Annotated in this window: 43 protein-coding genes and 1 riboswitch (1 of these 44 running past the window's edge); of the genes, 8 read left to right on the top strand and 35 right to left on the bottom strand. The window is 44.1% G+C overall.

Annotated features, from left to right (window positions below):
• From H8716_RS12455 to H8716_RS12320, 28 genes are all read right to left on the bottom strand, one after another.
• Nucleotides 1–598 carry the 5' portion of a response regulator transcription factor gene (locus H8716_RS12455; RefSeq protein WP_249309247.1) on the bottom strand. The gene continues 92 nt to the left of window position 1, outside the view, so the window shows 598 of its 690 coding nt (coding positions 1–598); the start codon lies at nucleotides 596–598; the stop codon falls past the left edge of the window.
• Nucleotides 598–1,854: a sensor histidine kinase gene (locus H8716_RS12450; RefSeq protein WP_249309246.1), complete on the bottom strand. Its 1,257-nt coding sequence runs from the start codon at nucleotides 1,852–1,854 to the stop codon at nucleotides 598–600. Before H8716_RS12450 ends, H8716_RS12455 begins: the two co-directional genes overlap by 1 nt.
• Nucleotides 1,855–1,932: 78 nt before the next feature.
• Nucleotides 1,933–3,120, bottom strand: a complete 1,188-nt coding sequence (gene metK, locus H8716_RS12445) for a methionine adenosyltransferase (protein WP_249309244.1) — start codon at nucleotides 3,118–3,120, stop codon at nucleotides 1,933–1,935.
• Between the two features lie 188 nt (nucleotides 3,121–3,308).
• A riboswitch (SAM riboswitch) is annotated at nucleotides 3,309–3,407 on the bottom strand.
• A 208-nt stretch (nucleotides 3,408–3,615) separates the two neighbouring features.
• Nucleotides 3,616–4,908: a UDP-N-acetylglucosamine 1-carboxyvinyltransferase gene (locus H8716_RS12440; RefSeq protein ID WP_249309242.1), complete on the bottom strand. Its 1,293-nt coding sequence runs from the start codon at nucleotides 4,906–4,908 to the stop codon at nucleotides 3,616–3,618.
• 396 nt (nucleotides 4,909–5,304) lie between these two features.
• Nucleotides 5,305–6,249 (bottom strand): ABC transporter ATP-binding protein, encoded by a 945-nt coding sequence (locus tag H8716_RS12435; RefSeq protein WP_249309240.1) that lies wholly within the window; start codon nucleotides 6,247–6,249, stop codon nucleotides 5,305–5,307.
• On the bottom strand, nucleotides 6,233–7,327 hold the full coding sequence (locus H8716_RS12430; RefSeq protein ID WP_249309239.1) for an ABC transporter ATP-binding protein: 1,095 nt from the start codon (nucleotides 7,325–7,327) through the stop codon (nucleotides 6,233–6,235). Before H8716_RS12430 ends, H8716_RS12435 begins: the two co-directional genes overlap by 17 nt.
• Before the next feature lie 11 nt (nucleotides 7,328–7,338).
• Complete coding sequence (locus H8716_RS12425; RefSeq protein WP_249309237.1) at nucleotides 7,339–8,397, bottom strand: ABC transporter permease; 1,059 nt, start codon at nucleotides 8,395–8,397, stop codon at nucleotides 7,339–7,341.
• Between the two features lie 4 nt (nucleotides 8,398–8,401).
• A complete protein-coding gene (locus H8716_RS12420) occupies nucleotides 8,402–9,337 on the bottom strand; it encodes an ABC transporter permease (protein ID WP_249309236.1) in 936 nt (311 codons plus the stop codon).
• A 130-nt stretch (nucleotides 9,338–9,467) separates the two neighbouring features.
• Nucleotides 9,468–11,087, bottom strand: a complete 1,620-nt coding sequence (locus H8716_RS12415) for a peptide ABC transporter substrate-binding protein (protein ID WP_249309234.1) — start codon at nucleotides 11,085–11,087, stop codon at nucleotides 9,468–9,470.
• A 139-nt stretch (nucleotides 11,088–11,226) separates the two neighbouring features.
• A complete protein-coding gene (locus H8716_RS12410; RefSeq protein ID WP_249309232.1) occupies nucleotides 11,227–11,796 on the bottom strand; it encodes a flavin reductase family protein in 570 nt (189 codons plus the stop codon).
• Nucleotides 11,797–11,843: 47 nt separating this feature from the next.
• Nucleotides 11,844–13,496 (bottom strand): putative manganese-dependent inorganic diphosphatase, encoded by a 1,653-nt coding sequence (locus H8716_RS12405; protein WP_249309231.1) that lies wholly within the window; start codon nucleotides 13,494–13,496, stop codon nucleotides 11,844–11,846.
• A gap of 375 nt (nucleotides 13,497–13,871) precedes the next feature.
• Nucleotides 13,872–14,828, bottom strand: a complete 957-nt coding sequence (locus H8716_RS12400; protein ID WP_249309230.1) for a S1 RNA-binding domain-containing protein — start codon at nucleotides 14,826–14,828, stop codon at nucleotides 13,872–13,874.
• Nucleotides 14,829–14,911: 83 nt separating this feature from the next.
• Entirely contained in the window at nucleotides 14,912–16,924 is a 2,013-nt protein-coding gene (locus H8716_RS12395; RefSeq protein ID WP_249309228.1) for a beta-propeller domain-containing protein, read from the bottom strand.
• 12 nt (nucleotides 16,925–16,936) lie between these two features.
• Nucleotides 16,937–17,440: an RNA polymerase sigma factor gene (locus H8716_RS12390; RefSeq protein ID WP_249309226.1), complete on the bottom strand. Its 504-nt coding sequence runs from the start codon at nucleotides 17,438–17,440 to the stop codon at nucleotides 16,937–16,939.
• A gap of 144 nt (nucleotides 17,441–17,584) precedes the next feature.
• Nucleotides 17,585–18,589, bottom strand: a complete 1,005-nt coding sequence (locus H8716_RS12385) for a hypothetical protein (protein ID WP_249309224.1) — start codon at nucleotides 18,587–18,589, stop codon at nucleotides 17,585–17,587.
• 109 nt (nucleotides 18,590–18,698) lie between these two features.
• A complete protein-coding gene (locus tag H8716_RS12380; RefSeq protein ID WP_249309222.1) occupies nucleotides 18,699–20,483 on the bottom strand; it encodes an Ig-like domain-containing protein in 1,785 nt (594 codons plus the stop codon).
• Nucleotides 20,480–22,585 carry a 1,4-alpha-glucan branching protein GlgB gene (glgB, locus tag H8716_RS12375; protein WP_249309220.1) on the bottom strand — a complete coding sequence of 702 codons (2,106 nt, stop codon included), beginning with the start codon at nucleotides 22,583–22,585 and terminating at the stop codon, nucleotides 20,480–20,482. Before glgB ends, H8716_RS12380 begins: the two co-directional genes overlap by 4 nt.
• A 20-nt stretch (nucleotides 22,586–22,605) precedes the next feature.
• Entirely contained in the window at nucleotides 22,606–23,187 is a 582-nt protein-coding gene (locus H8716_RS12370) for a TetR/AcrR family transcriptional regulator (protein WP_249309218.1), read from the bottom strand.
• Between the two features lie 303 nt (nucleotides 23,188–23,490).
• The gene (locus H8716_RS12365; RefSeq protein WP_249309217.1) at nucleotides 23,491–25,935 is read right to left on the bottom strand and encodes a hypothetical protein; all 2,445 of its coding nucleotides are present in this window, start codon (nucleotides 25,933–25,935) and stop codon (nucleotides 23,491–23,493) included.
• Between the two features lie 685 nt (nucleotides 25,936–26,620).
• Nucleotides 26,621–28,258, bottom strand: a complete 1,638-nt coding sequence (locus H8716_RS12360; RefSeq protein WP_330606614.1) for a glycoside hydrolase family 43 protein — start codon at nucleotides 28,256–28,258, stop codon at nucleotides 26,621–26,623.
• Nucleotides 28,259–28,262: 4 nt separating this feature from the next.
• Complete coding sequence (locus tag H8716_RS12355; RefSeq protein WP_249309215.1) at nucleotides 28,263–29,102, bottom strand: carbohydrate ABC transporter permease; 840 nt, start codon at nucleotides 29,100–29,102, stop codon at nucleotides 28,263–28,265.
• Nucleotides 29,103–29,120: 18 nt separating this feature from the next.
• Complete coding sequence (locus H8716_RS12350) at nucleotides 29,121–30,005, bottom strand: carbohydrate ABC transporter permease (protein WP_249309214.1); 885 nt, start codon at nucleotides 30,003–30,005, stop codon at nucleotides 29,121–29,123.
• Nucleotides 30,006–30,111: 106 nt separating this feature from the next.
• Nucleotides 30,112–31,380, bottom strand: a complete 1,269-nt coding sequence (locus tag H8716_RS12345; protein WP_249309212.1) for an ABC transporter substrate-binding protein — start codon at nucleotides 31,378–31,380, stop codon at nucleotides 30,112–30,114.
• 181 nt (nucleotides 31,381–31,561) lie between these two features.
• Nucleotides 31,562–33,148 (bottom strand): response regulator, encoded by a 1,587-nt coding sequence (locus tag H8716_RS12340; RefSeq protein ID WP_249309210.1) that lies wholly within the window; start codon nucleotides 33,146–33,148, stop codon nucleotides 31,562–31,564.
• Between the two features lie 2 nt (nucleotides 33,149–33,150).
• On the bottom strand, nucleotides 33,151–34,893 hold the full coding sequence (locus tag H8716_RS12335; RefSeq protein ID WP_249309208.1) for a sensor histidine kinase: 1,743 nt from the start codon (nucleotides 34,891–34,893) through the stop codon (nucleotides 33,151–33,153).
• 72 nt (nucleotides 34,894–34,965) lie between these two features.
• Nucleotides 34,966–35,484: a nucleoside recognition domain-containing protein gene (locus H8716_RS12330; RefSeq protein ID WP_249309206.1), complete on the bottom strand. Its 519-nt coding sequence runs from the start codon at nucleotides 35,482–35,484 to the stop codon at nucleotides 34,966–34,968.
• Nucleotides 35,485–35,535: 51 nt separating this feature from the next.
• Nucleotides 35,536–38,982 (bottom strand): SpaA isopeptide-forming pilin-related protein, encoded by a 3,447-nt coding sequence (locus H8716_RS12325; RefSeq protein WP_249309204.1) that lies wholly within the window; start codon nucleotides 38,980–38,982, stop codon nucleotides 35,536–35,538.
• A 120-nt stretch (nucleotides 38,983–39,102) separates the two neighbouring features.
• Entirely contained in the window at nucleotides 39,103–40,017 is a 915-nt protein-coding gene (locus H8716_RS12320; RefSeq protein WP_249309202.1) for a LysR family transcriptional regulator, read from the bottom strand.
• Between the two features lie 131 nt (nucleotides 40,018–40,148).
• Between H8716_RS12320 and H8716_RS12315 the strand changes: the two genes are divergently transcribed.
• The 6 genes from H8716_RS12315 (at nucleotide 40,149) to H8716_RS12290 (ending at nucleotide 45,893) form a co-directional block, all read left to right on the top strand.
• Complete coding sequence (locus H8716_RS12315; RefSeq protein WP_249309201.1) at nucleotides 40,149–41,450, top strand: adenylosuccinate synthase; 1,302 nt, start codon at nucleotides 40,149–40,151, stop codon at nucleotides 41,448–41,450.
• On the top strand, nucleotides 41,447–42,394 hold the full coding sequence (gene pyrB, locus H8716_RS12310; protein WP_249309200.1) for an aspartate carbamoyltransferase: 948 nt from the start codon (nucleotides 41,447–41,449) through the stop codon (nucleotides 42,392–42,394). The genes H8716_RS12315 and pyrB overlap by 4 nt, the downstream gene beginning before the upstream one ends.
• Nucleotides 42,388–42,810: an aspartate carbamoyltransferase regulatory subunit gene (locus H8716_RS12305; protein WP_249309197.1), complete on the top strand. Its 423-nt coding sequence runs from the start codon at nucleotides 42,388–42,390 to the stop codon at nucleotides 42,808–42,810. Before pyrB ends, H8716_RS12305 begins: the two co-directional genes overlap by 7 nt.
• 17 nt (nucleotides 42,811–42,827) lie before the next feature.
• Nucleotides 42,828–43,580, top strand: coding sequence for a DUF4866 domain-containing protein (locus H8716_RS12300; protein WP_249309195.1), 753 nt, complete (start codon nucleotides 42,828–42,830; stop codon nucleotides 43,578–43,580).
• The gene (locus H8716_RS12295) at nucleotides 43,570–44,934 is read left to right on the top strand and encodes a threonine/serine exporter family protein (RefSeq protein ID WP_249309193.1); all 1,365 of its coding nucleotides are present in this window, start codon (nucleotides 43,570–43,572) and stop codon (nucleotides 44,932–44,934) included. Before H8716_RS12300 ends, H8716_RS12295 begins: the two co-directional genes overlap by 11 nt.
• A 239-nt stretch (nucleotides 44,935–45,173) precedes the next feature.
• Nucleotides 45,174–45,893 (top strand): phosphatase PAP2 family protein, encoded by a 720-nt coding sequence (locus H8716_RS12290; protein ID WP_249309191.1) that lies wholly within the window; start codon nucleotides 45,174–45,176, stop codon nucleotides 45,891–45,893.
• Between the two features lie 67 nt (nucleotides 45,894–45,960).
• On the opposite strand, the gene proC is transcribed toward H8716_RS12290, so the two are convergent.
• From proC to H8716_RS12270, 4 genes are all read right to left on the bottom strand, one after another.
• Nucleotides 45,961–46,755 carry a pyrroline-5-carboxylate reductase gene (gene proC / locus H8716_RS12285; protein ID WP_249309190.1) on the bottom strand — a complete coding sequence of 265 codons (795 nt, stop codon included), beginning with the start codon at nucleotides 46,753–46,755 and terminating at the stop codon, nucleotides 45,961–45,963.
• A gap of 45 nt (nucleotides 46,756–46,800) precedes the next feature.
• Nucleotides 46,801–47,343, bottom strand: coding sequence for a prolyl-tRNA synthetase associated domain-containing protein (locus H8716_RS12280; RefSeq protein WP_249309189.1), 543 nt, complete (start codon nucleotides 47,341–47,343; stop codon nucleotides 46,801–46,803).
• A complete protein-coding gene (locus H8716_RS12275) occupies nucleotides 47,330–48,730 on the bottom strand; it encodes an AI-2E family transporter (protein ID WP_249309188.1) in 1,401 nt (466 codons plus the stop codon). The genes H8716_RS12280 and H8716_RS12275 overlap by 14 nt, the downstream gene beginning before the upstream one ends.
• Nucleotides 48,731–48,921: 191 nt before the next feature.
• The gene (locus H8716_RS12270; protein WP_249309186.1) at nucleotides 48,922–49,620 is read right to left on the bottom strand and encodes a hypothetical protein; all 699 of its coding nucleotides are present in this window, start codon (nucleotides 49,618–49,620) and stop codon (nucleotides 48,922–48,924) included.
• A gap of 42 nt (nucleotides 49,621–49,662) precedes the next feature.
• Here H8716_RS12270 and H8716_RS12265 point away from each other — a divergent pair, with 42 nt between their 5' ends.
• Nucleotides 49,663–51,990 carry a heavy metal translocating P-type ATPase gene (locus H8716_RS12265; protein WP_330606616.1) on the top strand — a complete coding sequence of 776 codons (2,328 nt, stop codon included), beginning with the start codon at nucleotides 49,663–49,665 and terminating at the stop codon, nucleotides 51,988–51,990.
• A gap of 109 nt (nucleotides 51,991–52,099) precedes the next feature.
• On the opposite strand, the gene H8716_RS12260 is transcribed toward H8716_RS12265, so the two are convergent.
• The 3 genes from H8716_RS12260 to H8716_RS12250 form a co-directional block, all read right to left on the bottom strand.
• Nucleotides 52,100–53,803, bottom strand: a complete 1,704-nt coding sequence (locus H8716_RS12260) for an AAA family ATPase (protein ID WP_249309182.1) — start codon at nucleotides 53,801–53,803, stop codon at nucleotides 52,100–52,102.
• 209 nt (nucleotides 53,804–54,012) lie between these two features.
• Entirely contained in the window at nucleotides 54,013–54,435 is a 423-nt protein-coding gene (locus H8716_RS12255) for a flavodoxin (protein ID WP_249309179.1), read from the bottom strand.
• Nucleotides 54,436–54,562: 127 nt separating this feature from the next.
• Nucleotides 54,563–55,114: a DUF3793 family protein gene (locus H8716_RS12250; protein WP_249309176.1), complete on the bottom strand. Its 552-nt coding sequence runs from the start codon at nucleotides 55,112–55,114 to the stop codon at nucleotides 54,563–54,565.
• A 578-nt stretch (nucleotides 55,115–55,692) separates the two neighbouring features.
• Here H8716_RS12250 and H8716_RS12245 point away from each other — a divergent pair.
• Complete coding sequence (locus tag H8716_RS12245; protein ID WP_249309174.1) at nucleotides 55,693–57,432, top strand: ABC-ATPase domain-containing protein; 1,740 nt, start codon at nucleotides 55,693–55,695, stop codon at nucleotides 57,430–57,432.
• The last annotated feature ends 239 nt before the right edge of the window (nucleotides 57,433–57,671 follow it).

Below are 57,671 nucleotides of genomic sequence, written 5' to 3'. Positions count from 1 at the left end.
TATGCACAGTGACCGTTGCGATATCTCCGATGGATTCCATATCCCAGATCTCCCGGAACAGTTCTTCCTTGGTGAATACATGGTTCGGATTCTCTGCAAGGAAAGTCAGAAGATCAAATTCCTTGGTGGTAAAGTTCTTCTCCTCTCCGTTGATCCAGACTCTTCTGGCAGTCTTATCGATCTTGATACCACGGATCTCAACAATATCATTTTCCTTCACATTGGAATTCACCAGCCTCTGGTAACGTGCCAGATGTGCCTTGACTCTTGCTACCAGTTCACTTGGGCTGAACGGCTTAGTCATGTAGTCATCTGCTCCCATACCCAGACCACGGATCTTATCAATATCATCTTTCTTGGCGGATACCATGAGAATTGGAATATTCTTGGTCTCTCTTACCTTTTTGCAGATCTCGAATCCATCCACTCCCGGAAGCATCAGATCCAGAATCACCAGATCAAAGTCTTCTTCCAACGCCCGCTTCAGACCAGTATCTCCCTGCTTTTCTGTCTCTACCTGAAATCCACTGAGTTCCAGATAATCCTTCTCCAGTTCCGCAATACTTTCTTCATCTTCTACAATTAAAATCTTACTCATCAGAGCAGCACCTCCTGATATTTTCTTAATACAAAGTACATAACGGTTCCCTTGTCCAGCGTACTGCTGGCCCAGATCTTCCCGCCATGATCTTCGATAATCTTTTTCACAATAGACAGTCCAATACCACTGCCTCCCGCAGAATGTCTGGATGCATCCGCCCGGTAAAACCGTTCAAAGATATTCGGCAATTCCTTCGTTCCTATTCCCCGGCCATTGTCCTCGATCTCTATCTGTACAAAATCCCCGACATCTTTTACCCGGATATCAATCCGTGGCTCACTCTTATCCATATATTTTACTGAATTGCTGACGATATTGTTGATTACTCTCTTAATCTGTTCCGCATCTGCAATAACTTCCACATCGTCAGCCACTTCATTGGTATAGGAAAAAGCAAAGCCCTTGGACTCCAGTTCAATTCCCATCTCTTCTACACAGTCTTCAAAATAATCCTTCACATTAATCTTGTTAAACGTATATGGGATACGATTTGCCTCAATCTTGGAATAAAAGTTCAGTTCATTGATCAGCCGGTCCATATCATTGGTCTTATTGTAAATCGTACGGATATAGCGATCCATCTTCTCCGGAGTATCCGCCACTCCATCCATAATTCCTTCCACATATCCCTTAATCGCAGTCAATGGGGTCTTCAGATCATGGGAAATATTGCTGATCAGTTCCTTGCTCTCCTGGTCATACTCCAGCTTCTGCTCCGTACTCTCCAGAAGCCGCTTCCGCATCTCTTCAAAGTCCCGGCACAGATCACTGATCTCATCGTCTCCGGTTACTTCCATGGTGAAGTTCAGATTGCCTTCAGCGATCTTGTGTGTGGCATTGCGAAGCTTATTCAATGGAACACTGATACCTGCATAAATCCACAGCATGAGGATCGCTGCCGTCACCACAAGAATAATGATGATAATCGCTGCCATATCATATAAAAAGCTGCGTAACTCCGGTACGATCCCAGAAGATCCATCAGTAAGCTCATCTGCCAGGACATCCTCGTCTCCATAGCCACTTTGCAGTAACAAGGACTGCTCCGCTCCGTCCTGAGCAGGTGCTTCTGTTATCTGCTCCTCATCCACACCAAGTTCATTCTGCTCCTGATAAGTCTGATACTTCTGTGCATACCGCTCCAATGCCTTAAACTGGCGATTACCCACAGTCAGCATGACCATCGTCATCAGCATAATCGGAATAATCAGAATTGCTGCAAACGCTATAAATAATCGTGTCTTTAACTTCATAAAAAAACTCCCTTATGATATTCCTCAATTTAGTATACCATAAAGGAGCTTTGAATTCATCTAAACAAAATTTTATAATTATAAATATTTTTTCAGATCTTCGACTTTATCCAGTTTTTCCCATGGAAGATCCAGATCCAGTCTTCCGAAGTGTCCGTAAGCTGCAGTCTGCTTGTAGATCGGACGACGCAGGTCAAGCATCTTGATGATTCCAGCCGGACGCAGATCAAAGTTCTCACGTACGATTTCAGTGATCTTTTCATCAGACAGCTTACCGGTTCCAAAAGTATCTACCATAACGGATGTAGGCTGAGCAACACCGATAGCATAAGAAAGCTGCACTTCACATTTATCTGCCAGTCCTGCTGCAACCACGTTCTTAGCTGCGTAACGTGCTGCATAAGCCGCGGAACGGTCCACCTTGGTGCAATCCTTACCGGAGAAAGCTCCACCGCCGTGTCTTGCATATCCACCGTAGGTATCTACGATGATCTTACGTCCTGTCAGACCACTGTCCCCGTGAGGTCCGCCAATTACGAAACGTCCTGTTGGGTTGACGAAAAACTTGGTATCTTCATCGATCATTTCCTGTGGCAGAATTTCATCGAATACATATTTCTTGATATCTGCATGAATCTGTTCCTGAGATACTTCCGGGTCATGCTGTGTGGATAATACCACTGCATCCAGTTTTACCGGTTTGTCATTTTCATCGTATTCTACTGTTACCTGAGTCTTTCCATCCGGGCGAAGATATGGCAGTGTACCGTTCTTTCTGACTTCTGTCAGACGGCGTGACAGCTTGTGTGCCAGTGCGATAGGATATGGCATATATTCTTCGGTCTCATTGGTTGCATAGCCGAACATCATACCCTGGTCTCCTGCACCGATTGCTTCGATCTCTGTATCTGACATCTGATTTTCTTTTGCTTCCAGTGCCTTGTCTACACCCATGGCAATATCGGTTGACTGTTCGTCAATCGCTGTGATCACACCACAGGTATCTGCATCAAATCCGTATTTTCCTCTGGTATAACCGATTTCACGAATCGTCTCACGTACGATCTTCTGAATGTCTACGTATGCTTTGGTGGTAATCTCTCCCATAACCAGAACCATACCTGTTGTGGTAGCTGTCTCGCAGGCTACACGGCTCATTGGATCCTGTTCCAGTAATGCATCCAGAATTGCATCTGAAATCGCATCACACATTTTGTCCGGATGTCCTTCTGTAACGGACTCGGATGTAAATAAACGTCTTTCCATCTTTCTTTTCCTCTCGTAATAAAATAAAAATGATTAGTTACTTAGCCCGGTATTTCCTGATCTCGAGGAATTCATCTACATGTGATGCACATCAGATTGCTGCGCACTTTGTGCTCCCGCAATCTGCACGAACATCAAAAAATGTCCGCTCGAATAAGCGGACATTCTATCATCTATGACAGTTCATCCTCTTATTGTTCGATTGCTCGCTCAGGTTGGCACCTTCCGCTGTGCGGGGTTGCCGTGGTTTCTCAGGTCCTCTGTACCTCCACCACTCTGAATAAGAGAAATACCGTATCTGTTCAGTCTCCTTACAATGGATTCTGAATAGTTACAACATTCTTTATGCTGTTTTATCTGTGCGACATCTGTATCACACGCATATATAAAGATATACCCAGAAAACTCTTTCGTCAAGGGCAATCTGGGTATTTTATATATTTTTTATAAAAATTCCAGGTATACAAAACAACTGCTCCTGATGACGCAGGTGATTTAGCCTACTCTCAGCTTGAACTTCTGGATCTCTTTTTCACTGGATACGCGCTCGATCTCAGCTCCAAGTCCACGCAGCTTCTGCTCGAAATTCTCGTAACCACGCTGGATATATACGATATCGTCTACGATCGTGATGCCTTCTGCTGCAAGCCCTGCAATGACAAGTGCTGCCCCTGCACGAAGATCCGGTGCACTGACTCTGGCACCCATCAGCTTCTCTGTTCCATAGATCACTGCGGTGTTGCCTTCTACCTTAATATCTGCTCCCATACGGATCAGCTCGTCCACATACTTGAAACGATTCTCAAAGATGCTCTCTGTCACGATACTGGTTCCCTTGGCAATCGCCAGTGCCACACCGATCTGTGGCTGCATATCAGTCGGATATCCAGGATATGGAAGAGTCTTCACATTCGTATTGTTCAGACGTTTCGTAGCCACTACACGGACTGCATCATCAAATTCCTCTACCTCACATCCGATCTCAACCAGCTTCGCAGTGGTCGCTTCCAGATGCTTCGGAATAACGTTCTTGACAATCACATCTCCTCTGGTGGCTGCTGCAGCGAACATAAAGGTTCCTGCCTCGATCTGATCCGGAATAATGGAATACTCAGTAGCATGAAGCTTCTCCACGCCACGGATACGGATCACATCAGTACCTGCACCCTTGATATTAGCTCCCATGCTGTTCAGGAAATTCGCTGCATCTACAACGTGTGGTTCCTTTGCCGCATTCTCAATAATCGTACGGCCTTCTGCCATCGCTGCTGCCATCATGATATTGATGGTTGCTCCTACAGACACTGTATCCAGATAGATATGGCTTCCTCTCAGATGATCTGCTTCTGCGATGATCGCTCCGTGAGAAATACGTACCTTGGCACCCAGTGCCTTGAATCCCTTCAGATGAAGGTCAATCGGTCTGCTTCCGATATTACATCCTCCCGGAAGCGGCACTTCCGCCTTCTTGTACTTGCCAAGCAGTGCGCCAAGCAAATAATAGGATGCTCTGATCTTCTTAATATATTCATAATCAACACTGACACTGCCAATACCTGATCCATTGATCAGTGCTGAAGTTCTGCTTACTCTGGTGACACTGGCACCAATCTCACTGATTGCTTCTAACAGCACGTTGATGTCCTGTACGTCCGGCAGATTGTCTACCCGTACAGTCTCATCTGTCATAATTGCTGCAGCAAGAATACCCAATGCCGCGTTCTTCGCACCGCCGATCTCTACTTCTCCGGCCAGTGGATTCCCGCCTTTGATTATATACTGCTCCATTAGACACCTCTAGATTTATTTACACTCTTCCCAATTCTCCAAGTTACAATCCCATTCTTCAAGTGTATTCGGAATGGATATTAAGTAATCTGATATTCCAGAAGCGACTCTTTTCCCCTGCTCGCTTCTACCCCTTATAAAATATCTTTATCCATTATACCACAAACTTAAAATTTGTAAATAAGAATTCACATTTTGCAATAATTACGACTAGTTTTGAAACTTTTTTGAAACACTATCTTGTACCAACTGTCCAATTTTTCCTGTTTCTTCACTAGATATAGTAACCTATCTTACAACTTTTTACACAAGGGAAAAACAGGATATACACAATTCTTCTGTTTTGCGCATATCCTGCTTTTTAATTTTTGTGTATCTGTTCCGTACCTTCACAGATTAGAACTTTTCACTTGTCCATTTTGCAATCTCTTCATCGGTACCGAATACCTGATGCTGTCCACCCATGCTGTGATAACTTCCCACATTGTAATCGATGCCGCTGGTGGCATAATCGTAGGTCATTGATTTGCGGTTTTTTTCTACTCTCGGATTTGGCTCCGGGATCGCAGATAACAGACTTCTGGTATATGGATGTACCGGATTAGCAAAGATCTCATCCGTAGTTCCTGTCTCCAGAAGATGTCCCAGATGAAGTACGCCAATGCGGTCGGAAATATATTTTACCATAGACAGGTCATGGGCAATAAACAGATATGCCAGCCCTGTCTCTTCCTGAATATCCTTCATCAGATTGACTACCTGTGCCTGAATGGACACATCCAATGCAGAAATACATTCATCTGCAATGATCAGCTTCGGATTCATAATCAGTGCACGGGCAATTCCCACACGCTGTCGCTGTCCACCGGAAAACTGATGTGGATAACGCGCTGCATGCTCCGGTGCCAGTCCTACCTTTGCAAGAATATTCTTGATGATTGTCTCTCTTTCCTCTTTTGTCTTATATAGATGGTGGATATCCAGACCTTCTCCCAGAATATCACGCACCTTTTTTCTCGGATTCAGAGATGCCATCGGATCCTGGAAAATCATCTGCATCTGGGTACGAAGTGCCTGATTATCCGCTTTGGAAAGCTTGCCGCTGATATCTCTTCCATTAAAATGGATCTCTCCTGCAGTCGGGTCATACAGACGAATCACACTACGCCCAATCGTAGATTTGCCGGAACCGGATTCTCCTACCAGTCCGTAGGTCTCTCCCGGATAAATATCAAAAGATACATCATCTACAGCCTTTACGGTAAAGGTACTGCTGACTTTGAAATACTGTTTTAAACCTTTGACGGTAAGGATCGGCTCTGCATTATAATTCACTGCCATTTTTCTTTGCCTCCTCCTTCATTCGTTCAATTCGAGCTTTCAGTTCTGCCGGCATCTCTACCTTCGGAGCACGCTCATCCAGCAGCCAGGTTGCTGCATAATGAGTATCGGTTACCTGGAACATCGGAGGTTCCAGCTTATCATCGATCTCCAGTGCATAACGGTTACGCGGTGCAAATGCATCTCCTGTCTTTTCGTGAAGCAGGTTTGGCGGAGATCCCGGAATAGTATACAGTCTGCGATCGTCGGTATTCAGATCCGGCATGGCAGATAACAGTCCCCAGGTATATGGATGTCTCGGATCATAGAAGATCTCATCAATGGTTCCTTTTTCCACAATTTTACCTGCATACATTACATTGACATAATCTGCCACTTTTGCTACTACACCCAGGTCATGGGTAATGTAGATAACAGAAATGCCTCGTTCATCCTGAATTCGTTTGATCAGCTCAATGATCTTGGCCTGAATGGTTACATCCAGCGCTGTGGTCGGTTCGTCACAGATCAGCAGATCCGGATTGCATGCCAGGGCAATAGCGATCACTACACGCTGTCTCATACCACCTGATAACTGATGCGGATAGTTTTTCATACGTTTTTCTGCATCGGAAATACCAACTTCCTTTAACAGCTCCACAGCCTTGTCCCAGGCTTCTTTTTTCGGAGTCTTAAAGTGCCATATCATGCCTTCCATGATCTGCTTTCCGATAGTCATGGTCGGATCCAGACTGGTCATCGGATCCTGAAATACCATGGCAATTCGTTTTCCGTTGATATGTTTACGGATCCATTTCTTATCTTTGGTCAGGATATCTACCGTCTCTCTGCTGCCGTCTGCATGGGTATAGGTAAACTCGATGCTTCCGCTGTCTACGGTGGCATTGGATGCAAGGATTCCCATTGCAGCCTTCATGGTAACGGATTTACCAGAACCGGATTCACCAACGATGGCAACGGTCTCTCCCTTATAAAGGTCGATATTTACGCCACGGATGGCATGAACCGGTCCGGCTGTGGTCTTAAATGTGATATCCAGATCTTTAATTTTAAGAATCTTTTCTTTTGTTTCTGACATCTGCACGCACCTCACATTTCTTTCATTTTCGGATCCAGTGCTTCACGAAGTCCGTCTGCTACCAGGTTAAAGCTCAGCATCAGCAGTGCCATAACGATAACCGGAGGGATGATCTGGAACGGATGCGTTGTAAAACTGTTAAATCCTTCTGAAATCAGTGATCCAAGAGAACACTGTGGCACCGGAATACCAAGACCGACGAAGCTTAAGAATGCTTCGGTGAAGATCGCAGTCGGAATGGAAAACATTACCTGTGTAATGATCGGTCCGATGATATTCGGTAAAATCTGTTTAAAAATAATGAAGAAATGTCCTGCGCCCAGAGTTCTGGATGCCAGAACGAATTCCTGTTCTTTTAACTTCAGCATTTCTGCACGAGCAATTCGGCTCATGCCGACCCACTCTGTCAGCATGAGTGCAAAAATGATGGTCAGCATACCTGGTTTTAATACCAGCAAAAGTAATGTTACGATAACCAGTCTTGGAATACCGTTGGCAATCTCCAGAATACGCTGCATGATCATATCTGTCCGCCCACCAAAATAACCGGAGATCAGGCCGTAACTCATACCGATAATCATATCAATCAGAGCCGCCGCAACTGCAATGATCAGGGAGACTCTTGCGCCTTCCCAGGTACGGGTCCAGATATCGCGGCCAAAGTTATCACTTCCAAACCAGTAATATACGTCAGTCAGATTGTTCTCTGTATACTTGTCGAATTCTTTTGTTCCGGAAGAAGTAGTCATTCTCTCCACACCATCGAAAATCCCCAGTTTTTCCAGTCCGGGTACACGCGGTGCAAAGTTCTTCTGACTCAGTTCCTGACCGGAATAGGTGTATTCATTCATTCCCGGTCCTGCAATTGCCAGTACAGTAATAATAATGATCAAAAGCAGTCCCACAAGTGCACTGGTTTTCCGGAAAAATCGGATGGTTACATCCTTCCAGAAACTCTGTGCGGCAAAGTTGGTATCAATGGTGATCTCCCCTGCATTGTCCTTCAGCCGGAAATCAGCGTCTGTCGGAACATATGTACTCTGTATTGTCTTTACTGTCTGTTCACTCATTACGTTAATCTCCTTTCTTGGCGAGACGGATTCTAGGGTCGATGACACCATAAAGCAGGTCTACTACCAGCATAATCGCAATATACATTGCGGAATAAATGAAACTCAGACTGATAACTACGTTGTAGTCATTGGACTGGATCGCATTGACCAGAAGACTTCCAACTCCAGGGATGGCGAAGATCTTTTCTACTACCAGAGATCCTGTCATCAGATCTACAATCAGCGGTGCCAATACGGTTACAATCGGAATCAGGGCATTTCGCAGGGCATGACGGAAAATCAGTGCCGAACCGGATAAGCCCTTACTCTCTGCCAGAAGCATGTAATCACTTCCCAGTACCTCCAGCATCTCACTTCGTGTGAATCTGGCAATGGATGCCATGGTAAACATAGATAGGGAAATACTCGGCAGTACGCTGGATCCCATAACATCTTTCTGACTGAACAGCATCGGAAACCACTGTAATTTGAAACCAAAGTTATAACTTAATGCCAGCGCAAATACATAGGAAGGAACTGATACACCGATAACAGAAATAATAGTTGCCAGTGTATCCCAGATGGTATTATGCTTCAGTGCCGCCAGAAGTCCCAGTAACAATCCTACGATTGCACCAAGGGCAACTGCCATACCACCTATACCGATGGAAATTGGCAGACGTGTCTGGATTAACTGAGAAATCGGTGTATTCTTAGAGATCTTGTAACTGACACCGAAATCTCCCTGCAGCATATTTTTTACATAATGGAAAAATTGAATTATAATTGGCTTATCCAGTCCGTACTTGGCATACAATGCAGCTCTCATGTCGTCATTCAGTTTCTCATCGTTGAACGGAGACCCAGGCATTAACTGCATCAGTATGAACAATATCAGCAAAATTGCCAATAAAGTAAATATGAAGGTAAGCACTCGTTTCAGCGTATACTTTTTCACTTTTCTTCTCCTGTTTTATCTTTTTTCCTGTATTACGTCAGATTGCTCACGTAAACGGAAAGCCGTACGAAAGGAAATCATCCCTTCGCGCGGCTTCCATACCTTTTACAAAAAGATATTTTTCTTTAGATTAGTCTTCTTTTACAACATTCTTGTATACACGGTTCAGTGCTACCGGATGCTGTTCCAGACCTGTTACATTGCTGGATATCATCTGTGCATTTGCTGCTGTATACAGAGGGAAGATCACTGCATCGTCCATAACGATCTTTTCAGCTTCATACATCTTAGCCCAACGTCCTTCTGCATCAGTACACAGATCACCTGTTGTGCATTCATCAATCATTGCATCATAATCAGCATTGCTCCACAAACCATAGTTGTTGGAGTTGTCTGTTACCCACATGCCAAGGTATGTCATTGGGTCAGCATAATCTGGTCCCCAACGGGTAAGAGCTACTTCAAAATTACCATCCTGCATATCTTCTACACGCTGTTTCTTAGGCTCTACAACCAGGTTTACTATTAAACCAGGAAGTGTGGTCTCCCACTGCTCTTTCAGAACAGTTGCCACCTTCTGTGGTGCATCATCAGCATCAACGATCATATCCAGTTCGATGCTGTCTGTTCCCAGTTCTTCCAGACCTTTTGCCCAGAAATCTGCTGCCTTTTCCGGATCAGTTGCACATACATCTGAGAACATTTCCTGATCTTCAGAGAAGTCAGATCCATCAGGACCTGCTGCAAACTGCATTGGAACTGCAGTGTAAGTCGGAATGGAACCATCTTTTAATACATCATTTGTGATGGCTTCACGGTCAATTGCCATAGTCAGAGCCATACGGATATTCAGATTCTGCAGTTCTTCTACTGCAGAGATGTTAGGGCTCACATACCAGAGATATCCGGCACCCTGTGATGAGAATTCGGGATCATCTTCTACCTGATCTACCTGTTCACCATTTACAATGGTCATATCCAGGGCACCTGTCTGATAACTCATCAGTGCAGTCTGGGAATCCTGAATTACCTGGTAATTAATTCCTTCCAGTGAGATGGAATCTGCATTATAGTAATCTGCATTCTTGGTAAGGTGGAATGCTGTTGCTGCAGGTTCGTAATCATCCATTACGAATGCACCATTGGAAAGGATGGTGTCAGGACTGGTTGCAAATGTATCGCCACATTCATTAAAGAATGCTTCATTTACCGGGTAGAATGTCGGGAAATACATCAGGGATGTAAAGTAGCTGACTGGTACATTCAGTTCAACTTTCAGTGTCTTGTCGTCAACTGCTGTAACACCAAGTTCGCTCTTGTCCATATCACCTGCGATAATCTCTGCTGCATTCTTGATCTGTCCGATATCACTCATCATATAAGAATATTCAGAAGCTACATTTGGGTCTACGGCTCTCTGCCATGCAAATACGAAGTCTGCTGCAGTTACCGGTTCTCCGTTGCTCCAGTTTGCATCTTCACGGATATGGAAAGTGTAAACGGTTCCGTCATCTGAAAGATCATAAGATTCTGCTAATGCTTCTACGGCTTTTCCGTCTGCATCCATCTGCATCAGACCATCTGTATAATCTGCGATAACTTCAAAAGAAGTACCATCTGTTGCGATCTGTGGATCCAGAGATTCTACCGGTGTCTCCACCATGACATTCAGATCTGAAGCCATAGCAGATGCTCCCAGCACACTTGCCGCTGCCATTGTCATTACAACAGCGCTTTTGAGTTTGTTCATAATATCTCTCCTTCCGTGTACGCTTCTCCTGTACATTTGTTTGCGTACAACATATTACATTTATTATATATGGTATGGAGAGATTTGTCTAATTCAAATACTTTATCACGTTAATGCATTCTATGCATAAAGTATCATATCATCGTCTCTTTTTTCGTACAGAGTATCCGAATGTCCCAAGTGTTTCCCCAAGTGTCTTATATTCTCCATGGGAATATGCCATCAGACCGGTGTCATTCAGATGAAACTTTCCTTTCTCATCCAGGTAGGATTCGTCTACATGTACCTGCAGTACTTCTGCCACAAACATATGATGAGACCCCAGTTCCAGAATGTTCTTCACCCTGCATTCTATATTAACCGGGCATTCAGCAATACCAGGAACATGAATCTGTACCGACGGTTCTTCCGTAAGGTGCATTTCCTTGAATTTATCCACATCCCGTCCTGAACGGACACCACAGTAATCCGTTGCCTTTGCCAACTTCTCCGTGGTTAGATTCACAACAAATTCTCCCGTCTCACGGATGATATCGTAGGAATAGCGCTCCGGTCTGACAGAAATATACAGCATGGCCGGGTTCGTACAGACTGTTCCTGTCCATGCAATCGTAATAATATTTGCTTTTTCTCCCGGGCGCTGGCAGCTTACCATCACTGCCGGAAGCGGATAAACCATATTTCCTGCTTTCCAAATCTGTTTTGACATAATCTTCCTTTCCATTACAAGAGGTCCCGTTTCAGGGACCTCTGTTTTTATTTCTGCAATTTACTTAACAGGCTCGGTATGAGCTGCTTCTTTCTGGAAATCACATTCGGCAATATGACAGAACCATCTTCCACATCCATACCGAATGCCTCTTTTACTGTCTTTTCTGCTCCTTCTCCTTCACACAGCAACTCCGTTGTTTCGCTCATAATATTGGTCAGCATGAAAAACAGCATATTCAATCCCTGTTCTTTTCTTGCTTTGCCCAGATATTCTTTAAGCTTACTCTTGGCAATGTCCAGATCAGACTTTGCCATACAGCTGATCTGCGCTACGCCCACATTCATCTTATCTACTTCATAGACCTTAAAGTCCTGAAAAAAGATCTGTTCTGCGGTCTTACTCTTCATATTACTGCCGGCTTCAAACATGGCTGTTGCGAATTCTTCGCAGTCTACACCAGCTATCTTTGCCAGATATTTCGCTGCGTCACAGTCTACCGGAGTGCAGGTTGGGGATCGGAACAGCAAAGTATCAGAAATAATTGCCGCACACAACAGACCTGCGATATGCTGCGGAATCTCAATTCCTTTTTCACAGAACATCTGGTAAATAATCGTTGCCGTACAGCCAACCGGCTGATTACGGAAAAATACCGGCATCACGGTCTCCAGGGATCCCAGTCTGTGATGATCGATAATCTCCAGAATCTGACCATCTTCGATGTGATCTACTGCCTGAGATGCTTCATTGTGATCTACCAGAATCAGTCTGCGCTTCTTGATTCCCAGTAAGTTTCGTCTGGAAATCGTACCCACATACTGCTCCTTCTTGTTCAATATTGGGAAATCTCGATGACGTTTGCTCGCCATAATGTCTTTGATATCATCTGTGAAATCATCTTCATGAAACAGAATCAGATCCTCTGCCTTCATGAAGTAACGGATCGGCATACTCTGATTAATCAGATGTGCCACTGTGTAGGTATCATACGGTGTGGCAATAATAGAACAATTCTTCTCCCGTGCCAGGATCTGAATGGTCTTCGTCACCTTAGCATCTCCACAGAGAATAATACATCCTGCATTCATCTCTATGGCACAGATCTGTGTCTCATACCGGTTCCCCAGAATGACCATATCATCCGATTCTATGTATGCTTCCATAACTTCCGGGCTGGAAGCTGCCACAACTACCTTTCCCTTTTCAAAATAAGCTTCTTCATCCCCGACATAAAGTGTTCCGTCCAGTGTCTCAAGAATATTCTTATACTGTGTTCTTGCCTTGGACAGAATCGCACTGTCAATGACTGCCATATAGGATCTGGCAATATCGCCGATACTGATCAGACCTTCCAACATATTATCATCTGTTACAATCGGAAGGGTTGTACCCTTCGTCTCATTCAAAATGGTCCATGCCTTTTTCAGAGAAATGTTCTTTTTCACACCCTGAGTATGGCGGATCTCCATATCACTGACTTTGGTCTTTACATTTGGAACATATTCCGGTGTCTTCACCTGAAAACGATCCAGCACATACTGTGTCTCTGTGCTGATACTGCCTGCTCTCTTCGGTACAAACTCCCCTTCATCTGTCTGATTCTTCAGGTACGCATATGCGATTGCCGAGCAGATAGAATCCGTATCCGGATTCTTATGTCCAATGACATAAATCTGGTTCTTCGTATTTTCATCCATACGATGTCCTCCCGCATTTTCTTTTGCTGCCATCAAAAGAATATATGCCTCACTAATTTCAATATATCACACATTCCAATTATCTGGCAATCATTTTGTAATCTTCACCGGACTTTATGAGCTGACCGCGTTGATGTGAACAGAATGCAGGCACAGACCTTGGTTCGTTGCCCGCATAAATGAGGAGTGCCCCCAGTGTCTGGTACACTGGAGGCAATTATGAAAAAATTTATCTATTTGTCTGTCTCATCTTTTGTAACTGTCTATATGATAACAAGTAATTATGAACATTCTATGAACATTTTATAATTTTATTGTTATTTTTTATATTTTTTTTAATCGCTCCTGCGTTTTTTTGTGAGTTTATAACAGTTTTTAAGAAAGTTTAATGTTGGCAAATAAAGATCCAAGATTGGTTGTCAGTTCTTCGCTCTCCGGTAATTCCACGGTTTCTTCCTGAATCTCTTCTGCTGCCACATCCTGAAGCGCTTTCATGCTCAGACTTAATTTGCCGTCTTTGACTGCTACAACCTTTACTTTTACTTCATCACCTACATGAAGTACCGCTGCAGGCGTCTTAATTCTCTTCTCGCAGATCTGTGAAATGTGCACAAGACCGGTCAGTCCATTACCAAGATCAATAAATGCTCCATATGGCTGAATGGATTCTACTTTTCCTTCTGTTACCAGTCCTACCTGTACATTAGAAATTCTTGCTTTCTTCTCTTCTGCTTCTTTTTCACGCAGAATCTCTTTTGCAGAAAGTACCAGTTTGCCGTCTTCCTCATCCACTGTAATCACACGGACTTCCAGTTCTTTTCCAAGCCAGTCATTCAGATCATCTTCATCTACATAGTCCAGTGCCAGCTTGGATGCCGGGATGAATCCGCGGATATCTTCTACATAAGCAATCACTCCGGATTTTACCACTCCGGCTACTTTTACCCTGATATTCTCCTGACTGTCCTTCAGACTTCTCAATCTGTCCCACGCTACCTGATTCGCTGCATCCTTCTTTGACAGCATAATCTGTCCCTGTCCGCCATCTCTTCTGACTACCGTTGCTGAGATCTCATCACCAACCTGCACTGCTTCTTTCAGATTCAGGGTCGGATCTGCACTGAAATCTTCCTTCCTGATTACGCCTTCTGTATAATACTTCAGATCCAGAATGACTTCATCTTCTGTCACATCAATTACAGTCCCTGTGATTACATCACCTTCGTGTATCTGCTTCAAAGATGCATTCAGTTCCTCCTCGAAGTCAGCCATGCTCATCTCCTGAGCTGCTGTCTCCATGCTCTCTTCGACTTCTCTTCTCTCTTCTGCCATCGTGCTTATCCTCCCGCGACCATTTTTTCGTTGCGGGAATCTTCCCACAACAGAAAAATTATACCATTTTCAGGTCACTTCCGTCAATTCCAGTTCAGCCGGTCAGCGAGCGCAAAATCCTGTTCCATATCAAACATCAGTACCTTTTCTCTGTCCACAATATAGAACCGTCCTCCGGCATACACGCCTCTGCACGCTTCTTGTCCGTCCCAGCAATTATTATCACTCATTGTATAGGTCAGCACGTTCTCAAATCCTTTTTCTTCGTCATAACGGAATACCATATATTCTTCATCGCAGACAAAACCGATCAGGTTCTTATCTGCGTCTATGGTGATTGCCTTATAATTGTAATCAAACGGCAGATAATATGCATCTTTTATTACATACTTATTCTCTTCTGTCACATTCTCCGGATCTGAAATATCAAACATGGATAATTTGACTCCGATCTGGCTTCCGGTATCCTCATCCGCTTCATAGCCAATACCCAGAAGGCGATTCTCCCCATACATATGAAGATAAGAGGAAAAACCTGATATCTTCAGTTCACTCAGGATCTCCGGATTCTCCGGATCAGAGAGATCTACGCAAAACAGTGGATCGGTCTGACGGAATGTAACAAAATATCCCATGTCCCCCACAAATCTTGCCGAACGAATGGTTTCACCACTGGCAATGTCTCTGATGGTGGATATCGTATTCATGTCCTTATCCAGCACAAACAGGTTGTTGCTCTCTCCGTTTCCATCCTCTGTTGTCAGTACCCGCAGATAACCATCATACTCATCCAGTGAAAATGTATCATTCAGATACCCCGGAAGCTCTGCCATATTCGACGCCGTAATTTCACCATCTACGCATGAAAACTTCAGAATCTGTGTGCTGCTTTTTCCATGTTCCCAGTTCTGACAGCAGATATACAGACTGTCTGTGCTCATATAAAAATCGGATGCACCGGACACAATTGCTTTTGTACTGACAGGGTTTTGCAAATCCGAGAGATCTGTTCCTGACACTACCAGGTAATCCGGCTGATCCAGATCGGACGGCAGATAGATATTATTCACCGTCACCTTTTCCTCATTCACAAACGGTATCACATCACTGTCATCTACACTTTCACCTATAGATGGACTGTACTGAGTCAGAAGATAAAAATAATTGCCATTCTTCCTGCTCTGACGGTAAGTTCCTTCCTGGGTCATTCTTTCCGTCTGTTGTGGATGCTCCCGGTCGGAGATATCATACACACTGACTGCCGCATACGTATAACGATCGACTGCATACACATCACTTTCCTGTTCTTCCATACTGCTGTAATAACCGGATGTCACCAAAATGAGCTGATCATCTTCCAGATAGATCTCTTCGATACTTTCATTCAGCTGATCCAGTGTAACCGTACTTACCAGCTTCATCTCAGAAGACTGTATGTCCACAATCTTCACACTGCTGTCGGACTTCAAAATATACAAATACTTTCCATCTGTCTTTACCACATCGCCTTCATCCACACCTGCTTCTCTCACATTGGTCTGAGAATAATCTGCTGACGAACTGACCGCCCCGGTATCCATCAATGCGGAATCAGCGGACGCCGATTCTTCCAACATCTCCACACTGTCTCCCAGTCCTCCCTTTGCATAATAACTTGTCTGGTACTGACACTCCTTCAGGGCATCATATAACTGTTCCTCACTGTCCGCCTGGGAATATCCTGTAACTGTCCCATCGTCCGCAGTCTGTTCACCCTCTGTCTGTGTCGTTTTCTTCTGTGCATTTTCTTCTTGCAGTTCATCTGCTGTCATCTCTTCGGTATCTGCTTCTGCAGTCTGTTCCAGCGTTGTCTGAAGCCGTGCTTCTGTGACATTGCCCGGCTCCTTCTGCATCCCAAGCTGAGTTCCTCCTGCCGCTACCAGTGCCATTACTGCCGCTGCTTCTATCCATCTTACCATGATCTTCCTCCTCTGTATCTTCTTCTGTCCTTCGATCTGACGCAGCTTCTCTTCCATCTTCTCTGCTGTCAGGGACTCCGGTACCTCGATATGTTCCGCAGAATGTCTGATCTTATCCAGTAATTCCTTCTGATCCATTCCGGTTTCCTCCTACTTTCCCAAATATCCTGCCATTTTTTCCAGTGCACGCTTCTGTCTGGAACGGACGGTATTATCGTTCATCCCAAGTGCTTCTCCAATCTCTCTGCTGGTATACCCTCCAAAAAGATTCATTGACAGAATCAGTCTTTCTTCGTCATCCAGTCTGGCAAATGCCGTACGCACATCTGCATCCTCGTCGTGATCCCTGACCGGTGCGCTTAAGTCCTCCGGCAGTTCTTCTGCTTTGTCCAGATAACCTTTCAGTCTCTGTCTGCATTTATTGGAAAGTATCTTAAATATCCAGGATTTAAATGACTCCACCTTCTTCAGGCTGCCAATCTGCGCCCAGGCATCTGCCACTGTATCACCGACTACATCCTCTGCATCCTGCCTGTTCTTTAATGTATAAAGAGCAAACCGATACAGATCCAGGTAATATTCCTGATACAGACTGGCAAATGCCGAAGCACTTCCTCTTCGTGCCTGACGCACGAGCCCTGTTGCTTTTTCCATCTCTGTATTGTTCTCCTCTGATCCTTGAATTCAAAAGATGCATGTAGATCATTCTGAAATAATTCCTGTACAGGGAATTCAGTTTTTTGATCCTTACATTTATATAGTGTCTGTTTTGTCCCGTTTTGTTGCAAACAATAAAAATCAGTTTAGGAAATGATACCAGTATCCGTTTTCCTCTTCCGTTTTCTTGAATTCCGGGAATCCATACATGGCCGCCAGATTCCGGTCCTGCACATTCCGGTTTAGTCCCGGCACCGCCAGTATATATCTTCCATCCTGATGTTTTCCAAGAAGCAGATGATGATATTTCATATATTTCTGCTGTACAAAAGGACTGCTGCAGAACATTCTCTCATAGTTTCCGAGGAAGGCAATATCTTTTGGTGCAATCTGAAGACATTCAAAGATCTCTCCATCCTCAAAAGGTTCTGTATGTGGATAATGATACCGGAACTGTGCCCATCTGCTGTCCAGCCGGGTCTGGCTGTCGGCTGTCTCTCCGACGGTTCCCACTTCCTGCGCTGCCACTTCCTGCACTGCCACTTTCTGTTCTACGTCTGCCGCATCCGTACTCTGTATCCCTTCATTTCGCTTACTGCCTGCCGCCGCTTCCATCGATTCTGTTACATTTCCCGGAAAATCCATATTTCCTGCCGGCTGTTCTGCCGAATTCACTGCGGAATCTGCTTCACCTTCCAACTGCATCTTCGACTCTCCAGCCTGCTTATCTTCTTCCGGAAGTTCCGTCACGAATTGTTTCCAGTCAACACGTCTCTCATCCCATATGGTCAGGAAATATTCCTGTTGTGGCGTGCCTGTTTCTTCTGTCTTCTGTACCCACAGGCCGCTCAGCCGGTCAAATGTATATCCCTTCTGACGGAACACTTCTTCCGGAACGGTCATCACTCCCTCACACAGTCCTTTTTTCAATACTGCAGTTCCCACAGAAATACCGTAAATCCAGTTGCCTTCATGGACAAATCCATATATGCTATATGTGCCATTCTTCCCTGAATCTGTCTGGATCTTCATCTGTATCCGGCAGATGCCGTTTCGGATATTCACCTTTACAAATCCTGTATTTTTCTTCTTGTCTCCATTCTGATACTCATAAATATATGCTATAAAATGGCGATATTCTGACATACCTTACCCACCTTTTTTGTTTGTGTAAGTATATGCCAAAATACCGCCATTATGCTGTATCATTTGTAACTGTTCAGTACCTTCTCGGTGAGACCTTAAACAGTTACTGTTATTTTACTTTTATTTTCAGTTTTGCAGTCTTACCCTTTGCTGATCGGACGGTAATCGTCACGGTTCCTTTTTTCCTTGCCGTGATCTTTCCCTTTGCGTTTACAGAAGCAATCTTTGGATTCGAAGACCTGTAGGTCAGTTTATCCGTTGCTGTAAGCGGGATCCGGCTTACCTTCACAACCATACTCTCGCCCTTCTTCAGTTCCACAGATGTTTTATTCAGGGAAAGTTTCCCGGTAGTTACCTGCCCCTTCTGCACCTTTACTTTGCAGGACGCTTTGGCGCCTTTCCGGCTGACTGCCGTAATCACCGCAGTTCCCCGCTTTCTGGCTGTCAGCTTTCCGGTTCGTTTATCCACCTTTACCACAGCTGTGTTCGAAGATTTCCATTCCTTTATGCCATCACCCGCTGTAATGGAAAGTACTTTTAATGCCGTGGTACTCTTTTTCACCTGAAGTGGCAGTGTGCCGGCATTCAGACGGATCTTATACTTCACTGACGCTGCTTTCTTCGACACGGTTACCTTGCAGGATGCCAGAGTTTTCTTCTTCCAGGATACCGTAATGGTCGCTGTTCCTGCAGACTTGCCTGTAATGTATACTTTTCCGGCACTTCCCATCACAGTTACATCAGCGACTTTGGTATTGGAACTGCTCCATGTCAGACCGTCCACCGGAAAAGCTGAAGGAGATATCTTAGCTGTCAGAGCTTCGCTTCCACCTGTGGTCAGCTTCATACTTCCTGCACTGAGAGTCACCTTCTTCGGTGCTGCGGCCTGTGTCTCACCTGACTTGTAAGCTGTCGCTGAAAGCTTTGGTGCATGGAAGGATTTATACTTCATATTGGAAAATCTTCCAGTTGGCATATGTTCCTGCCCTACCGTCCTTCCAGTCAGTCCTGCTGTAGAAGATCCCGCCAGAAAATAAGTTGAACTTGCCTGGCGTCCGCCATCTCCCCATGTACAGTCTACCAGATACCATTTTCCGTCTTCCATCTGCACATAGTTCCAGATATGATCTGTATACACTTCTCCATTTAATACCTGAGAACCTCCCTGTACCAGAAGACAGGCAATCCCCTTTTTCTGACATACCAGCTGGAACAGCCTGGCGTAGCATTCACAGACACCTTCATGCCCATACTTACTGAGCAGACCGCTGACAACAGTATGGTACACCATATGATTAACCTTACTGTCTGGTGGATATTCCACCAGACGATTAATGTCTTCATAGGCATCCTTTACAATCTCATACCTGTTCTTCCCATTCACCCCGGCATATAAATTCTTCAGCTGCCTGTCAGCTTCTGCCTTGTCTGTCCGGATTCCATTATAAGCATCCGTAAACCAGATCCTGATCCCAGTAACCCGGGAAGGTCCTGACTTTATGATTAAATTACACTTACAACCTCTCACCCAGTAGTTCTCACTGTAGTCAAACAGGAAAGCATCCAGTGCTCTTCCGATCTCTGACGTTAATGCTTCAAGCTTCTTTGAATTATTTTCCGGTATCTGATCGGCAAAATTAACCAGAATACCATTGCTCTGCACTCCTGCCCCCAGGATTTTCCCCTTCCGGCTATGAGACACAAGAATTGTATAGATTCTGCGTTCATTTTTCGTACTAAGCTGGCTGCCATAATATGCCGCTCCACTGGAATAACTTTGATTCAGCGTGGCACTGATTTCCTGTGCATCAGCCTGTCCTCCACAGAACAGACTGAAAAACAGTACTGACAGAATCCAGAGATACCTGTTTTTTATTTTATTCTGTATTTTCATTTTTGGAATGTTGTTTTTTCCTTCGCCGGTTCCGTCTTTGCAGATGCTGTACTTTTACGGGTTGTTGCTTTCTTTGTAACCGTCTTCTTTGCTTCTGTCTCTGCTTTTTCCGGTTCTGTGCTCTTTACTGCTGTGCTTTTCTTAGCTGTAGTCTTTCTGGCGGCAGGCTTTTTTGCTGCCGGTTCCTTTTTTTCATACTGAAATACTGCCACACCATAAGCCGGTAGACTATATCCGATAGAATATGGTTTACCGTCGTAGTCACCCTTTCTGGAACGATAGCTGGCTGCTCTCTTTGTTCCGGTTCCTCCGAAACGTGCCTCATCACTGTTCAGCACCAGTTTATAACTGCCTGACTGTGGAACGCCCACACGATAATCCGGTCTCTCTACCGGTGTGAAGTTCACCACAAATAACAGATTGTTCTTACCATCCTTAGAATGACGTACAAAACTGAAAATACTGCGGTCGCTGTCATCTGCATTAATCCATTCAAAACCTTTCCAGTTGTCATCTGTCTGATACAGTGCAGGGCTATCCTGATACAGATGCAGAAGCTCACGCACATAATTCTTCATCTGTACATGCTTCTCCTCTGCCAGAAGATACCAGTCCAGTTCTCTTGCTTCGCTCCATTCACGGAACTGTGCAAAATCCTGTCCCATAAACAACAGCTTCTTACCAGGATGTCCCAGCATAAAACTGTATCCTGCCTTCAGGTTGGCAAACTTGTCATCATATTCCCCCGGCATCTTATTGATCATGGATCCCTTCATATGTACCACTTCGTCATGAGACAGTACCAGCACATATTTTTCAGAAAATGCATAGGTCATGGAGAAAGTCATCTTGTTATGGTTATAGCTTCTGAAATACGGATCCAGCTTCATATAGTCCAGGAAATCATGCATCCATCCCATGTTCCACTTCATGGTGAATCCCAGACCGCCGTCTTCCGGTTTTCCGGTTACCCGCGGCCATGCAGTGGACTCCTCTGCAATGATCATAGTACCGTGATTTCTTCCTGTCACAACGGTATTCAGATGTTTGAAAAACTCAATGGCTTCCAGATTCTTATTCTCACCATAGATATTCGGTACCCAGTTGCCTGCGCTTCTTCCGTAATCCAGATACAGCATGGAAGCTACCGCATCCACACGCAGTCCGTCAATATGGAACTGTTCTACCCAGTATAAGGCATTGGCAATGAGGAAGTTCTTCACTTCGTTCTTGGCATAATCGAATACTTTGGTTCCCCAGTCCGGATGTTCGCCTTTTCTCGGATCTGCATACTCATACAATGCTTCTCCGTCAAAGTCTGCAAGGCCTGCTGCATCCTTTGGGAAATGAGCCGGTACCCAGTCCAGAATGACACCAATTCCATTCTTATGGAAGTAATTCACCATGTACTGAAAGTCTTCCGGCGTACCATATCTGGCAGTCGGTGCATAATAACCGATTACCTGATATCCCCAGGAACCATCAAACGGATGCTCCGCAATACCCATCAGTTCTACATGGGTATATCCCATATCCTTCACATATTCGGTAAGTTCATGGGCAAATTCACGGTAATTGTAAAATCCGTCCGGGTCTTCTTCTGTGGCAGGATGCTTTCTCCAGGAACCCGGATGTACTTCGTAGATTGCCATTGGCATCTCATCCACATTCTTCTTCTCTCTGGCCTTGATCCATCTGGCATCTGCCCATTTCAGCTTGCTGATATCCGTGACTCTGGATGCAGTCCCGGGACGGAATTCCGCCTGATTGCCATACGGGTCAGCCTTGTACAGCTTCCTCCCATCTTTTGTCGTAATAAGGAACTTGTACAGTTCCCCCACTCCGATACCTTCCACAAAAACTTCGTAGATACCGATGCCGCCTACGCAGCTCATCTCATACTTTTCATTTTCTTCCCAGTCATTGAAGTCTCCAACTACGTGTACCTGCGCTGCATGCGGTGCCCATACTGCAAAATAGACACCTTTTTTTCCTTCATTGGTTGCAACATGTGCTCCCAGTTTCTTGTAAATATCATAATGTGTGCCCTGTCCGAATAAATACTGGTCCAGTTCTCCAATACGCACTTCTTTTAATTCCATGATTCTTCCCCCTTTTCTGATTACGTCCAGATCCCATGCATAAACTGATGGATCAGACTGCTTTTCTTTTCTTCTGATACGGTGATGTTCCCATCTTCCGGCTCCTGATAACCAAGAAATAAAATATAATGGTTGATCAGACCCAGGAATCCTATGGCAAACTGATTCTGTCGTCCGTTCATGTTGCCAAGCTGTCCGGATGCCTGTTCAAATAACTGTACCGTAAGATTGTACAATTGTGTGATATAAGGTCTTACCGCCTCATATACTTCATTCTCTTTTGCCGAATAGCTGAACGCCATCAACAACATGTACGCCTGATGATTCTGATTGGCAAAATCAATCAACGTTCCTGCAAATGCTGTCAGTGATTCTTCTATTCCATTCTGAAATCGTGCATTTTCCGACAATCTGGAAAGAAATCCGGATAATTCATGCTCCAGAAGTACTTCCAACAAGCCATATTTACTTCCGAAATAATGATACAGAGTCGGCTTCGTGATCCCTGCGCTCTGGCAGATCTCCTGTATACCGACTGCATCGTATCCCTTGTGATAAAACAGTTCCAATGCACATCTCAGTATCTTCTCCCGATTGTCCATTCTTTTCTCCGTGTAAAGCGGACATTCGCAATCCGCTTCGCTACTTGCTCATGAACGCAGTCGCTTCGCGATCTGTCAGTGGTAGCTTTCAACTCCCACTGACATAAGCATCCCCCTCACCCGCCGCTTAGTGCTCCGCGCACTTGAAGCGGTGGAATGCTTATCTGCGTTCAAGTCATTATTTTCTGTTTCATTTCCAGTATACCGAACGGTATATTCTATGTCAAGGGAATTAAAAAGATACCTTATAAAATCAGCATTCCGCTTCTTTTACAGGGTATCTATTTGTGTAGGTTTTCCGTTCTATTTAATTTTTCCGAAATATTTGCCTTTGATAATGATACGGTCTTCCTTATCATAGCGCTTACCGGATACTGTAGAGAACAGCTTGCCAAGGCTGAACTTGTTGGCCTTTTTGATTGCCTTGTCCATGATCTCTTTTACATCCAGAATTGCTACCGGCTGCTCTGCATTCTGAAGCATGCCGATTCCGTCATAGAGTGTCAGTACCGCAGTATCATCCATTGCACAGTCATTCTGGAGTGCATAATATTTACCGAACTCGACAAGTTCGTCATTTGTCAGTGTCGGTACATTCATTGTGATATCAAACTTCTGTGCAAGCTGTGGATTGCGCCCAAGCAGATCCATAAGATATCTTCTCTCATCTTCCAGAAATACTACAAGCCCGTCTGTCTTGAAATTCATTGCCATAGAAAGCTGTGCCGCTGCATTGTCACTAAGATCTCCTGCTTCTTCGATAATCAGAATGCCACCTGCGATCTTGCTGACTGTCGCTGCGATATCTTTGTTATTCAGGTCTTCTGCATAGATCTTCGCAACCTTTGCAGTCTGCTGTCCTTTACATCTTCCAATGATGCGTGCCATGCCAAGAGCCAGTGTGGTTCGTCCGTTGCCGGCATCTCCAACAAGAAGTACATTTCCATGAGCTGATGTTTTATCAGCCAGAATACTTCTCATAATCAGAGTAACTGCTTCGTCCACCTGTGCATTCATACCACGAATGTTGCTCCAGAAACCAAGAAAACTCTTTTCCTTCTCATCCAGTCCGTTTCTCACATAACTCATAGGATCAATCTTAGGCTGTTGTGGTTCCTCCTGGACTGCTTCTGGCTGTGCCGCTTCCTGCGGCTGTACCTGAATCGTTTCTTCCTGTACCTGCTGCTGATTCTGCGCCGGTTCTGTTGCCTGTGGCTGTGCCGGTTCTGCTGCCTGTGGCTGTGCCGGTTCTGCTGCCTGTGGCTGTACTGGTTCTGTTACCTGTGGCTGTACCGGTTCTGTTACCTGTGGCTGTACCGGTTCTGTCATCTGTGGCTGTACCGGTTTTTCTTCTTTAACAGGCACCGGGTCTGCTGCAGGCACTTCTCTTAATACCGGTTCTTTTGCCATCTTCGGTGCCTGAAGCTGTTCATTCTTTAATTCCCTCTGTCTTGCTGCAAGTTCAACTGCATAAGTTCTCAGATCCTTGTTGCCAATCTCCTTGCGGATGCTCTCAGAAAGATTAATTGTCTCTGCCGCCAGAATATCCTGCTCTGTCATCTGCCTGAATGATGGCTGTGGCTCTTTTGTTTCCTGAACAGGCTCTGCTTTTACAGCCGGAGTCTCTTCCTGTGCTACAGGAGCCTCTGGCTGTGCCTGTGCTGCCGGCTGAGCTGAGACAACAGGAACTGCTTCTTTCTCATCCTCTTCTACTTCTTCCCGCGCCTCTTCTTTTACATTATTAATTAGCAGATCATCAATAGACATCTGTCCTTCAATCTGTTCTTCCTCTTCTTCTTTTGCTGCGGCTGTCTGTTCCATAACCGGAGCGCTCTCCAGTTCTGCTACCGGCTTGTCCTTCCGAATGCCTGACAAGATCTGTCTCATACTGTTTGCCAGTTCATTCTGCATCTCAATCGTATTGAAGTCTTTTGCTCTGACTGGCTCTTTTACATCTGCCTGCTCAGTCTCTTCTTTATGTTCTGTTACCGCTGCCGCAATCTCTTTTTCCGTATCCATCATAATACTGTCAGCAATGACTTCTGTTTCAGACTTCGGCATCTCCTTCATAATCTCTTCATCCAGTGTAGGGACTGCTGCCTCAATGGCTGCCTCTTTTGTCTCCATGTCCACAATACTGCTTGGGTTATCATAAATCGTCTGCTGTTCCGGAGTCAGTGGCGCATACTGCTTCTTTAATTCCAGAGCCTGTACCACATATTCCCCATTATGGAACCAAAGGGCAAGATCATCACATTCCGCAATACACTTGTCAATCATACCTGCTTCTGCATACAGCTTCGCCAGCTCATATGCCCACTGCTCGGTATATTCCTGACTCTTCAGTTCTTCCAGCACCTGGATCTGTTCTTCTACAGAAGAGCCTCTTCCTTTATAAATCTCGTATTTTAATATATATCTGTTATTATCATGAGGAGCCAGATTTACGTATTCTGTATAGTATTCTACTGCGTCGTCAAAATCCTGTGTCTGTACGCATGCTTCTGTCAAACGATATAATATCTGTCTGCTGGATGGTGAGCGTCTGTATGCACGGTATAAGATATTCTTGCTGTCTTCTGCCCGTCCCACGATCTCATAGATCTCGCTCACCAGACAGAGCGTACGCACACTTCGTACTCTTTTCCATTCTATGGTATCAGCAATAGCTGCTGCTTCTTCATACTCCTCTTTGTCTACCAGCTTTTTTATTTCTTCCAGTTTTGCCTGGTATTCGTATTTATCCACTTTCTGTGCACCCCTTATATCTATTATTTAACATAGTTGTAACAATTCTATCATAGTCATGTACCCTTGTCAAAGGGAACGCTCTATGTTTTCACACTTTTCTCACAATTCCTTTATTTTACAAATATGTAACGTTTTCCACTCCCCAAGGACGTGATTACATAAAATTATGAATTTACCACTTTTCTCATACATGGAAGGCTATGGTTATGACCGCAGATTATATTCGTTTTGCTGCTCGCCATAAACCATAGCCTTCCTCGCATTATAAAATATTGGCAATTTTATGATTCACATGAAATTCACTTACCTTATATGCCACACCCAGTGCCGCTGTTTGGTTATCCATAACTCTAACTTAAACAAGAAAAAGAGCATCACTCCATAACTGACTCATCAGTTATTTTACGATACTCTTATAAAAATACTATTCCTGTGGATATTTTAACCCCCAGTCTTTTCGTAATCGGTCACACTGTTTTAACACATCTTTTGTATCTTGCCATGTCATAAGCGGAGATTCTTTTCATCCTTCTCTAAGGCATTTATTCACATGTGCTATCTCAAACCAATATCCCTGATCCTCCATACCATCCATCTACTGTCTGAAGTACTTTTTTCTCAATATTGTAACTTTAATTTCCAATTACGATTTTCAACTGGGCAGGACGCCAGAACTTTGGAACTAACATATATTCAGTTTCATTTTTTCCCTGTATTCAAACCAGTCAAAATCTGCCCCTCGATGTTCGCCTGTAAAATCCTGACAGCAGATACCGACAAATGCTCCGGTAAAGCGCTCTATTCCTCTTTCTTTAAAATATTCATCGGAAAGTCTGCTGTAATCCTGAACATCTCCTACCTGTATCCAGTTCTGTCCGTCCATAGACACGCTGAACTGCGCTGACGCCCAGGATACTTTCACTTTCAAATAAACAGCTCCGTTTTCCGGTATTTCTATATCTTCCTTTAATGCATAGGTAAAGTTATTCAAATCATTGCTGAGTAAATTCACCACTCTGTGCTTCTTTTCATCACAGCTGACGTACAGATAAAAATAATTCATCGTATCATAAAAGCATGCCAGTCCTGCCATCTGCTGGAAAGATATTGGTGCAAACTCTACTTTTGTTTCTGCTTCATAACAAAAATGCTGCTGCCGGCGTGCCAGAAAACTCTGATAGTGTTTGGAACTCAATGATTCATGTCCATACAGACGCAGAAATCCTGGTCTTTCTTTCAGGGAATACATATCTTCCGTAAGCGGAACACGAAGTGACTGTAAATGTACATTCCACTTTTCCTGATCAAAATCATCTCTCCAGATTTCTATTGCATCTTCCTGCGGTACTTTTTCTGTTCCTCCATGCAGTACCGGCATTGCCACTTCTGTCTTTGCGGTATGGCTTCCATCTTCCAGACGGAGCCATCCCTCTTCGTTCCATTTCACTTTCTGAATGGCCGTTTCCCTTCCCATAACAGATCTTCCCCTGGATGGAAGCGGTCTTCCACAGAGATGTACCATGTACCATTCGCCATTTGGCGTCTCTACCAGATCCGCATGACCGGTCCTCTGCAATGGCAGTGTGCAGTCATATTTTGATGTTATAACCGGATTTTCCGGATCGATCTCATATGGCCCTTCGATCTGCTTCGCCCTCGCCATCGTCACAGCATGATTATAGAAGGTTCCGCCTTCTGCCGTAAGCAGATAATAATATCCATTTCTTTTATAAATATGAGGGCCTTCCGTAGTACCTATTTTACTGCCATGGAAAATATAGTGGCTCTCTCCCACCAACTTTCTCTCTTTTGCACTGTATTCTGTCAGTGCAATTCCTGACCAGTATGGGAATCCGGCTTTTCCGCCATCTTTGTGGCTGAGTACCACATTTACCAGCCATTTTCTTCCATCCTCATCATGAAACAGCGACGGATCAATACCACTTCCGTTTAAATAAACCGGATCGGACCACGGTCCCTCAATGTTCTCTGCCGTAACCAGATAATTGGAACAATCCCAGAACCGCCCAGTCAGATTTTTTACATTAGTATACACAAGATAAAACAGGCCGTCATCATAAGTCAGACACGGCGCATAGATTCCACCGGAATCCGGTACACCTAACATATCCAGTTTTTTCCGATCATCCAATGGATGACAGATCAGCTCCCAATGCTTTAAATCTCTGGAATGATGTATCTGTACCCCTGGAAACCATTCAAATGTGGATGTTGCAATATAATAATCATACCCTACACGAAGTATGGATGGATCAGGATTAAATCCTGTTAAAATTGGATTTTGAATCATATCAGACATACGCTCACCCCTTTACTGCTCCTGCGGATATGGATTCTGGAAGCTTCTTACTTACCAGCATATATCCAATGATACTTGGAATGGTTGCGATAACCAGACCTGCACCAATTGGCCCCCAGCTTGTGGCATATTCTCCTACCAGTGACATAATACCAACGGTAAGTGTTTTATATTCAGCTTTATTGATAAAGGTATTGGCAAACATCAGCTCATTCCAGGTATCCAGATAAGTAAAAATTGCAACCGTTGTAATGGCAGGTTTCACCATAGGCACCATAACATACGTAAAATTCTGTCTCAGGTTACAGCCGTCTATGATGGCTGCCTCTTCCAGTTCCAGCGGCACCGACTTAAAAAACATAGTCATAATATTGGTTGCCAGTGCCAGTCCAAATCCCACATAAGGAATAATCAATGACGCCCTTGTATTCAGAATTCCCAGCTTGCTGAAGTTCAAAAACAATGGGAGCAAAGATGCGTGAACCGGAATCATCATACCGGTAGTAATAAACAATAAAAAAGCATTGCTGTATTTCCATCTTAATCTGGCAATTGCATAAGAAGCCATAGTGGATAAAAGGATTACAAAGAAAATACTCAATCCGGTTACAATAATGCTGTTGAATAAATAAGTTCCGACTTTTGCATTCTTAAACGCTACTACATAGTTTTCAAATACCCACGGTTTTGGAAGTCCCAGTGCGTTCCCACCGAAAATCTGTTTATTATCTTTCAGGGAAAACATGATTAACCAGAATAGTGGATACAACTGTACCACTGCATAAATACATAATGCAATAAATACTACGACTCTCGCCGGCCTGATTGCCTGTCTGTTTTTCATTTTCATCACCTCACGCTGTTAATATGTATACTGTGTTGGTTTCCATTTGTTCAAAAGAATGGTAAAGATCAGACATTCCACTACAATGAAGATTGCCATAGAACTTCCATAACCATACAGATTCTTCTTAAAAATAGTCGTATACATTAACGTACTTGTTACTTCAGTTGCATGATCAGGACCACCATTCGTCAGTACATAGATGGTATCAAAAGCTTTTAACGCTCCGATTACAATCATAACAACTGTCGTTTTAATTGTCGGAAGTGATAACGGAATAATCACTTTCGTTGCCACCTGCAGTCTGGTTGCTCCGTCAATCTCTGCTGCCTCGAATACATCCGCCGGGATTCGTTTAATAGAGGAATATAACAGAAGCATGTAATATCCCACATACTTCCAGATCATAGCAATAAATACACAAATCAGTGCAGTATCCATATTTCCCAGCCAGGCGATCTTTGTCTGTAATATACCGAGTTTGGAAAGGATAGCATTTAACAATCCGTAATTTGGATTATAGATCATGCTCCATAACTGTCCCATTACTACGGAAGAAAATAAGACCGGAATAAAAAAGGCTGTTCGGAAAAAGGCTTCTCCTTTTATTCCTCTTGCCAGGATAATTGCCAGTACCAGCGCCAGTACCAATTGTATCACCAGTGACATTGCCGCCAAAATCAATGGATTTATTACTGCTTTTAAAAATCCATCTGTATTTCCGATAAACAGGGATTTATAATTTCCAAGACCCACAAATATTTTTTCTGAGATTCCATCCCAGGAATACAAACTATAATGAAAAGACATTACAATCGAAGATACTACTACAAAAAGGAAGATAATCAGTTCCGGCAGTATAAACAATGTAATTGCTTTCTTGTTACTCAACATTTTATTCATATGCGCTCCTCTTTCTGCAATACACTTGCTTCCCATTTCTATAAAAAGGCATAATTTTAGCAGGTTAAATACCCATATGTATCACGGATATCTAACCTGCCAGTTCTTACTGCATAATTTCTGTATTCATAGATACATATTCTTCCGGTGTAATATTACCCAAGAACAACTTTGATGCTGTATCCAAATGTTCTGTTGCCTGTTCCGCAAGAAGTGCATTATCCCACCACAGATTAATACCGCTGCAATCTTTATACAGATCATAAACAGATACCAGTAATGTATTCTCAATCTGGCTTACGTCCACATCTGTTTTCCATGCCGGAAGACCTGCGCCGCCAAGGAATACATTTTCAGAAAGTGTTTCACACATATATGCATATACTTCTACTACTTTTTCCGGATTTTCTACCTCGCTGTTAATCATAAATGTCTGATCAGCACCGCCAAGGAATTCTGTTGCGGCTCCGGCTGCACCATCAACTGCCGGGAAGTTTACAACTATTACATCATCCTTCACCTCGGAATCCATCACATTTGCACAGTACCAGCTTCCGCAGAAATACATTGGATATAAACCGGACGCAAATAATGTATAAGCTTCATCACGGCTTGTAGATGCTGCTCCTGCATCAAAGGCACCTGCATCTACCAGTTCTTTAAACAGCTCTGCTGCCTGAAGATCAGCTTCTGTATCATAGGTTGCTTCTCCATTCAGAATCTGATTCACATAATCTGCTCCTGCTGTTCTCTGTGTCAGCTGATCAGTCCACCATGCAATATCAGCCGGATTCTTTCCGCCAAGGGCAAATGGTACGGTTCCCTGTTCATTGAATGCTTTTACTGCGTCCAGCAGTTCATCAAATGTAGTAGGGATTTCAATTCCTGCCTCATCAAACATTGCCTTGTTGCAGTAAAGTACACCCACATTGGTTCTCAGCGGATAACCATACAGTTTTTCATCATAGGTAAAGAATGCGTCGGAACCTGAGATGAACTTGTCCTTCGTCTCATCGGATGTATAATCATCCAGACAAAGCACCTTTCCTGCGTCTACCCATGTCTCGGAAAATCCGCCACCCCATGTGTAGAAAATATCCGGCAGTTCATTTCCTGCTGCTGCAGTTTTCAGTTTTGTCTTATAGGAATCTCCAGAATCTGCTACTGCATCCATCACAAATTCTACCTCTGGGAACTTTTCCTGCACCTGTTCCATTGTTTTTGCAAATGCTGCTGCAGTTCCTCCATTTCCTTCCGGCCATGTATGCCACATGGAAATGGTAATCTTCTCAGCATCATCTGCCAGTGCCGTAACACTCATTGATCCCATAGCCAGTGCTGCTATTGTACATAATGCAACTACTCTTTTTTTCATTTTCGCTTCCTCCCACTTTTCAGGTTCTTATCTCTCATCTGATGTACTCAGTATAGCGAAAAACAGTCTCTTTATAAACGGAATAAAGCCACTCTTTATTCCGTTATTTTTACCTTTCTGCTCTCATCTTTGTGAGATTCTTTCGTCTTTCTTCGATTTTTTTTACTTTTTTCTGTTTCTTTTACCTTGCATGGATGACACGGTATTCATTAGTTGTCATCCCATAAAATTTGCGGAAACTGGAGCTGAAATATTTTGCATCACGAAATCCTACTTTTTCACTGATCTCATAGGCTCTTAAATTCGTATCCAGAAGCATTTCCCCTGCTTTTTTCAGACGGAGATTTGTCAGATAGCCTGAAAAAGTGATCTCATTCCTCTGACGGAATAATCTGCTTAAATAACTGGAATTCAGATAGAATCTCTGTGCTGTGGAAGTCAGTGACAGTTCCTGATCCGCATAATGCTCTTCCAGATATTTCAGTATCTCCTGCATAATACTTCCATTTTGCGAACTTCTTGCACTGGAAAAAGCATCCAGCACAGAATGAGTCAGATTCTTTGTCATATTTTTTAATTCGCTGGCTGTTTCAAGACGGAACACTCTCTCCTGTGCCTTCATACAATATTCGAAAGTATCAGTATCTCTCAGTCCATTCTGAATCAGATAATTGGACAGATGATTTACAATCGTAGATACCATAACCCGAACCGGCACAATATCTGAACTATCCATGGATATCTGATTTTCCATGCAGTTTTCTATAATCTCAAACGCACCGGAAAGTCTTCCGGCTTTTATCTCCTGAAACAACCCGGATACAGCTTCTTCCAGAGAAAATGCTGCGTCCGCCTCCCCTGACCATACATAGCTGTACTGAATGATCTGGTTGTTTCCAAGTATTGTTCTGTAATGCACCGCATCCTTGGCACTCTGAAAAGATCTGCTAACACTTTTTAATGTATTTCCCGGCTGTCCGACTCCAATGGTAAAAGGGCAGTTCATCTGTTCCATAAACAATACTTTGATCTCTTCCAGCACCGGCAGGAGATCAAACTGCGGATTGTTGGATAACAATACATTACAGTAATTCAGATCATGGAATAAATACAGATGATCAATTCCCACCAGCTGCTTTTCCAACAGTTTTCCACAGGCAGATGATATTAAGAACGGATCTCCGTCTGTAATGTGAAGTTCAAACAATATAATCTGAAAAAAGGAATTAGAAAAAGAAACATCAAACCAGTTTAACTGCTTCAGTATATTTTCCAGATTGCAGTTTGGCTGCAATAACGCGTTCAGGCTGTTGGCAATCAGAAATGTTTTGTTTTCTTCCAGATAGTCTTTTGTTTCCTGATATTCTTTTTCCTTTTTCTGCTCGTTGCAGATTTCTTCTTTTATCTTCTGAACTGTTTCTATAATTTTTTCTTCTTCCAGAGGCTTCAGTAAATATGCCGATACACCTGCCTCAATTCCTCTTGACGCATAATCAAATACACTGTGACCGGATAACAACACCATTCGAATATATGGATACTTTTTCTTTGCAATTCTGCAGAATTCTATTCCGTCCATATAGTCCATGCAGATATCCGAAAAAACGATATTTGGCTGTAATTCATCCAGAAGCTGAAGTCCTTCTTCTGCACAGGATGCCTCCCCGCAGATCTCAATTCCCAGACTTTCCCAGTCTACGATAAACTTTAAAAGTGTTCTGATATGTGCCTCATCATCAATGATAAACAATTTTAATTTTGCTGCCACTTCTATGATTCCCCTTTTTCATTTTTCGTAAATTCACTGATTTTAATCTCTATTTTAAGCCCCGGATCATTATCAAATATATTGATTTTACACGCCTCACCATAGAATAGCCTGAGCCGTTCCAGTGTCGCCGCAAGTCCAAAGCTCTTCGAAGAGCTATGGAAGGATGCCTCCAGCAGCTCCTGTTTCTGTTCTTCCTGCATTCCACGTCCATTATCTGACACCCGTATCACAAGCGTGTCATCCTCCAGCAGATGAAATGCAATTCGGATGATACCGTCATCCAGTCCATACACACCGTGCTTGATGCTGTTTTCCACTAATGGTTGCAAAATGAATTTCAGTATTTCCAGATTTTTCACCGACTCATCTATCTCATACTCCATCTCATAGCCGAGTTCTCCTGCAAAAGACAGTATTTTTATGTACTGATGAATGGTATTTACCTCATCGGAAATGGAAATAGTCGTTCTTCCTTTACTTAAAATTGTCTTATAATAGATTCCCATTGCCTGCAAAAGACGTCCTGCATTCTGTGTGTCTCCTGAGAGCACCAACACTCTCGCATGATCAAGTGTGTTATACAAAAAATGAGGTTTGAACTGATTCTGAAGTAAATTCAGTTCCAGATGTTTCCGGTGCTTTTCTGCAGCAATCTCCTGCTTCATCAAATCCGAAATTTCTTTTGCCATCTCATTGTAGCACTTTGCCAGACGTCCTATCTCATTTGACTCTGAAAACCTGGTCTCTATTTCAGAATAAGCTCCGGGTGCGAAGGAACTCATTTTATTTGCCAGTGTCGTGATCGGCTTTGCAAGCGAATGAGATACAAATAAAATGCCAATCCAGATCATTGTCACACTCAGAAAAAGTGTAAGAACAATTCCAGGTATTGCTTCCATCATACCGGTCTGTGGCATCTGTCCAACGGATCCTATGACAAGATTCCACTCTGGAAGTATTCGAAAAGACAGAATCTGTTTTTCCTTTTTTCCTCTCAAAATTATAGTTTCTTTTTCTGCAGTACTTTTTTGTATATAATCTGCTGCTTGAGCGATATCCTCCCCTAAAATATTATTCTCCTGCGCATCCAATATAAATCCCTGGCTGTGAAGCACTTTATCATCTGTAAAAACATTTATCAGATTTTCCATCTCAATATTCACAACCAGAAGACCTTTATCTTCCAATGTATTCAGATCTTTTATGATTCGAACAACTGACAGACCTTCTGTATTGTTATATATTTCTTTTGCATTAAAAACCATTGGTTTTCCTTCTGCGTCCCATACCTTCTGATAGCAGGGGAGGGATGTGATATCTGTATAAAGCAGATGCTTTCGATTCGAATATTCTGAAGAATAATGGTGTCCTGAAAAATCATATAAATATGCTGACAGACGAAACGGTGATGCAGAACAGAGATTATATAAAATATCTTCTACCGCAACCTCTCTCTGCGGAGACGTCCATGCGGTTGACAACGCATTCTGTACTGTCGTATTTCCCAGCACAGAAAATGACACCTTACTTGCTCCTTCCAGAACCGGAACCATTGCTTTATAGCTCAGATCCAGATTACTCGTCGCCATGCTTTGAAACTGTATTCTGTTTTTATGATTATTGTAATAGTTGGTAAACAGCATAGTCGGAACCATAACTATCAGAAACAATAACAGTGATATGGTAAAAAGATTGGTATGTATAGAATTGCTGTAGTATTTTTTTCGTATTGCCTTTATCATCCTGTATCTCTCCAGTCTCATATTTTCCTAATCCTATTTTAGGAGATTTTTTTCAGAATGGCAATCTTCTTCCTACATGACCAAAAACATGGTTGCCAGTATCCCCACAGCCGTTGCAATCAGTGCCCCTTTTACGGTATATCTCCCTTTTTTAATCTTTACTGCTGCAAAATAGACTCCCATGGTATAGAATACAGTCTCTGTACAGCTCATAAACACCGATGCCATCAGTCCGATCCTGGAATCTGGTCCATACTGCCGGAACAGGTCCAACGTCAGTCCCGTTGCTGCACTGGATGAAAAAAGCCGAACCAGTAATACCGGGAATATCTCCGTGGGAATTCCGGTAAATGAAAAGCATTTTTGCAGGATTTCTGTTATCTTCTCTAAGAGTCCGGAAGACCGCAGGACTCCAATTGCTGTCAGAAGACCAATCCATGTAGGGATCAGTTCTGCGGCTGTCCAGAGTCCCTTTTTTGCTCCTATCTGAAAAATCTCAAAAACACTGACTTTTTTTAATGTGCCATTTCCAACAATCACTGCCACAATGACTGGTATGACAATTACGGAAAGATATTCTGTTATCCACATAAAACACCCGAAACACCACTTTTTACAGTGTATGTTCCGGGTTCTGAATCATTACATTCTATGGTTCTTTTTTCTTACTAATACTGCCGTGAACATGCCAAGTGCTGCAAGCATTAGTACTACATACCATGTTACATTGGTCGTATCTCCTGTCTTGACTGCATTACCGCCGCCTGATGCAAGCTGTCTTGCTGCGGATGCAGATCCTCCATAATTGGCATATTCTGACTTATAGGATTTCTGCAGTTCTGACCTGGATACTGTCTGGGCATCTGCAGGTTTCTGCACATAGTCATTGGTGATCTCAGCAATCAGGTTCTTATTGCTGCTGTTCAGGTTCAGCCCCTGATCCGGATTATTTACCCTGAAAGTTGCACTGTCTCTCAGAGGTTTACCACTCTGATCTGTCTCTGCCACATAATAAGTCCCTGCCGGAATATTCTCAAAGGTTGCCTGTGCATAGACCTGATTCGTGGACATCACCAGTGGTTTTACACCTGCTTCTGTATATCTCTGATTCAGATCTTTATCCATAAACAGAGCACAGTAGAAAGTACCGTTAACTTTTATGGCTGTATTCTGGTAAGCAGCCCTCATAATCACACGAATCGTTCCATTGAATTTTCTTGTCTGCATGGTAACCATTGCTTTGTTTCCACTCTTATAAGTATGGAATGTACCTTTTCCAGCTTCATCATATCCGTCCGGAGCATTGGTTTCCACCAGAGTATATTCTGTCTCGGCTGCCAGTACCCCCTCAACCAGATGACCACCTTTCGCATCTGAAGTCCAGGAAACCGGATTACCATTTCTGTCCTTTACTACATTTCCATCCTCGTCACGAATCTCCAGTTTTGCGCCTCCCACATACTGAAGATTCTTATATTCATAAGTCTTTTTGCCATTCTTGATCACCTGTGTTCTGCTTTCATATCCTTTTCTGGATATCAGAACCTTCACCGTATCATCGGATATCTGTACCAGTTTCGCAGCTCTTGTGGAAGATGATAAAGTGAACATGGCTCCCGTTACATATTTTCCGGATTCATTAGCCGCCCCTACAATATATCCTGCCGGTGCTGTTTCCTGCTGCACGATATATGTCTTGCCCGGATCCAGAAGTCCTTTCACTTCTACAGGCTGGCTCTCTGTGGTAACTGTCTTCAGTACGGTACCATCACTGCTTTTGATATTTACTGTCGCACCTGCAATATAGCTTCCGGCGTATGGGGATGTCTCTGATACATTGTCGATAACCCCGACCTTCAGAACCGTAGCCTGATTGGTAAAGGTGATGCCCGGATTCTCTCCGGTCTCTTTTATAGTGTATCTGAAATTCTTACTCAGCTGAGCACTCTGTGCTGCATAATGCCCTGCTATATTTTCCTGCACAATTCGGTATGTCTCCCCTCTGCGGACATATCCGGTCTTCTGCACTTCTCCGTTGGAATCGGTGGTTCCGGAAATGAAGCGATACTTCTTATCCTTTACCTGTCCAATCTTTACTTTTACACCTTGTACCGGCTTGTTATTCTCATCTACAACTTTCACTGTTACAGTCATCGGCTGATAAGTTAATACGCCTTCTACCTGTGGTTTACTGTCTGTGATCTTCAGATCTGCTGATTTCTTTTCTTCGAAATAAGTCTTCGGAATCGTTGCTGTATCTCCGGTAATCGTATAGCTTCCGGCCGGAAGTCCCTTAATAATGGTCGTTCCCTTCTTATCTTCACTGGAAGATACTGTCAGCTTCACATTCTCTGCCATTGTGACAATATATTTCATTCCAGTAAAATAGGTCTTTCTGTTCTTCTGACTCACAGAGGTTACTTTTACAGTAGAATAGATGTTCTTTACCGTCAGATTCATGCCGGCTTCTTCAGCAGTAAGCGTTACTTTACCACTCTTCTGACCCCCTATCGCTTTTCCGGCCTTATTCTGATATACCGTATAATAATCTGCAGTCAGTCTGCTTTCCTTATCAGCAATATAATTACCACCTGCATCGATTACATAAGAAGCCGGCTCTTCTGTTTTACCTTTTGCTTCACTTTTTGCTTTAATGTCTCCATATAATGGAAGGTTTTCAATTTTGATTACAGATTCCTTTCCGCTTACCGGAATTGTGATGGTATTTTTCTTCACCTCAGCATCCTTTATCTCTTTACCGGATGCATCTGTGATTCTGATTGCCATATCTTCTTCTGTATCAGTCAGATCTTTCTTATTCTCTGCTGAAATTACCAGTGTACAGGAAGCTTTTTCCGCTCCCTGTACCCTGATCTCCATAGTAGTCACTTTTACTTCCGTGTCGTTCGTTTCTTTTGTCTGTACTGCAATCTTCTTTTCTGTCTGCTTTTCCGTCTGTGGTGCAATCTTTTTTTCTGTCTGTTTTTCGGTTGCCTTTGCTTTCTTCAACTGCTTGTTCTGTTTCAATGTCTTCGGCTTCTTTTCTGTCTGCTTCTCCGTCTCAGCCTTCTTCTCTGTTTCTTTTTCCTTTGTTACTGCAAATACATAATCAGAAAATCCATCTGTAGAAAACGTAATGATCTCTTTTCCGTCTTTTTCTTCTGTCTTGCTGATCTTCAGCTTATCGGCTTTCTGTTCTTCTGCAGTCTGCTTCTCCGTCTCGGCTTCACTTTCCTGCAATGCTGCTTTTTCTTTTTTCTTCTCCTCATCGGTTAAATCCCGGATATGAAATATCTCCAGGTCTTTTTCACTGAGATTTTTACAAAACTCATCTTTCTCAATCGAAAGTGTAACTTTTATATCAGCCTTTTCTCTGGATGTCAGTTCTATCTCTTTATTGTCTTTTTCAAAATGCAGATCGTAGATCTGATATCCCGCAATCTCATAATCTTCTGCTGCTTCTTTTGCAAGTGCCAGATCTTTTTTGGCTTCTTTGGAATCTTTCTTTACCACATCTGCCACCAATTCTGCACCCTTTGGCAGTTCCATATCATCCGGCAGTTCTACTGTAACCGTATAATTTTTCTCTTCTGCTGTATAGATTCCCTGTTCCTCTGTCTGTTCTTCTGTCTCCGTCGGCTTCTCAGACTGTTCTGTCGGCTTTTCTGTTGGTGTCTCGGTCGGGGCTTCTGTCGGAGTCTCAGTCGGCTTCTCTGTTGGGGGTTCTGTTGGCACTTCTGTCGGCTTTTCTGTCGGGGCTTCCGTTGGGGCCTCGGTCGGCGCTTCTGTTGGCGCCTCTGTTGGGGCTTCCGTTGGCGCCTCGGTTGGGGCTTCCGTTGGGGCCTCGGTCGGCGCTTCTGTTGGAGCTTCCGTCGGTGCCTCGGTCGGCGCTTCTGTTGGGGCTTCTGTCGGGGCTTCCGTCGGCTTTTCTGTTGGAGCTTCCGTCTCCACTGACTTTTTCTCAGCCCGCGTCTCTTCTACCGCCTGTGTTGCCACATCCTCCTCAGCCAGACCTGTGATACTGATATTTGAAAATAACATAGAGGCTGTCAGCAGTACTGCTGCTCCCCGTTTCCATCTATGTCTCATTATTTTTCCTCCATTTCCCCTGGTAGAATTTCATTTCTATTCCCAAGTATAACATGGTCAGTTCGTTTTTCCTATCTTAAAATTGTGAACTTTTCTTTAAGCTTTTTTTTGAAGTTTCCGTTATAACTCGTTTCCAGCCTCTGTGGATATACTCTGTTGCATACGGCTTTTCAGTTCTTTTGCCGCAGCACTTAAGGGATGCTGACGATCATATACCATGCAGACACTTCTTTGCGGTACACTTTCTCTCAGAGACAGTTCGATGATCTCTCCTTTTTCAATGGCTTCTCTTGCCATGGCTTCCGGCAGAAATGCCATTCCCAGTTCATTTTTTACCAGGGGCAGGATCTGGTCTGTGGTAGCTACTTCCGTATCTGGCATCAGCTCCAGCCCATGCCTTTCAAATATCTGTTGATAGAACTTCCATGTCTGAGTCTCCCTGCCAAGGCAGATAAAAGGATAATTCTGAACTTCTGCCAGTGACAATTCCTGACTTCCCAATGCCATAAATGTCTTTCCTCCCACCAGAATCTCCTGAAATGAATACAGATCTACTTTTTTTAACGGCGTCTCTACATCTGTTGGCGTCGTCACCACTGCAAAATCGATCTCACCATTTTTTACTGCCTGCACCGCCTGTGGCGTGGAATGATTGTAAATCTTCAGACGAATGCCTGGATATTCCATATGGAAAGTCCGCAGTTTTTCCAGAAGATAAATATTCAATGCCGTCTCACTGGCACCGATGGAGATGGTTCCATGCTCCAGTCCGCTGCTCTCATGCAGCTCCTCTTCTGCAGTCTGCAGCTGTTCCATGGCTGCAGATACCCGGATATACAGCTTCTCTCCCTCAGGAGTCAGCCGCACACCGCGATTAGTCCGAATAAACAGCGTGCAGTGAATCTCCTGCTCCAGAAGATTCATGGCACGTGTGATATTCGGCTGACTGTTCCCCATGGCACGGGCAGCCCTGGTAAAATTCTGATACTTTGCCACATAGTAAAAGATCCGATAATATTCCAGATTTACATTCATATTCTTCTCCTGCCATATTATATACTGATATCTAATATATCAATAATACTTTTTACATATTTCTATGTTCCATAGTATAATAGCTCTCGTTAAAAAAAGAAACACAATCTTTTACAAAGGAGCGAAAAAACATGTTAACTGCTGTAACTGGTATCAACTGGGGTGATGAAGGCAAGGGACGTGTTATTGATCTGCTTGCTGAAAAAGCGGACGTAGTTGTTCGTTATCAGGGTGGAAACAATGCCGGTCATACCGTTGTCACCAATCAGGGAAAATTCATTCTTAACCTTCTGCCTTCCGGTATTTTACATAAAAATGTAGTCTGTGTTCTGGGAGATGGCATGGTAGTGGATCTGGAACATCTGTCCGGTGAGATAACTCAGATCCGGGAAAAGGGTATATCCGTAGGACCGGAAAATCTGAAGCTCTCTACCCGTGCTACCATCTCTATGCCATGGCACCGGATTCAGGACATCCTGGAAGAGGATCGTCTCGCCAGGAGCGGTTCCGCCTTTGGTTCCACCAGACGCGGTATCGCCTATGCATACAGTGATAAATATCGTAAGAAAACTCTGCGTCTGGGTGATCTGCTCCATCTGGAAGAAGAATCCGTTCAGTCCCGTCTGAAGGTGATGCTGGATGCCAAAAATATGGAACTGGCAGGATGCTATCATCAGGAACCGATGTCCTTCCCGGCACTTCTGCTTTGGTGTCGGAAGCAGTCTGAACTTTTTGCACCTTATATCTGTGATACCGGAAGTTATCTGTCTGCATCTCTGTCTGTTGGCAAAAGGGTAGTGCTGGAAGCCCAGCTGGGTGCCATGCGTGACATTGACTACGGTATTTTCCCGTATACTTCCAGTTCCTCTACCATTTCTGCCTATGGTCCAATCGGCGCCGGTGTTCCCGGACACCACCTGGATCATGTAGTGGGTGTATTAAAAGCTTACTCCACCTGTGTAGGTGCCGGTCCTTTTGCTGCTGAAAAAGCCATGCCAGAGTCCTGGATGGAGAAGCTGAGAAGCGAAGGCGGTGAGTATGGTGCTGCTACCGGACGTCCACGTCGTGTGGGACCTTTTGATGCTGTTGCCAGTCTCTATGGCCTGAAATGTCAGAATGCAGACAAGATTGCCCTGACCAAACTGGATGTGCTCAGTAACATGTCCGAAATACCGATTATCACCGGATACCGTTATGAAAACAAACAGATGGATGCCTTTGATCCTTTTGAAAATCTGGATGACGTCACACCGGTCATTCAGACGGTTCCGGGATGGCAGAAAGACATTTCTACTATTCGTAAGTATGAAGATCTTCCATATTATGCACGGAAATATGTCGAAACACTGGAGCATCTGCTGCATGCGGACATTCAGTTCATCTCCGTGGGAGCCAAACGAGATGAATATCTGCTGAGAGGAGCATGGTTATGAGACATCTGATAGATCCTCTGGATTTTACACCGGAAGAAACCAATAACATCCTGGATTTTGCCGATCGGATCGTCACCAACCGTTCTGCTTATGCACATATCGCCGACGGCAAAAAACTGGCGACTCTTTTTTATGAACCAAGTACTCGCACCCGGCTGTCCTTTGAATCTGCCATGCTGAGCCTGGGCGGTCAGACTCTGGGATTTGCCGATGCAGAGCAGTCCAGCGCCACCAAGGGCGAAACTGTGGTAGATACTGTCCGTGTCATCAGCTGTTATGCAGATATTATTGCCATGCGCCATCCAAAGGAAGGAGCACCCTTACGTGCATCCATGTATTCCACAGTTCCTGTCATCAATGCCGGAGACGGTGGACACATTCATCCATCTCAAACACTGATTGACCTGCTGACGATCCGCCAGCGAAAAGGACGTCTGGATCATCTGACGGTAGGATTCTGCGGTGATCTGAAGTTCGGTCGTACCGTACACTCTCTTGTGAACAGTCTGGTACGCTATCCGGGCAATCAGTTTTACTTTATCTCACCGGAAGAGCTACGCGTTCCCGATTATCTGATTGACGATACACTGAAGCCATCTGGCATTTCTTATGCGGAAGTCACAAGTCTGGAAAAAACTCTTCCAAAACTGGATGTGCTGTATATGACCAGAGTTCAGAAAGAACGTTTTTTTAATGAAGAAGATTATATCCGCCTAAAAGGAACTTACATTCTGACAAAAAAGATGCTCCAGGCAGCCAGTCCTGACATGCCGGTTCTTCATCCACTGCCAAGAGTAGATGAGATCACACCGGATGTGGATACAGACAGCAGAGCTGCATATTTCCAGCAGGTTCAGAATGGTGTCTATATCCGCATGGCACTGATTGCGTCTCTTTTAGGTCTGGAAGATCCACTGACCGGAAAGAAGGTATTGCCATGTTAAAAATAGAATCTATTCAGAACGGCGTTGTTATTGACCATATCACCAATGGGCAGGGCATGAACATTTATCAGTTGCTGCATCTGGAAGACCAGAAACAATCTGTGGCTTTGCTGCAGTCTGTCCGCAGCCAGAAGTACGGTCACAAAGACCTGATCAAGATCGAAGGTGAGACCCTACCGGAACGTCTGGACATTCTGGGATATCTGGATGATAAGATTACACTGATTGTGATCCGTGACGGCGAAGTGGTAAAAAAATATCACCCGGTTCCGCCTGAATATCTGAAAAATGTTATTCAGTGCAAAAATCCACGGTGTATCACCAGTATCGAGATCGGATGTGACCATATTTTCAAAATGTCACCGTCCGGTATCTACCGTTGTATTTACTGTAATCAGAAGATTTCTGTTCATTAAGGGAGGCTGATTCAGAAATGAAAACTACTATTTTTCCAAGGGAAGAACATACACAGACACTGTTCCGTGAAATTCTTAAAAACCCTTCTGCCTGCGAACGTCTGCAAGATACATTCTGTGAATACCTGAACAACAACGAAGAAATCGGAGAGGTTCCTTCCCGGGATTTTGCAGAGGCACTGTTTCAGGCATACACCAATCAGGATCTGTCCGCTTTTCTGATGATCATCTGTCAGAATACTACGTTTGATCTTCTACGGAACGCATTCCTGATTCCTTACTGTTTTGATGCTGACAATATTCAGAATCCGGTGATCATGACAGACAGCTCCGGAGCCCTTCTCCCGGCATTCCCGCTGTCTGAACACGAACGGGATTACCATCGTTTTCTTGAAGCATACAAGATTCAGGGGTATCCGAAAAATATGTTTCTTGCACAGGCACATCGATACAGCCATTCTTATGATGAGAAAAATATGCATGTGATTCACCGTGTCCTGGAAAAACACACTGGTATTCTTATGATTCGTGAGCTTCCGGATTCTGTGAAGAAAAAAGAAACCGAGGCAGAAGTCTATGCTGCTTTATGGAATCTGATGATCCAGTTGGAAAACGAACTGCCTATGTCTTTCGTTTTCTACGGACAGGATTCCCTCGCAGAAAACCGGCAGCGGTTTGATGAAGTTGGCATCTTTCTCCCGAATTCTGTGTTTTTACGGGAACTGGAAAAACATATTGCAAAAGCAGAGGCGATTATTCATGAATACTAAGACTCCTTCCATAACGGCTTCCTCCTCTTTTGTGGATATTATGGAAAAAAATCATATGGAAATTCCATGGCACGATTATACCAATAATGACAGTGATGTTCTGATCTGCAAAGCCGGATTGATTGAAAAGGCTTCTGTCATAGGACGCGTAGGACTGATCATGCTTTCCTGTGGCACCGGTGCCTGGCGTGTCCGTTCCTCTATGAATAAATTATCACGGGAGTTAGGTGTAACATGTACCGTTGACATCGGTCTGATGTCAATTGAATTTAACTGTTTTGACGGTCATGACTGCGTTTCCCAGTCCTTAAGCATTCCCAATACCGGTGTTAATACATCAAAACTGTACCGAATGGAACAGTTTGTAGACAGTTTTCCGGATAAGGAAGCTCACATGACCGGCGAGGAGATTCATCAGTGCCTGGATCAGATTGAAGAAATTCATACCCTGTATTCTCCTTCCACCCTGGGTCTTGCTGCGGCACTTGCCTGCTGTGGCTTCACCTTTCTCCTGGGTGGCGGAATCTCTGAAATGATATTTGCATTTTTTGCAGCCGGAATCGGAAATGCATTGCGTACAAAACTGATCAAGCATCATTTTACGCTTTTCCTGAATGTTGCATTGTCCGTATCCACCGCATGCCTGATCTATGCCTGCTTGCTGAAAGCCGCAGAACTGATTTTTCATATTTCTGTACTTCATGAAGCAGGTTATATCTGTTCCATGCTGTTTATTATTCCAGGCTTTCCATTTATCACCAGCGGCATCGATCTGGCAAAACTGGATCTGCGATCCGGACTGGAACGGCTCACTTACTCCGTCATTATTGTTCTGGTTGCAACAATGTTCGCCTGGATCATGGCACTGATTCTAAAGCTGCAGCCGGTGGATTTTCTCTCCATCCATCTTGACACAGGAAGCATGCTGGTTTTCCGGCTACTTGCAAGCTTCTGCGGTGTCTTCGGATTCTCCATTATGTTTAACAGCCCGGTACCTATGACTACCACAGCCGCGCTGATCGGTGCACTTGCTAACACGCTCCGTCTTGAGCTGGTTGACCTTGCAGGACTCCCCCCTGCCGCTGCTGCATTTATCGGTGCACTGACCGCTGGTCTTCTGGCCTCTGCAATCAAACAGTATAATGGTTATCCAAGGATCTCCCTTACGGTGCCATCTATTGTGATTATGGTACCGGGACTTTACCTGTACCGTGCGATCTATAACTTTGGCATTATGTCCCTGGCAGATGCGGTCTCTTGGTTCGCTGCTGCAGCCATGATTATCATGGCACTCCCCCTGGGACTGATCTTTGCACGTATCCTTACCGACCGTACATTCCGGTACTGCACCTGATCATCAGGTGTATTACAAACGCAATTCCACATTATATTTGCCTGGATAGCCGAGGGAACGTGTTCTCATCTGATCCGCACCTTACAAAAAGTGTGATGGCACGTCATTTTTGAAGTGTGATGAATTTTTGATGAAAATTTTCTTAAAAATCCTCTGCGGGTATTGTCAGCAGAGGATTTTCATGCTATAAACATACTCGATATCCCGTAAATTATATAATTTATTTTAGAGGTGTATCTATGACGTATATTAAGAGTTTTTGTCAAAAATATAAGCATCTGTTCCCACTTGCCATATTTTTGATTTTTTATTTAACGGTATTTGGCTACGTGGAGAATCGTCCGATTTACCACATGCATCTGCTGGCTTCCAGATTCGATCATCTGATCCCTTTCTGTGAGGTATTTATCATTCCTTATATCATATGGTTCTTCTACATCACTTTCGGAGTACTGTTTTTCGGACTGGTGGAGAAAGACCGGGATCAGTATTACCAGTTATCTGTGAACTTGATGATTGGCATGGCACTGTTCCTTCTGATCTCTCTGGTATGGCCGAACGGACACACCTTACGGCCTGCTGTTTTTCCAAGGGATAACGTGTTTACCAGACTGGTGATTATGATCTATTCCTCGGATACTTCCACGAATGTATTTCCAAGTATTCATGTGTTTAATACCATTGCCATGCATACAGCAGTGAGACATTCTGTTATATTGAAGAAATATCCATGGGCGCAGAGGATCTCCGGTATCATTGCTATATCCATTGTACTCTCCACCATGTTTATTAAGCAGCACACTGTGATCGATGTAGTGGGAGCCATGGGACTCAACCTGATTACCTGGTATCTGTTATACCGTCAACCACAGTTTCTGACCTACATACACAGCCGTCGGGTTTGCAACCGGATGCCGAACCATACTCAACGTCAGACACAAATCAATGAAAAACGATAATATTTTAGGGCAGCACATAAATTGTGGCTGCCCTTTTCTATGTTATCATAATTGTTTTTCATCAGAGTTACATCTCTCTTCCTTTTTTCACACAGGCTTTGGATGCCTCGATCACGGCGCTTCGCATGCCTTTTTCTTCCAGCACACGAACTGCTTCGATGGTCGTTCCTCCCGGTGAGCAGACCATATCCTTTAAGGCTCCCGGATGCATACCGGTCTCCAGTACCATCTTCGCACTTCCCAGAACTGCCTGTGCTGCAAATTTATATGCCTGTGCTCTTGGCATACCGTCTGCTACAGCAGCATCTGCCATGGCTTCAATGAACATAAATACATATGCCGGTGAACTGCCGGATACTCCTACCACCACATCAATCAGAGATTCCGGTACCACTTCTGCCTTTCCAAAGCTTTCGCAGATCTCTTTTACCTGCTGCATCTCTTCCTCTGTGACCAGTTCATTTTTACACATTCCCATCATGCCTTCTTTGACCATGGCAGGTGTATTCGGCATGGTGCGGATGATCTTTTTGTCCTCTCCCAGCCGCTCTGCCAACCAGTGAAGGGTCTTGCCCGGTGCAATCGTCACTATAATCTGATCCTGCCGGATCTCTTCTCTGATCTCTGCAATTACTTCTTCGTAATACTGTGGCTTCACTGCCAGGAATATCACATCTGCAAAATCCACTACTTCTGAGTTTGTCCCCGCCACGCAGATTCCCAGTTCCCGACTGATCTTTTCTCTGGTCGCATCGGACTTCGCAGAAGCAATCATTTCCCCTGCTGTCACCTTCTTACTGTCCAGAATTCCTCTGATCATAGCAGTTGCCATATTTCCACATCCAATAAATCCAATCTTCATATTGTCTGTCCCCTTTCTGATTCACTCCACTGTCATCTGTTCCCTTTACTCTCCCGTCAGTTTCACTATCGTCATATCATGATGCACCGCTTTCAGGAATGTGTCTGTGATATCTTTTGTCTTAATCTTCAGACTGGAGGTATTCACGCATGGATGACATCCAATGTATTCCCCCTTTAACACATCTTCATCTACCAAAAGGCGCACATGGTTGTCCGGGTCATTCATCAGTCCCATGACACTGACCGCTCCCGGATGAATATCCAGATATTCCACCATATATTCTTCCGGTGCAAATGACAGTCTGGCACTTCCGATCTGAGGTGGAAGCTCCTTGGTCTTAAATGATTTATCCCCCGGCATCATCAGCAGATAGAATTCTGTTTTCTGACGATTACACAGGAACAGATTCTTACAGATCAGTACATTCAACACTGCATCGATCTCGTTGCATGCCTCCATAGTATCTGCATGCTCATGATCTGTTCTCTCATATTCGATTCCCAGTTTGTCCAGGAAATCATAAACTCTGATCTCCCGTTCCTGTCGTCCGGTTACATCCTCCGGTCTCCCCTTATACAGCTCCATCGTTCTTGCCTCTTTTCTGTCTTTTTATCTTATCTTTTAATCTTTTTTTATCCGCTTCTTCCGGTGTTTTTTCCTGTGGATTTCTGGCTTTTTCTTCTTCCTCTTTCGCCTTATCCATGGCTTCCAGTTCTCTACGCAGAATCCGCTCATCCAGTTTCTGTTCCAGATGCTCACCCGGTGAAAGCCGGGCAGATTTCTTTTCTACTGCCTTTCGCTCTTCTTCGTCCAGAAGCTCTGTCTTATTATTCCGGATCAGCCCACGTTTTACCAGCTTATGAATTAAGTCATAGATTACCGCAAATACCGGTACCCCAATCAGTACACCTACAAATCCGAAGAATCCACTGAAAACTGTAATGGAGAACAGTACCCAGAAGCCGGACAATCCCACACTTCCTGCCAGAAGCTTAGGTCCCAGCACGTTGCCGTCAAACTGCTGAAGAATAATGATGAAGATCAGAAAGATCACTGCCCCAATTGGATCTGACATCAAAACCAACAATGTGGCAGGCACTGCTCCGATAAATGGACCAAAATACGGAATAATATTTGTTATTCCGATAATCAGACTGATCAGTATTCCATTGGAAAATCCTCTGGTAAAAGTCATGATCAGACAAAAACCGTAACAGATCAGACCTACAATAGCACTGTCCAGGATCTTCCCGCTTAAAAATCCATCGAAAGTCTTATCCACAAAACGCAGTTCCTTCATGAAAACATCTGCATATTTGGGCTTCAGAATACTATATACTACAGCCTTGCCCTGACGGGCGAACTTCTTTCTTGCACAGAGGGCATAGACACATACGATGAAACCAATACCCAGATTGGATACAATGCCCACAAGAGAATTCAGAGTATTTGCCACAATGTTCTGTAAATACGGAAGCAGGTCGCTGTTTGCCCAGTCAACCATCTTCGTGCTGAGATCTTCTGCAATCGGTCTGACATAATTCTGTACCACGCCCTCACTATTCAGATAGGACGAAACCCAGTCGAAAAACTTATTTACCTGATCAGGAACCATACCTGCCAGCACAGTAATACTGGTTGCTACCTGCGGAATAACGGTTCGCAACAAGGTATATAATATGATAAATACCAGAATCAACACAGTGAGTACAGATATTCCGGTTTTGTGTTTTTTCCACTTTGCCGGGAGGAATGCTTCCCAGAACTTATCGAAGAAGTTGCATGGTGTCTTCAGCAAATATGCCATGACACCTCCATATATAAATGGCATCAGTATGTTAATGACGGTTCCTATATTCCGCTTAAAGGAATAGAAACGCAGTAACAGAAAGTAAAATGCAATGGCAAGTGCCAGTGCCAGAAACAGCTGCAACGACTGCTTCCATATTTTCTTCCATTCGTCCCAGTTCATCTGTCATGCTCCTCCTGTTGTTTATTACCACTCATCATACCCTGTTTTTTCTGAAAAAGCAACGAGTTGTTCTTACTATAAAAATCTCTTTAAAATATCATTTTCTTCCTCTTGACATATACCCATATTGGTATTATATTAACATATGAACAGATATTCATATGTTTTTAATGTAAATACAATTACTTCTATTATATAAGGAGGATTTGGAAATGAGCGAACACGAACATCTTCACGATGAAGAGCATTGTGGCTGCGGTTGTGGTCACGATCACGAACACGAGCATACACATGACGATCATCATGAGCATCATCACGAACACCACCACCATGATCACGACGATGACGAATGCGGTTGTGGCTGCAGTCATGACCACCACGATCATGTTCATGATGAACACGAGCATCATCACGAACACCACCACCATGATCACGACGATGACGAATGCAGTTGTGGCTGTGGCCATGACCACCACGCTCATGTTCATGATGAACACGAGCATCATCACGAACACCACCACCATGATCACGACGATGACGAATGCGGTTGTGGCTGCGGTCATGACCACCACGATCATGTTCATGATGAACACGAGCATCACCACGAACACCACCACCATGATCACGACGATGACGAATGCGGTTGTGGCTGCGGGCATGATCACCACGACCATGCACATGAAGAACATGAACACCATCATGAGCACGAGCATCATCACCATGAGCACGGCGATGGCGAATGTGGTTGTGGCTGCGGGCATGATCACCACGACCATGCACACGAAGAACATGAGCACCATCATGAGCACGAGCATCATCACCATGAGCACGGCGATGACGAATGCGGTTGTGGCTGCGGTCATGAACATCATCACGAGCATGAAGAACATAAGCACCATCATCATGCAGCCGGTCCGGAAAAGCAGGTTTTCATTCTGGAGAATCTGGGCTGTGCAAACTGTGCTGCCAAGATGGAACGCCGCATTAATGAATTAGATGATGTAGCGGATGCTACCATTACTTTTGCTACCAAGCAGCTTCGCATCTCCGGTACTCATCTGGATGCACTTGTTCCTCAGATTCAGGAGATCTGTGCTTCCATCGAGTCTGAAGTAAAAGTAGTTCCAAAGACTCCGGTTACCCGAAATGGTGGTGAAAGCCGTGTCTACATTCTGGAGAATTTAGGCTGCGCAAACTGTGCTGCCAAGATGGAACGCCGTATTAATGAACTGGATGATGTAACAGATGCTACTATCACATTTGCTACCAAGCAGCTTCGTATCACCGGGAAACGTCTGGATTCCCTGCTGCCGCAGATTCAGGACATCTGCGCCTCCATTGAATCTGAAGTGAAAGTAGTTCCAAAGGATCCAACCCCAAAATCTGCCGCCAAAGCAGATGATAAGAAAGATGAGAAAGCCGAGCAGAAAAAGACTCTTGCCATGATTGCAACCGGCGCTGTTTTATTTGTCATCGGCGAAGTTATGGAACATATGGGCGTGAATGGTTATGCACCGGCAATTGTCAATGTTATTGCTTACCTGATTCTTGGTCTGGAAATTGTTATCACTGCGGTGAAGAACCTGACACACGGACAGGTATTTGACGAAAACTTCCTGATGAGTATCGCTACTCTGGGTGCTTTTGCTGTTGGTGATTTCTCCGAAGCAGTTGGCGTTATGCTGTTCTACCGCATCGGTGAATTTTTCGAAGATATCGCAGTAGAACGAAGCCGTAATCAGATCATGGACGCTGTAGACCTTCGTCCAGAAACTGTCAATCTGGTGTCCGGTAACGATATCCGTGTGATCCCAGCTGAAGAGACCGAAGTTGGTGACGTACTTCTGGTTCGTCCTGGTGACCGTATTCCGCTGGACGGAACGATTCTGGAGGGTGACAGCCGTCTGGATACTTCCGCTATCACAGGTGAACCGGTTCCGGTTACTGTGAAAAAAGGTGACGAAATTGTTTCCGGTTGTGTCAATGTATCTGGTCAGTTAAAGATCCGTGTTGACAAACCGTTATCAGAATCCATGGTTACCCGTATTCTGGATTCTGTAGAAAATGCCGCTGCAAGCAAACCAAAGATCGACCGTTTTATTACAAGATTCGCCAGAGTCTACACTCCATTTGTCGTTGTTCTGGCACTGGCAACTGCCATTATCCCGTCACTGGTATCCGGGAACTGGTACTACTGGGTACACACCGCACTGACCTTCCTGGTTATCAGTTGTCCATGTGCGCTGGTACTTAGCGTTCCGCTTGCATTCTTCTCTGGAATCGGAGCCGGTTCCAAAAAGGGTATCCTGTTCAAAGGTGGTATCTCTCTGGAACAGCTTCACAATGTAAAAGCTGTCGTTATGGATAAGACAGGTACCATCACAGAAGGTAACTTCGTAGTACAGGAAGTGGTATCCGCAGGATCCCTTTCTTCCGATGAATTATTAACTCTGGCTGCCGGATGCGAGCAGATCTCTACTCATCCGATTGCCACCAGTATTGTAACTGCCGCACAGGAAAAAGGACTTTCTCTTGTAAAACCGGCAAAGCTGGAAGAAATCGCAGGTCACGGTATTTCTGCCCAGACTGATAAAGGTACTCTTCTGGTTGGTAACCGCAAGCTGATGGATCAGTTCCATATCGATCTGTCTGCTTACCAGAAAAAAGGCTTCGGAAGCGAAGTTCTGATCGCCTTAAACGGCAAGTTCGAAGGTCACATCGTGATCTCCGATACCATCAAGAGCGAGGCAAAATCTGCCATCGCCGCACTGAAAAAACTGGGTATTACCACTGCTATGCTGACCGGTGATGCACAGGAAAGCGCCGATGCCGTTGCTGCTGAGACAGGTATTGATGAAGTTCATGCAAAACTTCTTCCTCAGGATAAACTGGCTGAACTTCAGAAGATTCGTGCTGCTCATACCAGTGTGATGTTCGTTGGTGACGGTATCAACGATGCCCCGGTTCTTGCCGGTGCTGATGTAGGAGCTGCTATGGGAAGCGGTGCCGATGCGGCCATCGAAGCTGCTGATGTGGTATTCATGAACTCCAATATGGACGCCATTCCACAGGCTATCCGCATTGCCAATGCAACCAGTGCTATCTCCTGGCAGAACGTGGTATTCGCTCTGATCATCAAGGCAGTTGTTATGATCCTTGGTCTGACAGGACACGCATCCATGTGGTTCGCTGTATTTGCAGATACCGGCGTGGCTATGCTGTGTATCCTGAACTCCATCCGGATTCTGTATAAGAAATAAATTCAAAATATAAAAACTCCGCTGATACTTTAAAAAATATCATAAAGTATCAGCGGTTTTTTCATATACCTATGCCAAAACGCCTTGCAGAACAGTGTATTCTGGACAGTTACAATTTTTCAACTATCACCTTACATCTTTTCCTGCAAAATGCCATTCCGTAAATCAGTATATCCTGACGGTCATCATTACGCAGATATTCATCGTATCTGCGTTCTTTTATCTGCGCAATTGCCTTTTTACAGGCATTTTCCATAGCATCCAATGTTCTGGAATACTTCAGTTCCACAATCACCCCGGCATCCGGATCTTCTGTCTCTACAATAATATCTGCAAAGCCCTCGCCAGCTTCTACATTGGATTTTACCAGCCAGCCATCATTTCCTGCCAGAAGTCCTACCAGAAGTGTGTGGTAAGAATTTTCTTTTTCCTTCTCCGGAGCCTTCGTATCAAACACACTAACTGAATTGCTGAGCGTCTTTTTCAGATAAGACTCTATTCCCGTTACGTCTCCTTCCTCGAATGCCTTCCAGAATGCACTTAGCTGCTCTGTGTTGCTTAGAATCGTCCGTTTGAACCATTCCTGTATCTGAATCCTGAATACCTCCCGTACTTCCCTGTTCGGAATCACCAGTTTATATGCGCCATTTTCCGTGATTCCGGTCTGTGTCAGATATCCGGTAGTAAACAGCACACTCCAGAGATTGTCTATACTGTTATCGATCTCATCATAGGTCAATTCCAGATGAAGCTGCTTCTCAATTGGTTCACCGGCAATCAGACGCTCAATCTCATCCCTGGTTGTCTTATTTGCTTTATCAATAAAACGCTTTACCAGCCCGTTACCGCTGGTATTGATCCAATATGCCCGTGGCTTTGCTTTTGGGCTGTCACGAAGCAGATCCACATGATTGATCACATCCCACGGGCAATAAACATCAGTGTCACCAAAATGATATCCGTCATACCATTCTTTTATCTCTTCCAGATGAGACTCAATTCCATAGGCTTCCAGAAGTCCCTGCACCTCTTCATCTGTAAATCCAAACTGCTCGTCAAATCGTTCGTCAATGATTGATAACACTTTAAAATTATTCAGACCGGTAAAGATGCTCTCCTTTGATACTCTCAGGCATCCTGTCAACACCGCAAACTGCAGAAAATCATTGGTCTTCAGTGCCAGTCCGAACATCCCCCGCATCAGTTCCACCATCTCTCTGTAATAGCCGTTCTGAAAAGCTTTATCCAGTGGGACATCATACTCATCAATCAGGATCACCGTTTTCTTCCCGTAATTTTTATATAAAAACTCTGACAACATTTTCAGAGAAGAAACCAGGATTTTATCATTCATCGCGAACTCTCCATCCTGCAAAGCAATCAATTCACGATACATGTACTTCTCTTCGTCTGTCAACGAACTGCTGTCCAGTAAAAAATGAAATCGCATTGCTTCTCTTCCAATTAATTCGGTAAGCCGGTATTTTGCACTTTCAAAAGTCAGTCCTTCCACACTTTTCAGCGAAAGAAAAATAACCGGGAATTTCCCCATATATTCCGCGCAGAGCTTTTGATTATGAGAAATATACAGACCATCAAACAGTGTTGGATCTGTCCCCGTTTCAAAAAAGTAGCGGAGCATACTCATATTCAGTGTTTTTCCAAAACGACGCGGTCTGGTAAACAGATTGGCTTTACTCCAATGTTCCAGAAGCTGTTCAATCAGTCTGGTTTTATCTATATAATAAAAACCTTCCTGCCGGATTTCCTGGAAATTCTCAATGCCAACCGGCAATTTTAATTTTTCCATCAATGATCTGCTCCTTTCTTTTCACAATCTGACCGTCAGCACAGACATCTTGACTATACCACAGTCCAGATCTTCTCTGGAATCATTATAGCAAAGTTTTAATTTTTATCCCATTATATTTTTATAAAGTTTGCGGATGCCATAAGAAAAAAACAGCCTTCTGAAACTCTATTCAAAAGGCTGTTCTTCTCTTATTCTATTTTATTGTCTGCTTATGCGATTGCTGCGCCTAAGTCTTTCAGAGCTGCAGTTGCTTCATCGTCTGGAGCATCGTTACAGATTACGCTGTCACATGCCAGTGTGATTCCTGCGCCCTTAGCGTCTTCTTCCCAGTTTCTCATCCATTCGCCATCGCCCCATCCATAGGAACCGAACAGTGCTACTTTCTTGCCTGCCAGTTTGCCTTTGCATGCATCATACAGTGGCTGGAATTCATCTTCTTCCAGAACTTCATCTCCCATAGCCGGGCATCCCAGTGCGATCCCATCATACTGATCTACCATGTCTGCATTGAAGTCTGCACAGTTAATCATTTCTGCTTCTGCGCCTGCGCCTTTTGCTCCTTCCAGAACTGCTTCTGCCATTGTCTCTGTATTTCCTGAACTGCTCCAGAATACAACTGCTACTTTACTCATTTTAAATTCCTCCTGCTATTTTGCATTATTATTTAATTTAAAAAGTCATTTGACTTTCTTTTAACATTTATGATCCCTGGTCCTCAGGAATGTCATGGTGCCTTCCTGCCGTCTCATAGTTCCGGCTTCAGGCTGCCACGGTCAGCTTCAGGACGCTCCGTCCCTGCTGCCACAGACGCATATATACATCCTTGCATTTCTTGTATTTTGCAAAGGTTCGGACTGCTTCACACTCATTACAGTATACCTTCCAGCATCCGGTACATTTACAGTTGTGTCCGGCATTCTTGATAAAACCGATCACATCTCCCAGCGGATATCCCAGAAAAATTCCGATCTCATGAGGGAATTCCTCCTGAACCTGCAACTTACTCTGAAGTAACTTGAGGGCATCTTCCGGTTCCAGACTGGTGTATCCATATCTCTTCATAAACTGCGCTACTCCCGGTTTCTTCAGATCCCGCTCCAAAAACGACTTCCGGCACACATAGATCAATGCTGCTTTCTCACTCCTTCGCAGCTCCATTACAAAAATTCCTTTGTCATTCATCGACGCATTCCAGAGAGCAATCTGCTCCTGCACTTCCTCTTCCGAAGAATACGCATACGTAAACAGATTCGCCGTCTTAATCGACGCCAGCGTAGGAGAACAATGCTCCACCAGATACCGTTCCAACATACCCCAATACTCCTTATCTGTAATAAAAAGCTAATAATGTAAGTTCTTTATTACTTTTGTTAGGTTCTTCTAACCTCATAAATTACTATAATTCACACAGTAACTTCTGTCAAGATAGAACTTACAATTTTTAGCCATCCATCAATTTGTTTACAAATTCTTTTCAAGAATGCCTCGGCATTCCTGCACATAAAACATACATATATATTGTTCATCTGCTATGATGCAGCATTTCTATATTATGAAAGCAAATATATAATTCGTCTCCTACGCACAGAACACAAATGCATGTACGATCTGCTAAGATGGTAGGCAGATTTTGCAGCATCTGTGCATCTAATGACATCTGTGACTCTGCAATGCTTCTATCGCAGGGAACAGATGTCCATAGATGATGCCAGCAGATGCAAAAAATCAACGTATCCTAGCAGATCATACTGCATGTTGTTCGTTCGTTAATTAGATAGCCTATCATATTGCACGGTGTTCGTTCGTTGAAAATAAGTACTACATTGCGTTCTTCCATCGAAAGTCTTATAATATCTTTACTATAAGAATTCACAAAAGGAGTCCATTTTATGCAATCATCCAATGATTTACAGCAATTATTACATTCCATTGACCATAAAAGTTACCCGGCATACAAGTCTCTGAAAGGCACTTACCGTTTTCCAGCGTACACTCTTTCCATTGATCATGTGCAGGGAGATCCTTTCGCCTCCCCGTCTCACATCAGTGTCCAGGTACCTCTGAAGCGTGCCGGCTTCCCGCAATTTTGCCTTAAAAGTGCACTAATCAGGGTAACACTTTCTGATTACCTGACCCGCCAGTTTGCCGCACAGGTGGCAAGATTCTCTTTCCGTGCCAAAGGATCCGGCAAAAGTGGTCTGATCTCTGTCAGCCAGTGTGGACCGGAAGTACTGGCAAGAACTGCCTGCCAGATAGACAACGATCCACAAAATGGCTTAATAACTGCCCGCTTCTTTGTCGGTTTTCCGGCCAACGGCCGCAGTATCAATGCAAAAGAACTGGAAAAAATCTTATTTGATTTTCTGCCTGTATGTGTGGAAAAGACCTTTTATTACCGCAATCTGAATGCGGCAGAAGTGAAACAGACCATAGATCTGTGCGAAGATCAGGATACCATTCGTAAAGAAATGGAAAAAAGAAAACTGGTGGCTTTTGTCGCTGACGGAGCTATCCTGCCGCGAGAAAGCGGTGTATCTTCCCGTCCAATGAAAAATGCAAAAGCCTTCACTTCCCCGGAATCCTTGCGTGTCACTGTGGAACTGCCGCATAAAGGCACCATCACCGGTATGGGAATTCCAGAAGGCATCACGCTCATCGTAGGCGGTGGCTATCACGGCAAATCCACTCTGCTGAATGCTCTTGATATGGGTGTATACAATCACGTTGCCGGAGACGGGCGGGAATATGTCCTGACGGATGCTACTGCCCTGAAACTTCGTTCCGAAGATGGACGCTTTATCAAGGATGTGGACATCTCCATGTTTATCAATGATCTGCCAAACGGCAAAGACACTCGCTGCTTCTCCACAGAAGATGCCAGCGGAAGTACTTCTCAGGCTGCAGGCATCATCGAAGGCATGGAGTCCGGAAGCTGTGTGTTCCTGTTAGATGAAGATACTTCTGCCACCAACTTTATGGTGCGTGACGCATTCATGCAGCGTCTTATAGCTCCGGACAAGGAACCGATCACTCCATTTCTGGAGCGTGCCTGTGACCTGTATGCTCAGGCCGGTATTTCCACGGTTCTGGTTGCCGGAAGCTCCGGTGCCTTTTTCCACATTGCAGATACTGTCATACAGATGGACAGCTATGTGCCTGTGGATATTACAGAAAAAGCAAAAGCCCTGTGTAATGAATTTCCAATTCCTGAGACATCTGTCCGCCCGTTTGCAATGCCAGAGAGCCACCGCATCATGACCACTGATCCGAAAGCAGTAGGCAAAAAACGGGATTACCGCACCGGCGCTGTACGCGGAGAAGAAAGCCTGAAAGTAAAATTACAGGGAAAAGACGGATTTTCACTTGGGAAACAAACTGTAGACCTGCGTTATATTGAGCAGCTCATCGACTGCGAACAGACTGCCTCTTTAGGACTGCTTCTGAAATACGCAGTAGAAAAACTGGCAGATTCGAAAAAAACACTGCCTGAAATTGTACAGTTCATCGAGACACAGTTAGAAGAAAAAGGGCTGTATGCTTTCATGGAAGGAAAATACATTTCCGGCGGATATGCAATACCAAGAGTACAGGAGATCTATTCCTGCTTCAACCGGTATCGAAGGGCTTAAGACTTATCAAAATACAAAAGGTATATTTATTAAGTGCTTGATATTTATACTACGTGACCATCTATGGTTTATGATAAGCAGCAAAATAATTATTATCTGCGGTCATAATCATAGACAGCAGTAGAGTAGGCGGATGAAAATTTCATCCGCCCCTCATCAAACCGTGCATGAGGTTCTCCCTCACACGGCTTTCCGACATTCTTCTTTCTACAGCATTACGTCATGCTCTAGCCATTTTC

This window comes from Jingyaoa shaoxingensis (assembly GCF_014385005.1).
GTDB lineage: Bacteria > Bacillota > Clostridia > Lachnospirales > Lachnospiraceae > Marvinbryantia > Marvinbryantia shaoxingensis.
Note: the sequence above shows the minus strand (reverse complement) of the source record. Positions and strands in the feature narration are given on the sequence as shown.

Bases quoted from the DNA above. Each gene is read 5' to 3' on its own strand.
- metK (WP_249309244.1), bottom strand. From the start codon at position 3,120: ATGGAAAGACGTTTATTTACATCCGAGTCCGTTACAGAAGGACATCCG.
- H8716_RS12405 (WP_249309231.1), bottom strand. From the start codon at position 13,496: ATGGATGAAAATACGAAGAACCAGATTTATGTCATTGGACATAAGAAT.
- H8716_RS12440 (WP_249309242.1), bottom strand. From the start codon at position 4,908: ATGGAGCAGTATATAATCAAAGGCGGGAATCCACTGGCCGGAGAAGTA.
- H8716_RS12255 (WP_249309179.1), bottom strand. From the start codon at position 54,435: ATGAGTAAAGTAGCAGTTGTATTCTGGAGCAGTTCAGGAAATACAGAG.
- H8716_RS12425 (WP_249309237.1), bottom strand. From the start codon at position 8,397: ATGAGTGAACAGACAGTAAAGACAATACAGAGTACATATGTTCCGACA.
- H8716_RS12430 (WP_249309239.1), bottom strand. From the start codon at position 7,327: ATGTCAGAAACAAAAGAAAAGATTCTTAAAATTAAAGATCTGGATATC.
- H8716_RS12355 (WP_249309215.1), bottom strand. From the start codon at position 29,102: ATGAAAAACAGACAGGCAATCAGGCCGGCGAGAGTCGTAGTATTTATT.
- H8716_RS12290 (WP_249309191.1), top strand. From the start codon at position 45,174: ATGACGTATATTAAGAGTTTTTGTCAAAAATATAAGCATCTGTTCCCA.
- H8716_RS12435 (WP_249309240.1), bottom strand. From the start codon at position 6,249: ATGGCAGTGAATTATAATGCAGAGCCGATCCTTACCGTCAAAGGTTTA.
- H8716_RS12335 (WP_249309208.1), bottom strand. From the start codon at position 34,893: ATGATAAAGGCAATACGAAAAAAATACTACAGCAATTCTATACATACC.
- H8716_RS12330 (WP_249309206.1), bottom strand. From the start codon at position 35,484: ATGTGGATAACAGAATATCTTTCCGTAATTGTCATACCAGTCATTGTG.
- H8716_RS12380 (WP_249309222.1), bottom strand. From the start codon at position 20,483: ATGAAAATACAGAATAAAATAAAAAACAGGTATCTCTGGATTCTGTCA.
- H8716_RS12400 (WP_249309230.1), bottom strand. From the start codon at position 14,828: ATGGCAGAAGAGAGAAGAGAAGTCGAAGAGAGCATGGAGACAGCAGCT.
- H8716_RS12320 (WP_249309202.1), bottom strand. From the start codon at position 40,017: ATGAATGTAAATCTGGAATATTATCGGATCTTTTACTATGTGGCAAAG.
- H8716_RS12350 (WP_249309214.1), bottom strand. From the start codon at position 30,005: ATGAATAAAATGTTGAGTAACAAGAAAGCAATTACATTGTTTATACTG.
- H8716_RS12315 (WP_249309201.1), top strand. From the start codon at position 40,149: ATGTTAACTGCTGTAACTGGTATCAACTGGGGTGATGAAGGCAAGGGA.
- H8716_RS12395 (WP_249309228.1), bottom strand. From the start codon at position 16,924: ATGGATCAGAAGGAATTACTGGATAAGATCAGACATTCTGCGGAACAT.
- H8716_RS12390 (WP_249309226.1), bottom strand. From the start codon at position 17,440: ATGGAAAAAGCAACAGGGCTCGTGCGTCAGGCACGAAGAGGAAGTGCT.
- H8716_RS12250 (WP_249309176.1), bottom strand. From the start codon at position 55,114: ATGTTGGAACGGTATCTGGTGGAGCATTGTTCTCCTACGCTGGCGTCG.
- H8716_RS12385 (WP_249309224.1), bottom strand. From the start codon at position 18,589: ATGTCAGAATATCGCCATTTTATAGCATATATTTATGAGTATCAGAAT.
- H8716_RS12270 (WP_249309186.1), bottom strand. From the start codon at position 49,620: ATGTTCTTCATGCTCGTGATGATGTTCATGACCGCAGCCACAACCGCA.
- H8716_RS12245 (WP_249309174.1), top strand. From the start codon at position 55,693: ATGCAATCATCCAATGATTTACAGCAATTATTACATTCCATTGACCAT.
- H8716_RS12305 (WP_249309197.1), top strand. From the start codon at position 42,388: ATGTTAAAAATAGAATCTATTCAGAACGGCGTTGTTATTGACCATATC.
- H8716_RS12300 (WP_249309195.1), top strand. From the start codon at position 42,828: ATGAAAACTACTATTTTTCCAAGGGAAGAACATACACAGACACTGTTC.
- H8716_RS12360 (WP_330606614.1), bottom strand. From the start codon at position 28,258: ATGTCTGATATGATTCAAAATCCAATTTTAACAGGATTTAATCCTGAT.
- H8716_RS12345 (WP_249309212.1), bottom strand. From the start codon at position 31,380: ATGAAAAAAAGAGTAGTTGCATTATGTACAATAGCAGCACTGGCTATG.
- proC (WP_249309190.1), bottom strand. From the start codon at position 46,755: ATGAAGATTGGATTTATTGGATGTGGAAATATGGCAACTGCTATGATC.
- H8716_RS12370 (WP_249309218.1), bottom strand. From the start codon at position 23,187: ATGGACAATCGGGAGAAGATACTGAGATGTGCATTGGAACTGTTTTAT.
- H8716_RS12275 (WP_249309188.1), bottom strand. From the start codon at position 48,730: ATGAACTGGGACGAATGGAAGAAAATATGGAAGCAGTCGTTGCAGCTG.
- H8716_RS12295 (WP_249309193.1), top strand. From the start codon at position 43,570: ATGAATACTAAGACTCCTTCCATAACGGCTTCCTCCTCTTTTGTGGAT.
- H8716_RS12410 (WP_249309232.1), bottom strand. From the start codon at position 11,796: ATGTCAAAACAGATTTGGAAAGCAGGAAATATGGTTTATCCGCTTCCG.
- H8716_RS12325 (WP_249309204.1), bottom strand. From the start codon at position 38,982: ATGAGACATAGATGGAAACGGGGAGCAGCAGTACTGCTGACAGCCTCT.
- pyrB (WP_249309200.1), top strand. From the start codon at position 41,447: ATGAGACATCTGATAGATCCTCTGGATTTTACACCGGAAGAAACCAAT.
- H8716_RS12450 (WP_249309246.1), bottom strand. From the start codon at position 1,854: ATGAAGTTAAAGACACGATTATTTATAGCGTTTGCAGCAATTCTGATT.
- glgB (WP_249309220.1), bottom strand. From the start codon at position 22,585: ATGGAATTAAAAGAAGTGCGTATTGGAGAACTGGACCAGTATTTATTC.
- H8716_RS12280 (WP_249309189.1), bottom strand. From the start codon at position 47,343: ATGGAGCTGTATAAGGGGAGACCGGAGGATGTAACCGGACGACAGGAA.
- H8716_RS12415 (WP_249309234.1), bottom strand. From the start codon at position 11,087: ATGAACAAACTCAAAAGCGCTGTTGTAATGACAATGGCAGCGGCAAGT.